The sequence below is a fragment of the Cytobacillus depressus genome (assembly GCF_008923245.1).
GTDB classification, from domain to species: domain Bacteria; phylum Bacillota; class Bacilli; order Bacillales; family Cytobacillaceae; genus Cytobacillus; species Cytobacillus depressus.
The window spans coordinates 1-57,671 of sequence record NZ_WBOS01000006.1 but is presented as its reverse complement, the minus strand read 5'-3'; the positions used below and the strand labels follow the sequence as shown (position 1 = coordinate 57,671).

At 37.3% G+C, this 57,671-nt stretch carries 58 protein-coding genes and 1 pseudogene; 15 read left to right on the top strand and 44 right to left on the bottom strand.

What is annotated here, in order from left to right:
- Positions 1–36: 36 nt before the first annotated feature.
- The 5 genes from F7731_RS26505 to F7731_RS14615 all read right to left on the bottom strand — a co-directional run bounded on the left by F7731_RS26505 (position 37) and on the right by F7731_RS14615 (position 8,192).
- Positions 37–192, bottom strand: a complete 156-nt coding sequence (locus F7731_RS26505) for a hypothetical protein (protein WP_170289712.1) — start codon at positions 190–192, stop codon at positions 37–39.
- 360 nt (positions 193–552) lie between these two features.
- Positions 553–1,116 carry a glycine/sarcosine/betaine reductase selenoprotein B family protein gene (locus F7731_RS14630; protein WP_151535523.1) on the bottom strand — a complete coding sequence of 188 codons (564 nt, stop codon included), beginning with the start codon at positions 1,114–1,116 and terminating at the stop codon, positions 553–555.
- 578 nt (positions 1,117–1,694) lie between these two features.
- Positions 1,695–2,111: an RDD family protein gene (locus F7731_RS14625; protein ID WP_246197226.1), complete on the bottom strand. Its 417-nt coding sequence runs from the start codon at positions 2,109–2,111 to the stop codon at positions 1,695–1,697.
- Between the two features lie 525 nt (positions 2,112–2,636).
- Positions 2,637–6,116, bottom strand: a complete 3,480-nt coding sequence (locus tag F7731_RS14620; protein WP_246197225.1) for a bifunctional 2',3'-cyclic-nucleotide 2'-phosphodiesterase/3'-nucleotidase — start codon at positions 6,114–6,116, stop codon at positions 2,637–2,639.
- Between the two features lie 672 nt (positions 6,117–6,788).
- The gene (locus F7731_RS14615; RefSeq protein WP_151535520.1) at positions 6,789–8,192 is read right to left on the bottom strand and encodes an aminotransferase-like domain-containing protein; all 1,404 of its coding nucleotides are present in this window, start codon (positions 8,190–8,192) and stop codon (positions 6,789–6,791) included.
- A gap of 158 nt (positions 8,193–8,350) precedes the next feature.
- Between F7731_RS14615 and F7731_RS14610 the strand changes: the two genes are divergently transcribed.
- Entirely contained in the window at positions 8,351–8,980 is a 630-nt protein-coding gene (locus F7731_RS14610; protein WP_151535519.1) for a homoserine/threonine efflux transporter, read from the top strand.
- Positions 8,981–9,264: 284 nt separating this feature from the next.
- Here F7731_RS14610 and F7731_RS27090 read toward each other — a convergent pair whose 3' ends face one another.
- From F7731_RS27090 to F7731_RS14585, 4 genes are all read right to left on the bottom strand, one after another.
- Positions 9,265–9,396 carry a hypothetical protein gene (locus tag F7731_RS27090; protein WP_281352374.1) on the bottom strand — a complete coding sequence of 44 codons (132 nt, stop codon included), beginning with the start codon at positions 9,394–9,396 and terminating at the stop codon, positions 9,265–9,267.
- A 191-nt stretch (positions 9,397–9,587) separates the two neighbouring features.
- Positions 9,588–9,842: a hypothetical protein gene (locus F7731_RS14605; RefSeq protein ID WP_151535518.1), complete on the bottom strand. Its 255-nt coding sequence runs from the start codon at positions 9,840–9,842 to the stop codon at positions 9,588–9,590.
- Between the two features lie 209 nt (positions 9,843–10,051).
- The gene (locus tag F7731_RS14600) at positions 10,052–10,231 is read right to left on the bottom strand and encodes a hypothetical protein (protein ID WP_151535517.1); all 180 of its coding nucleotides are present in this window, start codon (positions 10,229–10,231) and stop codon (positions 10,052–10,054) included.
- A 1,352-nt stretch (positions 10,232–11,583) separates the two neighbouring features.
- Positions 11,584–11,967, bottom strand: a complete 384-nt coding sequence (locus F7731_RS14585; protein WP_151535515.1) for a YolC/YozM family protein — start codon at positions 11,965–11,967, stop codon at positions 11,584–11,586.
- A gap of 386 nt (positions 11,968–12,353) precedes the next feature.
- Here F7731_RS14585 and F7731_RS14580 point away from each other — a divergent pair, with 386 nt between their 5' ends.
- Positions 12,354–13,820, top strand: coding sequence for a S8 family serine peptidase (locus tag F7731_RS14580; protein WP_151535514.1), 1,467 nt, complete (start codon positions 12,354–12,356; stop codon positions 13,818–13,820).
- Positions 13,821–14,043: 223 nt separating this feature from the next.
- Here F7731_RS14580 and F7731_RS14575 read toward each other — a convergent pair whose 3' ends face one another.
- Entirely contained in the window at positions 14,044–14,367 is a 324-nt protein-coding gene (locus F7731_RS14575) for a hypothetical protein (RefSeq protein ID WP_151535513.1), read from the bottom strand.
- 88 nt (positions 14,368–14,455) lie between these two features.
- The gene (locus F7731_RS14570; RefSeq protein WP_151535512.1) at positions 14,456–14,890 is read right to left on the bottom strand and encodes a hypothetical protein; all 435 of its coding nucleotides are present in this window, start codon (positions 14,888–14,890) and stop codon (positions 14,456–14,458) included.
- Between the two features lie 225 nt (positions 14,891–15,115).
- Here F7731_RS14570 and F7731_RS14565 point away from each other — a divergent pair, with 225 nt between their 5' ends.
- Complete coding sequence (locus F7731_RS14565; RefSeq protein ID WP_151535511.1) at positions 15,116–16,030, top strand: tyrosine-type recombinase/integrase; 915 nt, start codon at positions 15,116–15,118, stop codon at positions 16,028–16,030.
- 93 nt (positions 16,031–16,123) lie between these two features.
- On the opposite strand, the gene menC (F7731_RS14560) is transcribed toward F7731_RS14565, so the two are convergent.
- The 5 genes from menC (F7731_RS14560) to F7731_RS14540 all read right to left on the bottom strand — a co-directional run bounded on the left by menC (F7731_RS14560) (position 16,124) and on the right by F7731_RS14540 (position 21,917).
- Positions 16,124–17,269, bottom strand: a complete 1,146-nt coding sequence (gene menC, locus F7731_RS14560) for an o-succinylbenzoate synthase (protein ID WP_151535654.1) — start codon at positions 17,267–17,269, stop codon at positions 16,124–16,126.
- Between the two features lie 109 nt (positions 17,270–17,378).
- Entirely contained in the window at positions 17,379–18,488 is a 1,110-nt protein-coding gene (gene menC / locus F7731_RS14555; protein WP_151535510.1) for an o-succinylbenzoate synthase, read from the bottom strand.
- Complete coding sequence (locus tag F7731_RS14550; protein ID WP_151535509.1) at positions 18,485–19,354, bottom strand: GNAT family N-acetyltransferase; 870 nt, start codon at positions 19,352–19,354, stop codon at positions 18,485–18,487. The genes menC (F7731_RS14555) and F7731_RS14550 overlap by 4 nt, the downstream gene beginning before the upstream one ends.
- Positions 19,355–19,376: 22 nt before the next feature.
- Positions 19,377–20,858, bottom strand: a complete 1,482-nt coding sequence (locus F7731_RS14545; RefSeq protein ID WP_151535508.1) for an amino acid permease — start codon at positions 20,856–20,858, stop codon at positions 19,377–19,379.
- 204 nt (positions 20,859–21,062) lie between these two features.
- Complete coding sequence (locus F7731_RS14540; protein ID WP_151535507.1) at positions 21,063–21,917, bottom strand: MurR/RpiR family transcriptional regulator; 855 nt, start codon at positions 21,915–21,917, stop codon at positions 21,063–21,065.
- 721 nt (positions 21,918–22,638) lie between these two features.
- Between F7731_RS14540 and F7731_RS14535 the strand changes: the two genes are divergently transcribed.
- Both F7731_RS14535 and F7731_RS14530 read left to right on the top strand, forming a co-directional pair.
- Positions 22,639–23,220, top strand: a complete 582-nt coding sequence (locus F7731_RS14535) for a TetR/AcrR family transcriptional regulator (protein ID WP_151535506.1) — start codon at positions 22,639–22,641, stop codon at positions 23,218–23,220.
- Between the two features lie 25 nt (positions 23,221–23,245).
- Positions 23,246–24,448 carry an MFS transporter gene (locus tag F7731_RS14530; RefSeq protein ID WP_151535505.1) on the top strand — a complete coding sequence of 401 codons (1,203 nt, stop codon included), beginning with the start codon at positions 23,246–23,248 and terminating at the stop codon, positions 24,446–24,448.
- A 343-nt stretch (positions 24,449–24,791) separates the two neighbouring features.
- Here the strand turns inward: F7731_RS14530 and F7731_RS14525 are convergent, their stop codons facing one another.
- The 6 genes from F7731_RS14525 to F7731_RS14500 form a co-directional block, all read right to left on the bottom strand.
- Entirely contained in the window at positions 24,792–25,325 is a 534-nt protein-coding gene (locus F7731_RS14525; RefSeq protein ID WP_151535504.1) for a DUF1572 family protein, read from the bottom strand.
- A 196-nt stretch (positions 25,326–25,521) separates the two neighbouring features.
- Positions 25,522–26,028, bottom strand: a complete 507-nt coding sequence (locus F7731_RS14520; RefSeq protein ID WP_151535503.1) for a DNA topology modulation protein — start codon at positions 26,026–26,028, stop codon at positions 25,522–25,524.
- Positions 26,029–26,185: 157 nt separating this feature from the next.
- The gene (locus F7731_RS14515; RefSeq protein WP_151535502.1) at positions 26,186–26,596 is read right to left on the bottom strand and encodes a hypothetical protein; all 411 of its coding nucleotides are present in this window, start codon (positions 26,594–26,596) and stop codon (positions 26,186–26,188) included.
- A gap of 81 nt (positions 26,597–26,677) precedes the next feature.
- Complete coding sequence (locus tag F7731_RS14510) at positions 26,678–27,073, bottom strand: VOC family protein (protein ID WP_151535501.1); 396 nt, start codon at positions 27,071–27,073, stop codon at positions 26,678–26,680.
- Positions 27,074–27,235: 162 nt separating this feature from the next.
- Complete coding sequence (locus tag F7731_RS14505) at positions 27,236–27,898, bottom strand: MBL fold metallo-hydrolase (protein ID WP_151535500.1); 663 nt, start codon at positions 27,896–27,898, stop codon at positions 27,236–27,238.
- A gap of 137 nt (positions 27,899–28,035) precedes the next feature.
- Positions 28,036–28,257, bottom strand: a complete 222-nt coding sequence (locus tag F7731_RS14500) for a hypothetical protein (RefSeq protein WP_151535499.1) — start codon at positions 28,255–28,257, stop codon at positions 28,036–28,038.
- A gap of 212 nt (positions 28,258–28,469) precedes the next feature.
- Here F7731_RS14500 and F7731_RS14495 point away from each other — a divergent pair, with 212 nt between their 5' ends.
- Together F7731_RS14495 and F7731_RS14490 are read left to right on the top strand one after the other, a co-directional pair.
- Positions 28,470–29,249, top strand: a complete 780-nt coding sequence (locus tag F7731_RS14495) for an ABC transporter ATP-binding protein (protein ID WP_151535653.1) — start codon at positions 28,470–28,472, stop codon at positions 29,247–29,249.
- Positions 29,250–29,251: 2 nt separating this feature from the next.
- Complete coding sequence (locus F7731_RS14490) at positions 29,252–30,895, top strand: hypothetical protein (protein WP_151535498.1); 1,644 nt, start codon at positions 29,252–29,254, stop codon at positions 30,893–30,895.
- A gap of 107 nt (positions 30,896–31,002) precedes the next feature.
- Here the strand turns inward: F7731_RS14490 and F7731_RS14485 are convergent, their stop codons facing one another.
- From F7731_RS14485 to F7731_RS26880, 3 genes and pseudogenes are all read right to left on the bottom strand, one after another.
- On the bottom strand, positions 31,003–31,995 hold the full coding sequence (locus F7731_RS14485; RefSeq protein WP_151535497.1) for a zinc-dependent alcohol dehydrogenase family protein: 993 nt from the start codon (positions 31,993–31,995) through the stop codon (positions 31,003–31,005).
- A 356-nt stretch (positions 31,996–32,351) separates the two neighbouring features.
- The gene (locus F7731_RS14480) at positions 32,352–32,699 is read right to left on the bottom strand and encodes a VOC family protein (RefSeq protein ID WP_151535652.1); all 348 of its coding nucleotides are present in this window, start codon (positions 32,697–32,699) and stop codon (positions 32,352–32,354) included.
- A 339-nt stretch (positions 32,700–33,038) separates the two neighbouring features.
- A pseudogene (locus F7731_RS26880) lies at positions 33,039–33,191 on the bottom strand (alpha/beta fold hydrolase); the annotation flags it as partial.
- Positions 33,192–33,262: 71 nt separating this feature from the next.
- On the opposite strand from F7731_RS26880, the gene F7731_RS14470 reads away from it, so the two are divergent.
- Positions 33,263–33,817: a hypothetical protein gene (locus tag F7731_RS14470; protein ID WP_151535496.1), complete on the top strand. Its 555-nt coding sequence runs from the start codon at positions 33,263–33,265 to the stop codon at positions 33,815–33,817.
- Positions 33,818–34,167: 350 nt separating this feature from the next.
- On the opposite strand, the gene F7731_RS14465 is transcribed toward F7731_RS14470, so the two are convergent.
- The 4 genes from F7731_RS14465 to F7731_RS14450 all read right to left on the bottom strand — a co-directional run bounded on the left by F7731_RS14465 (position 34,168) and on the right by F7731_RS14450 (position 39,129).
- Positions 34,168–34,548 carry a VOC family protein gene (locus tag F7731_RS14465; RefSeq protein WP_151535495.1) on the bottom strand — a complete coding sequence of 127 codons (381 nt, stop codon included), beginning with the start codon at positions 34,546–34,548 and terminating at the stop codon, positions 34,168–34,170.
- A gap of 85 nt (positions 34,549–34,633) precedes the next feature.
- Positions 34,634–35,149 (bottom strand): SRPBCC domain-containing protein, encoded by a 516-nt coding sequence (locus F7731_RS14460; RefSeq protein ID WP_151535494.1) that lies wholly within the window; start codon positions 35,147–35,149, stop codon positions 34,634–34,636.
- 29 nt (positions 35,150–35,178) lie between these two features.
- Positions 35,179–35,523: an ArsR/SmtB family transcription factor gene (locus F7731_RS14455; RefSeq protein WP_151535651.1), complete on the bottom strand. Its 345-nt coding sequence runs from the start codon at positions 35,521–35,523 to the stop codon at positions 35,179–35,181.
- A gap of 522 nt (positions 35,524–36,045) precedes the next feature.
- Positions 36,046–39,129: an efflux RND transporter permease subunit gene (locus F7731_RS14450; protein ID WP_151535650.1), complete on the bottom strand. Its 3,084-nt coding sequence runs from the start codon at positions 39,127–39,129 to the stop codon at positions 36,046–36,048.
- 99 nt (positions 39,130–39,228) lie between these two features.
- Between F7731_RS14450 and F7731_RS14445 the strand changes: the two genes are divergently transcribed.
- Positions 39,229–40,056, top strand: a complete 828-nt coding sequence (locus F7731_RS14445; protein ID WP_151535493.1) for a TetR/AcrR family transcriptional regulator — start codon at positions 39,229–39,231, stop codon at positions 40,054–40,056.
- A 37-nt stretch (positions 40,057–40,093) separates the two neighbouring features.
- Here the strand turns inward: F7731_RS14445 and F7731_RS27315 are convergent, their stop codons facing one another.
- Positions 40,094–40,234 (bottom strand): DUF3953 domain-containing protein, encoded by a 141-nt coding sequence (locus F7731_RS27315; RefSeq protein ID WP_425482012.1) that lies wholly within the window; start codon positions 40,232–40,234, stop codon positions 40,094–40,096.
- A gap of 548 nt (positions 40,235–40,782) precedes the next feature.
- On the bottom strand, positions 40,783–41,937 hold the full coding sequence (locus F7731_RS14435) for a DUF2515 family protein (protein ID WP_151535491.1): 1,155 nt from the start codon (positions 41,935–41,937) through the stop codon (positions 40,783–40,785).
- Between the two features lie 99 nt (positions 41,938–42,036).
- On the opposite strand from F7731_RS14435, the gene shc reads away from it, so the two are divergent.
- The 3 genes from shc to F7731_RS14420 all read left to right on the top strand — a co-directional run bounded on the left by shc (position 42,037) and on the right by F7731_RS14420 (position 45,507).
- Positions 42,037–43,905: a squalene--hopene cyclase gene (gene shc, locus F7731_RS14430; RefSeq protein WP_151535490.1), complete on the top strand. Its 1,869-nt coding sequence runs from the start codon at positions 42,037–42,039 to the stop codon at positions 43,903–43,905.
- Between the two features lie 137 nt (positions 43,906–44,042).
- On the top strand, positions 44,043–44,582 hold the full coding sequence (locus tag F7731_RS14425) for an HXXEE domain-containing protein (RefSeq protein WP_151535489.1): 540 nt from the start codon (positions 44,043–44,045) through the stop codon (positions 44,580–44,582).
- A gap of 22 nt (positions 44,583–44,604) precedes the next feature.
- Entirely contained in the window at positions 44,605–45,507 is a 903-nt protein-coding gene (locus F7731_RS14420) for a TIGR01777 family oxidoreductase (RefSeq protein WP_151535488.1), read from the top strand.
- Positions 45,508–45,870: 363 nt separating this feature from the next.
- Here F7731_RS14420 and F7731_RS14415 read toward each other — a convergent pair whose 3' ends face one another.
- The 5 genes from F7731_RS14415 to F7731_RS14400 all read right to left on the bottom strand — a co-directional run bounded on the left by F7731_RS14415 (position 45,871) and on the right by F7731_RS14400 (position 49,400).
- Positions 45,871–46,452, bottom strand: a complete 582-nt coding sequence (locus F7731_RS14415; protein ID WP_151535487.1) for a nucleotidyltransferase family protein — start codon at positions 46,450–46,452, stop codon at positions 45,871–45,873.
- Position 46,453: 1 nt separating this feature from the next.
- Entirely contained in the window at positions 46,454–47,101 is a 648-nt protein-coding gene (locus tag F7731_RS14410; RefSeq protein WP_151535486.1) for a Type 1 glutamine amidotransferase-like domain-containing protein, read from the bottom strand.
- A gap of 39 nt (positions 47,102–47,140) precedes the next feature.
- Positions 47,141–47,281: a hypothetical protein gene (locus F7731_RS26500; protein ID WP_170289711.1), complete on the bottom strand. Its 141-nt coding sequence runs from the start codon at positions 47,279–47,281 to the stop codon at positions 47,141–47,143.
- Between the two features lie 170 nt (positions 47,282–47,451).
- A complete protein-coding gene (locus tag F7731_RS14405) occupies positions 47,452–47,901 on the bottom strand; it encodes a universal stress protein (protein WP_151535485.1) in 450 nt (149 codons plus the stop codon).
- A 140-nt stretch (positions 47,902–48,041) separates the two neighbouring features.
- Positions 48,042–49,400 carry a DHA2 family efflux MFS transporter permease subunit gene (locus tag F7731_RS14400; RefSeq protein ID WP_151535649.1) on the bottom strand — a complete coding sequence of 453 codons (1,359 nt, stop codon included), beginning with the start codon at positions 49,398–49,400 and terminating at the stop codon, positions 48,042–48,044.
- A 339-nt stretch (positions 49,401–49,739) separates the two neighbouring features.
- On the opposite strand from F7731_RS14400, the gene F7731_RS14395 reads away from it, so the two are divergent.
- Positions 49,740–50,264, top strand: coding sequence for a CarD family transcriptional regulator (locus F7731_RS14395; RefSeq protein ID WP_151535484.1), 525 nt, complete (start codon positions 49,740–49,742; stop codon positions 50,262–50,264).
- 115 nt (positions 50,265–50,379) lie between these two features.
- On the opposite strand, the gene F7731_RS14390 is transcribed toward F7731_RS14395, so the two are convergent.
- From F7731_RS14390 to F7731_RS14355, 8 genes are all read right to left on the bottom strand, one after another.
- The gene (locus F7731_RS14390) at positions 50,380–50,832 is read right to left on the bottom strand and encodes a MarR family winged helix-turn-helix transcriptional regulator (RefSeq protein WP_151535648.1); all 453 of its coding nucleotides are present in this window, start codon (positions 50,830–50,832) and stop codon (positions 50,380–50,382) included.
- A gap of 103 nt (positions 50,833–50,935) precedes the next feature.
- The gene (locus F7731_RS14385; protein ID WP_151535483.1) at positions 50,936–51,211 is read right to left on the bottom strand and encodes a S41 family peptidase; all 276 of its coding nucleotides are present in this window, start codon (positions 51,209–51,211) and stop codon (positions 50,936–50,938) included.
- Positions 51,212–51,353: 142 nt separating this feature from the next.
- Complete coding sequence (locus F7731_RS14380; RefSeq protein ID WP_151535482.1) at positions 51,354–51,539, bottom strand: DUF4177 domain-containing protein; 186 nt, start codon at positions 51,537–51,539, stop codon at positions 51,354–51,356.
- 64 nt (positions 51,540–51,603) lie between these two features.
- Positions 51,604–52,143 carry a GNAT family N-acetyltransferase gene (locus F7731_RS14375; RefSeq protein ID WP_246197224.1) on the bottom strand — a complete coding sequence of 180 codons (540 nt, stop codon included), beginning with the start codon at positions 52,141–52,143 and terminating at the stop codon, positions 51,604–51,606.
- Positions 52,144–52,176: 33 nt separating this feature from the next.
- Complete coding sequence (locus tag F7731_RS14370; RefSeq protein WP_151535480.1) at positions 52,177–52,554, bottom strand: VOC family protein; 378 nt, start codon at positions 52,552–52,554, stop codon at positions 52,177–52,179.
- Between the two features lie 301 nt (positions 52,555–52,855).
- Entirely contained in the window at positions 52,856–53,500 is a 645-nt protein-coding gene (locus F7731_RS14365) for a hypothetical protein (RefSeq protein ID WP_151535479.1), read from the bottom strand.
- Positions 53,501–53,853: 353 nt separating this feature from the next.
- Positions 53,854–54,051 carry a hypothetical protein gene (locus tag F7731_RS14360; protein WP_151535478.1) on the bottom strand — a complete coding sequence of 66 codons (198 nt, stop codon included), beginning with the start codon at positions 54,049–54,051 and terminating at the stop codon, positions 53,854–53,856.
- Positions 54,052–54,106: 55 nt separating this feature from the next.
- Positions 54,107–55,387, bottom strand: a complete 1,281-nt coding sequence (locus F7731_RS14355) for a histidine--tRNA ligase (RefSeq protein ID WP_151535477.1) — start codon at positions 55,385–55,387, stop codon at positions 54,107–54,109.
- A 506-nt stretch (positions 55,388–55,893) separates the two neighbouring features.
- Between F7731_RS14355 and F7731_RS14350 the strand changes: the two genes are divergently transcribed.
- Positions 55,894–56,583, top strand: a complete 690-nt coding sequence (locus F7731_RS14350; protein ID WP_212031192.1) for an alpha/beta fold hydrolase — start codon at positions 55,894–55,896, stop codon at positions 56,581–56,583.
- Positions 56,584–56,661: 78 nt separating this feature from the next.
- The gene (locus F7731_RS14345) at positions 56,662–57,438 is read left to right on the top strand and encodes an alpha/beta hydrolase (protein WP_151535475.1); all 777 of its coding nucleotides are present in this window, start codon (positions 56,662–56,664) and stop codon (positions 57,436–57,438) included.
- The last annotated feature ends 233 nt before the right edge of the window (positions 57,439–57,671 follow it).

Here is a 57,671-nt window from a genome sequence, read left to right as displayed (position 1 = left end):
AATGCAAAGAAACTTGATTCAAATTCAAAAAGCTTCTTACACGATGTCTTCTACATCGGTCACACTTCCCAACATACGAAAAGCAAGCGAAAAAAGAGCCGATTTATAAGAAGAGTAAACTTCGGTCATATCAGCCAAATTGGTCATATCATCATCAGGTGGAAGATGTTCAGGTTCAGAGCCGTCCGGCATTCAAAGCACACCCATTTGTTTGTGAGCATCCTGCATTACACTCTTTTCCATATTTTAATTCAAATTTTGGTCCAATAGAGCTATTCTATCCGTTGAGACGAGGTCGATTCATCTCGTCCCGGTGATCATCTCCCCTTTTTTTGCTTTGCCCAATGCATCCAAACATTGTAACAAAGCTGAGTACTGTTCCTCCTTTCTGTTGGCACGACCGATCGGACTCCCCAGTTTGTTGGGGAAATAAATCGATCGGGGTACTCCCAAAGCATTTGTCGTTTCGGGTAACAGGGTTACTGTGATTGTCGCTATTCCCTGCTTTTCCAATTCTCGTGCGATCAGTCCCACGGACCGATGACAGTGGCTTCAGGCAGGAGTCAGAATGGCCAAATCCACCTTGTCATTCACAAGACTGCGCGCAACTTCCGGTCCTGTTTTTTCAACCAACGGAGAGGGATCATGAATTCCTCCCTGAAAACTGAAGTGACGCGGAGCGATACTTCCTACTTTACCTTCCCGTTGCAAGCGGTGAAGAGTGGCTAAAGGGAACATGATTTCCAAATCAACCTTTACATCGCTATGATCATAAAATAAATGACTGATCACCGTTTCACTTGAGGGTGTATCTGAGGGAATCACACGATAGGAGCAATCCCCCTTGGAATCGTTCAAGTCAAATGGGGGTTGACTTTTCAGGATGATGCCTCCCGTGGTAATGAGAGCCACCCGACTTTCCTCAATCGGCCTTTTTAATGGAGTCCAGGGAACATCTCCACTCCTTTCTCTGCCCAATTTCATACTTTTCATACTGATTCGATCCATTAATTTGGGGTATTTCTCCACCAATTTACCCATCAATTTCGATTGAGCAAGCGTGAATGCTACCCTTCTACCAAAGCCAACCTTGGAAGATGAATGAATATTTGCCATAAAATATGCCTCCTTTTCATTTTCAAGCTGTTTTATCTTTCACACATAGGTACGAAATAGGAGGGGGATTTGTGACATGGCTTTGAGGATTTAATAAAAAAACCTATCATCAGATAGGTTCTATAAATTACAGGTAATACTTTAAATTCAGCTTTTATTTGTTATTCGACGAAACCGGGTGCCAAGTCCCCGATGCAGGAGAATATGTTTCTCTTTCCGATTGCACCATCGTCAGAATCATGTAACATTTGATACCAAAGAATAATGAAATTAGCATCATATGGAGCAGCATGGCGAACATATTCAATTGGGTCAAAACGACCATCTCTCCACTGAGAACGAGTAAAGTAATCAAAATCAAACCATATAAACAATTATATAGTATAAAATTTGTTGCACTTAATGGCTCTTCTACGCAAAAAGCTTTTTCAACAATCTGGCCCTTTTCATGAAGAAAGACGCTTTCCTTATTTCAGAAAAGCGCCCGATTGTTGAAGATTACTATAAAGTCTTATTGAGCAAAAGCCCCTGTTAGTTCGAGAACCGACTGCTAATTTAGCACTCGTCTGGTCCGAATGTTATCTTTCATAACTAACATAGGTTCCAGCGATTAAATCGTGTACTGCCCTTTTATCTTCCCTAAATATCACCATAATAATGCTGGCAATACTGGATAAACCAATTGTTACATACACTAAAATAATCTTCCCTACAACTTCTCTTAAAAACATATTTTTAAATGTTAATTTATCATCATCCGTTCGTTTTACCTTTATTTTAAAAATACGTTTCCCTATTACATAACCACTCCATACCAAGGGTACTGAGGTTAAATATAGAGTGTAAATAACTTGCCAAGTCCAACCCGATGTCCAATTATATGAATATTGTCCTTTTACCCAAAAGAACAACAAAGAAATTGGAATAGTAAGAATGAAAAAGTCAAATAAATCCGCTAATATTCTTACACCAAAGCCTGCTGGTTTTTTATCCATCAAAAGCTCTCCTCTCTCTTCTACATTTTAACATTTCCCCTATTTTTTGTTGGTTTTTTACTCAATACTTGTTCAACAATCTTGCCTATTTAGTTTAAGTATACTTTTTCACGATCTCACAAAAAATTTGGCAGGAATATTCAGTGTTATTCGGAGGTATTATTCAATTATATGGCCCTTTAGTGGAGTAACACGAATGGAGTTTTACAACATCAACAAAAGCAAAAAAGAAAAATCCTGTTTAATTTAATACAGAATTTTGATCAAACTTTATTACAAATTATCAATCTTTTTTATAAACGATCAGACTTTTTTATTAATTATCAAACTTTGTTTTAAATCCACAACAGGCAGCTGGTCTAAAAAAAACAGGCTGTTTTAAAAGCCAGCAAAACCAACTTTTAAAACAGCCCCAGGTCTATTTTACATTAGAAAGAGTAGTGTCCGTTTGAGACGAGCATTTGTCCAGGAGTGGTGCCTGACACCAATAGCATGACACCAATAGACTATTCATGTGTTGCTTTCTCAAGGTGTTACTTTCTCAATCCGGCCTTCTGCGCGGTATTGGAATGGTCGTGGTAGTGATTTTACGAATTCAACTGTGGCATCGAGGTCTACTGGGCCGATTTCCAAGCCGTCTGCAAGAGAGCCGATGCCGTATTTGGTATTGCCGTACATATAGTTGTTGACGACGACGGAATACTCTTTTGCCGGATCAATTTTGCTGCCATCCGGTAAGAAAAGATCTACCACTTTTCCGGTTTTCACAACAGGGTCAAACGTGTAGGTGTATTTGAAACCGGCGATATGGAAGTCGAGACCGCGGTCGGTAATTTGGTTGTTTAAAACCTCTCTTAAATCAGCACCGCTTAGGTTCACTTTATTTAATATGTTCCCGAAAGGCTGGATGGCAAACAAATCGCCGAAAGTGACGTCGCCTGCATTCAGATTTGCACGGACGCCGCCGCCATTCATTAAGGCGAAGTCTGCATTCATCGCAGCTTTCATTCCGTCTGCAATTAAATTACCAAGCCCATTATCGCCATATACTTCAGTTGCGGAAGGATAGTCTTTTTCTAGGGCGATCAAATTGTTGCCCATTACCTTCGCCTTCAATGGGGCTGCTAAATCCTCATACTTTTTTATAATCGCGGAAACGGTCGGGTCCGGCCTGTAGTCGGACTGAAAAACGGTTACGATTTCCGCTTGCTTTTTAACAATATCGCCTGTTACAGGGTTCACTTCAAGGTCGACATCGGAAAAAGCAGAGCCGTAGGAATAGGCTTGGACAATTAGCTTGTTATTAACAATCTTATTATTATAAACATGGTTGTGTCCCGCGAAGATGACATCTACTTCATCATCAATATTTTCAGCAATTCTGGAGGCATCAAACCTATCAGTGTATCCATTTTGAATGGCAGGGTTATGCGCCAGCACTACAATCGCTTTGATGCCTTGAGCTTTTAACTCGTCCGTGTACTTATTTATCGCCGCTACTTCATCGGTAATTAACAGGTTTTCATTCCCTTTTGTGATAATCATTTCAGGAGTTTCCTGTGTAATCACACCGATAAAACCAATTTTAACGCCGCCGACTTCTTTCACCACATAAGGTTGGGTAATTAATTCACCTGTTGATTTGTCAAAAGCATTTGCCGCTACAATCGGAAAGTTCATTCCATCATAGCCCTTTGTTCCTTTTCCTTCTGGATGTTCACCGCCGTTAATCATCCGGCGTAGTTCGTCAATGCCCTTGTCGAATTCATGGTTTCCAAGTGTTCCGACATCAAAGCCCATGGCCTCCATCACTTCCACCGTTGGCTCATCTTGAAAAAGGGCGGAGACGAGCGGGCTTCCGCCGATCATATCCCCGGCGTGAACAAGTAGCGTATTTTCATTGGTCGCTTTCCGCTCTTTAATGGCTGCAGCCGTATATTCCATGCTTCCGGCAGGCCGCCCGTCCACGATTGTAACTGTATCCAGCTGGCCGTGTAAGTCATTTAGGCCAAGAAGCTGAACCTTCACAGGGGCAACACCGAGGTCCAGTTTGAAAATACCAAAACCGTCCTTATCCGTTTTACCGGTGTAGGAAATATTGCTTCCTTCTTTAATATATTTTTCTGCCGCTGGTGAAGAGGTGAATGTGACATTCACATCCCCGACGATAGGGGCAATGGACCAGTTTTGATCAGCTGTAGGCGTGATTTCCTTCATTTCGCTAATATAATCCATTAATATTTGCCGGTTTTCATCGGCAGAATCTACTACCAGCTCGCTGCCTTTCACGCCTGGGAAGTTACCGCCGCCGCCAGCGCGATAGTTATTTGTCACAATGATAAAGTCTTGATCGGGATCAACAGTCTTACCTTGATATGTTAAGTTCACAACTCTGCTGGAATCAGGGTTCACGAGTTTCCCGTCTTTATCATATTTCGCCGGGGCAGTAACATCAATTTGATATTGAACCCCATCAATGACATCAAAGTTATAAACAGGGAATCCTGGATTTAATAATGGTTGTTCTTCCGTCTTCTTAGGGTCGATGGTATTGAACTTGCCAGCGGACATCTCTATCCACTCTTTTACGACCGAGCCTTTCACCTTGATGGCCTTCAATGTATTGTCATATAAATAGAGGTCGCCGGCACTGCGGATTGTGAGTTTGCCAGCCTGGATTTCCGTATATTCAGCCGCACCATTGCGTCCAGCCTTGAACGGAGCACCAACAGAAAGGATCGGCAGGTCCTTGTATTCCGGCTTGCTTTGGGCAATGTATTTTTCAACATACCACTTTTGTGCATTTGTGACGACTTGTATCGAAGGATCATCCTGCACAAGTGCGAAATAACTGTGAATATCATCAGTGGTTGTGCCAATTGGCGTATTCACATATTTTACTGTTGCGGCATGATCCGCTTTCACAGCATCCACGATGGACTGAACCGGTTTTACTTGGATTGGGTCATAAATTTCGCGTGTAGAAGATTGTGAATCCGCTACTGACCATTTGCCCTTTATTTTTACAAGTTCAAGGTCGATGATGCCCAAGGAGCCGCCGCCGTAGCCGGCTTGAACGGCCGGAACACCGTTGATGGTGCCTTTGGCATTATTTATACCTGGAAGCAGCTTGCCGTCTGCCCCTTTAAAAAGATTATCTAGATCCTTCTCAGTTTTTGCCGGGAATAATTTATGAGTATGCGAAAAGGTAATCGCATCAATTCCTGGTACTTCACTTAAGCTGTAAATCACATCTTCCGTGTTGTCTTTATTGCCGCTGAAGCCGGAGTGGGTCAGCGCAATGATGATATCCGCTCCATTTTTACGCATTTCCGGAACGAATTTTTTCGCGGTTTCGACAATATTCTTTGTGATTACTTTCCCTTCTAGATGAGCCTTGTCCCACTCGTTAATTTGCGGTGGTACGAAGCCGATATAGCCAATCTTGATTACATGGTTTTTCCCTTGTTCATCGACAACCTTTTTGTCAAGGATTCGATAAGGGGTAAATTTGTTTTGATCATTATCAGGATTATCGTCGTGGTCATCGATGTAAACGTTCGCATTTACGAACGGGAAGTTAGCATCGTTGTAGGCTTCTTCAAGAAACTCGAGCCCATAGTTAAATTCATGGTTGCCCAGTGTCGCCATATCATAGCCCATTTGGTTCATGGCTTTGAATACAGGGTGGACCTCGCTCTTTTTAAGCGGTTCGATTACTGCTTTGTAAGTCCCAAGCGGCGTACCTTGAATCAGGTCGCCATTATCCACTAATAAGCTGTTCTCTACCTCTGCTCGTGCTGTGTTTACAAGCGCAGCAGTGCTGGCAAGGCCAACTTTTGAATATTCTGCATCCTTGTAATAGTCATAGTTTAATAGATTCGTATGTATATCCGTTGTTTCCATTAAACGGAGCTCCACTAGAGGGGTCGGCGCTCCTTTTGGCTGTGGGCCTTGTGTAGCAGCATTGGCTGATTGTGGTAAAAATCCGGAAGAAACCAACAAAATAGCCGCTAAAGCTGCTGACAATAGTTTCTTTGCACTACGTTTGAATCTATTTTCCAAATCTAATTCACCGTCCTGGTAAAAGTTTTTGAGACTTGCTTTCTCATCATAAAAAAAATCCCACTATTCTGTAAGTGTAGAAAGTTTTAGGTGAAAAGTACCTGTCATCGCTCGAATTTTGTCATATTGTGTAAAAATAGCGTGTTAAAAATAGTAGTAATAGACTGAAAAGGGAGTGGAAATTATGGAAACAAATACAAAGTCTGTTTTCTATAGTTTTTGGTTAAAAAATATTCGATTACAAGTTGGCCATCTACTTGGCCAGTATCAAAACTAATGTTGATTTGGAATAAAGTTTGATTCACTTTCTAATAATTCCTTCTCTTATTCAAGAATATGGCACTTTTCATGAAGAAAGACGCTTTCCTTATTTCAGAAAAGCGCCCTATTCTTGAAGATCGATCTTAGTAAGTGATCCTCGAAATTTAGGAAGAGATCTTCGGTTAAAGCCCCTGTTGAGGAAATTATATAGAGTTTATTGTATTACTCCTGAAAAATTCCCTATCAAGACTGCAACTTTCTACTCTTTATCATTGTACAGTGATGAATTAACTTGCAATTGAATGAAATGTGCCGTACATCTGGATTTTATGTTCTTGTGTACGGCGCATTTCATATGTTACTTTCTTCATTTTTGTTAAGTAAGAAACTCTTAAGTATGGAAAGACCTCTATTCAACTCCTCAGAATTTAGGGCAGACGTTAAGGAAATTCGAATAAATTGGGTGGGTTCCTCTTGCCTAACAAAGAACCTATAAGAATGATAAACACGAATACCCTGAGCAAAAACCTCCTGCTCAAACTGCTGCGGATGATACTTATGCGCAAGTGGAAGCCAACGAAAAAAACTGAGCGGATTTTCATTAGGATTATCAACTTTAAAAAATTTCTGGTATATGAGATTACGTTCTTTCGCAACCTCTTTTTTTTGTGAAATGATTTTATCAGCAACACCCGTATTAATCAACTCAGTTATAACTTCCGCATTTAACGCAGAGGTTTTAACATTAATATTAAAAATTCCACGAGTGATTTTATCGGTAAATTCATTTGCAAAAGCTATAAACCCTACTCTCATACCTGAACTTATGGATTTAGAGATGCCGTGCATGTAAACAAACTGTTCTGGAACATAATGAGATACCGGTAAATAGTCTTGCGGAACTAGGAACGAATAAGTATCATCTTCCATTAGTATAAGTCTGTGCCTCTTAATTACTTCTGCTATATCCTTCCTTCGATTGATATCCATTGTAACTGCGGTAGGATTATTGCAGGAAGGATTCAAATAAATACCTTGTAAATTAGTTTTTCTACATACAAAATCCAACTGATCCGGCAGCATTCCTAATACATCTCCCCCAATAGGGACTAGTTGTATATTCAGCATATTTGCTAGTTCTATAAAATTTGGATAAGTATAGCTATCCACGGCAATTTTATCGCCAGGTTGAAAAAGAGAAATTAAAATCAGCGTAAAAGAATTTTGCACTCCTGAAGTTATAGATATATTTTCCACGTTGACATCCATATTGAAGCGCTGTAACCATTGTTTGGCTGCCATTCTATGATACGGAATTCCCAATGGTTGTCCATAATCCAATAACTTTTCCAGATAATTTTTCTCGGCGATACTCTTAATTGCTTCAGCAACAAATACGTTGAAAAAATCCAGTGGCTTTACAACACTCATTTCGATGAAATTTTTATTTGTCTCGCTGTCTACGATAAAAATAGCCTTTCCTGCATTAGGTGCAACAAAGGTTCCACTACCGGTAACAGCATAAATTAAGTTTTTCATCTCACAAATTTTAAAGGCCCTTGTTATGGTGCTAAGGTTAATATCAAGATAATCTGCAAGTTCTCTTTGTGGAGGAAGTTTTGTATTTGGCTTAAGGTAACCATTAAGAATATCGTATTCTAACAAGCTCGCAATGGAGAGATATAATGGGGAATTGAGACTTTTTTTATCTGGTTTCCATGACATAGGATAGTTGTCAAATGAATTTACAGGCATATTGCTTGAACCTCCTTAAAATTGTCTTGCATACAATTATAGCATTTGAACCATACGATTTCGATGTTACAATCAGTACATATCAAAAACAGGGGTCAGTTATACTTACATGAATGGTTACTGAGATAGCCACTACTAAGAGAGAAAGGAGAAATATTATGGATAACTTACTAACATACATCTCAATCGTTGCAATGATGATTATCATACCTGGAGCAGATACTATGCTACTTGTAAAGAATACGCTTAGCTATGGTCCAAAAGCCGGCCGTTATACGGTTCTAGGAATGGCAATGGGACTTTCGTTTTGGACACTGATTGCGATCCTGGGCTTATCTGTTGTCATTGCAAAGTCCGTCATTCTTTTCAGCACCATCAAATATTTGGGAGCCGCCTACTTGATTTATTTAGGAATCAAAAGTTTTTTTGCGAAAAGCGTGTTTTCTTTAAAAGAAATTCAAGCTCAAGCAAATACACCTACGAATTATTCAAATCGACATAATAAAGATTCCTTTATACAAGCGTTACTCAATAATATTCTTAATCCAAAAACTGTTTTAGTTTATATAACAATCATGCCACAATTTATCAATTTGAACGAAAATGTAAACCAGCAATTGATTGTATTAGCCTTCATCCTCACCTTACTCGCTGTATTGTGGTGTCTATTTCTCGTTTTTACAGTTGATTACGCAAAAAAGTGGTTGAACAACTCAAAATTCCAGAAGGTATTCCAAAAATCAACTGGCTTAATTCTAATAGGTTTTGGCATAAAAACAGGAATTTAAATTCGTTTACTGACACCCCTCATTTGATTTTCTCCGTTCAGAAAATTGAACGGTTTTTTCTGCTTATCATCGTTGTTTTTAACGTTTAACTAACCATCTTTGTTTAATTAACCTGCTTCGTTAATTAGTAACTTAGAGCTTCGTTTCACTTTCTAATAATCCACAATCTGGCACTTTTCATGAAGAAAGACGCTTTCCTTATTTAAGAATAGCGCCCGATTGTTGAAGATCATAAATACAAGTCTTGTTAAACTAACGCACCCTTTAGTTAAAGTGGAAATCTATTATTTTTCTTTTAACTGTTTTAGTAATTCAATTATTTCTTTATTTTGCTCACTTGTTTTTCTTAGCTTCACTTCAATCGAAAAGCATGTAATAACTATCGCAATAACACCAATTGTTATAATAAATTCCATTCAAATACTCCTCTCACTCAAGCTACTAATTCATCATAAAATTTCCAATTCCCTTCTTGAATTAACCTGCCATATAGTACAATAAGAACGAGGAGCAGCCTGTCGCAGCTCCATCTTCAACTAAAGCCCCCGTTAGCACTATAATGAAGATTGAGTTCCCTTATTTAATCAATATATCTGTCTATAAAATATTAACTTCTTTCACTTTGCCTTGTTTGCCATAAATCATAAATAAGAATTAAAGCACCAATTGAAAATAGTATTATACTTAATGTATAAGGAACCCATCCAATTATTTCATTTAGAACTGTTGTAAGTTTACCAGGTGGGTCACTCCAACCTGTTAAATTAGGAATGAATAAAGCAATCGCCAGATGCATTAAACCGAATAGAAAAATACCTGAAATAAATAAAACATAACCAAATTTCTGTAAACTCTTTTTCATCTAATCCCCCCTTGAAAATTACTTATCTCAAAAGGTATTCAAGTTAAAGAAAAAAAATCCTACTTGTATTAGCCTTCTCCTTTAGTTTAAGTAAAAACATTCACAATCTTTAAGATGTTATTCAACAATTTGGCCCTTTTCATGAAGAAAGACGCTTTTCTTGTTTCAGAAAAGCGCCCTTTTGTTGAATAGCTTTTTACATATTATCATTATTTTTTTCTTGGTAGGAAAAGTACAATTCCATATACAGCTATTGGTACAATAAGCAAAAATGGAAGAAAGCCTGCAAATCCTTTTCCCCAATTAGTTATAGCTTCCCAAATAGAGTATATAATACCCAAGAACATGATAATTAAAATTGTGTTTCTAAGGATTACTTCTTTTTTCATATCCCACCTACTATATTTAAATCAAATAATTTTATTTACTTTTACCATTTGTAATACGAACCAGCAAAATCTAATCTCTGTAAATATGCACTTTCCTGGCGATACCTCAACTAGTACAAAACCTAGTAATAGCAAGGGTTCGAAAGTTCCTAAATATCATCTAGATCAACGTACTGTTGAATTAAAGCACCTGTTAGTGAAAAAAGAAAATTATAAATTCCTTTTTATTAAATCTATTAAATAGTACATTAGTGAAATCAAAAATGAGAGCAGTATGACAATTATTGTTCCAAATACATAAATTGCTGCTTCGGCATAATCACCACCATCAAACACACTAGCAAATAAAAAAAAAGAAAATTACACTTACCATTAAACTTAAGAAAAATACACTAATATACTTTGCCATAATTCATTTCCTCCTATTTCAATATTTTACCACAATAATCCAAATTTCTTATTGCACTAAAAAAACCTTTATTTGAACAAGGGGTTTTTTCTGAATGTATGATTTTGAATAAACAGGTACATTCGTTTTATTAAGAATCATAGACTTGTTCTCTTCCTCCGTGTTACGCTATTTTTTATCATTTTATGTTACATTCAAAAACGCTATTTTAATTGACTTTATGGGGTACCAACATCAAAAACGCATATCTACAACGTAAAAGAAATACAAAAAGTAAAAAGCCAAATTTCTCAATTTTAATATTGAGAAATTTAGCTTTTTCATTACTCCAGAAAAGCGCCCTTTAATGGAATAACATGACTGACGTTTTTAAATAACTTTATTGTTCCTTAAAACCTACTCCTTATTGAAGTAAAGCCCCGTTAGTTGATATACTTTATTTTCATAAAACCTACTGGTTTAAAAAAGAATGCCTGTTAAGCAAATAATCTTATAAAGTATTAGCATCTTCTCATTTTGACTTTATTTGATATTTAATTTAGTTTCTAAGTAAAATAGCCAATAAAGGTGAAAAAATTAAGGTAACTACTACACTTTGGATAAATGTTAAGATGATGTCCCTTTTCCAAGTGTTTCCTTTTGGGTAGCGATTATTTATTCTTTGAAATAAGAGAAACGCTCCCCACCAAAATAATAAAGCATAAATAACTGAACCAAAACTATCATAAAACAAGTTTCCTCACATCCCCAATCAGCTATATTAATTACTTCGATGTCCTTCCAGAAATACCTGCCTGTTCAACTATCTTGCTTCGTTAGCTTAAGTGCATTTCTTACAAAAGGAATAGCATTATTATTTCTATAAGGGGTCCCACCAGCAAAACGCGGAAAACATACGCTAAGGAAACATCGGCCAAAATTGGATGGTGTAAAAAGTAGTTTTTTAATTTTCTTCTTTATCCTTACGAATTAAAGCTTTTTCTATTACTTCTCTATGTTCTTTTTCTAACTCTTTTATATCTTTTTTAAATATTTTAATGTTGTATTTGCTTTTTGCCTCTTCTGGCAAGTTTTTATCTAAGTAATCCTGAAGTTTAAATTCACTTTTTGCCTTATCCATGCCGATTGAAATAATGGAATCTGTTTCTACTATCTCAAAACTGAACATACCATATTCATCCCATGCACTACGTAATACTTCAACAGTTGTTTCCTTAACACTTGCTTCATTGGGTTGTGACTTAACTTTAAATGCATCGACATTAATAACGAAAATAGTTAAAGCTATGAAAGCAAGCAACAAAATCCCGAATAACTTCTTTTTCATTTTTACCCTCCTTCAAATTTCAATTTTTTGCTATTTAAAGTGTATCATTTTTAAATAAAAGAAATTTATTTTTGGATTTTTTTCCAAATAAACTAGCCATTGTTTAAAGTCTTATTCCATTAAATTGCCCTTTTCATGAAGAAAGACGCCTTCCTTATTTCAGAAAAGCGCCCGATTGCTGAATAAGAAAAGCACATTTCTTCGTCTGCCTACTTTACATAAAGTTCCTTTAGGATAGTAATAATTTCTTTAACAATGAAGTAAAAAGCTTATTAAAACTTGCAATCAATTATTAGTTTGCAAGATTATAGTCAAGAAAGTGGAATTTTTACAATTTTTATACTAATATTTAAGTGGCAGGATATTCCAATTTAGAGGAGGAGAAAATGAAAAGAATTTTATTAAGCACATTGCTTTCTGTTGCATTAGTCATCGGGGGGTTATCATTTGTACCTACGCCAATCCATGCAGAAGAGAATAATACCATCCCAAAGGTGAATAGTCTATATCTGATTGCCTTTAAAAATGACTTGCCAAAGAACTATGAAGAAATTATCAGAAATGCCGGCGGTGAGGTTATTAAAGCTCTTCCAGAAGTCGGGGGAGTAGAAGTTAAGTCGAACGAGCCTACTTTTCTTCAAAATCTCAAACAAGTTCCAACCATTGAAGCTGCTAATAGGGAAGTTCCACTCGTATTAAACGAACCTGTAGCTGGTCTTAATAAAACACTCGCTTCCATTGCTGTTCAGCAACAGGAGGAAAGTTACTGGGCTTCTCAATGGGACATTCAAAGAGTGACGAATGCTGGAAAATCATATGAAATTGAAACAGGCGGATATAAGGATAACGATGGAAATACGATACATAAAGCGGTTGTAGGGATAATTGATACCGGAATCGACTTATCACATCCAGATTTAAAGAATAATATCATTGGTGGACGAAATTTGGTTCCAGCAGGAATGGATCATTCGGAAACAGGAGATCCAAATGATCTATTGGATCGTAATGGACACGGTACACATGTTGCTGGTATCGTTGCGGCGAACGGTAAAGTAAAAGGAATAGGACCAGACTTAGGAATTCGTGCATATCGTGTCCTATATTCGGAACAAGCTCTTGGGATGCCTGCTTGGATTATCGACGGGATTATTGCCGCAACGAATGATAACGTTGATGTAATCAATATGTCACTTCGTTTCTATAATAATACGAAAATGATACTTGAAGGGGAAAGTTATAAGTCAGTGGCTGAAACTTTACTTTGGAAGAGAGCCATCCGATATGCTGTGAAAAATGATGTAACTGTCGTAGCGGGTAGCGGGAATGAAAGTTTAAACTTGGCTAATAAGAATGAAGTAAACGATTTTTTAAATACGCTTTATGAACCATTTGGAATCAGTGTAAAGGGACCAGCTACTGTTGTACCAACTCAAATGCCAGGAGTAATTAACGTGTCTGCTTCGGTAAAATGGACGGATATGGAGCTCGCTTTCTACTCCAACTATGGAAACGGTGCGGTTGATGTGGCAGCTCCTGGAGGAGATTATGGAGCTAAATTTGCGGAAACCTATGATCCAACTACTATCGACCCTAGTAATTTGATTCTTAGTACTTGGCCAACTTATTTAGGTTCTCCTTATAATTATAATGCAGGTACTTCGATGGCTGCTCCTCAAGTAGCAGGTATTGCTGGTGTTTTAAAAGCAGCAAACCCTGACTTGAAGCCTTCACAAATCACTGCACGTATTTTCCAAACTTCTTTGGACTATGGAAAAAAAGGACACGATGCATTATTTGGTGCAGGGGAAGCAAATGCTTATCGGGCATTAAAGAGTATGAAAAGTAATTAATCGAATGATCGTCATTGTCACTATAGAAGGTGCTTTGCACAGCCAACTTGAGGTAGTGTCAGGAATAATATTAAGGAAATTCTGATATTAAAAGCCCTAATTTCTCAGTATTAAAATTGAGAAATTAGGCTATTTTCTTTGCTTTATTAAATGGCTCAATTCATTAAGAAACGCATTTTTTGCTCAAGAATTGCGCCCTTTTCTTGAACAAAAATACCAAGAATTATTTCAAACCTTTTTTATAAATCACAAACCCCGTAACCGAGGCTACCAATATCAATAAAATGGCAAACATATTTATAAGGGTAAAATCCATTATATATTCATCTGGACCAAAGCTTCCCGCCATTCTAGCTTGAAAAGCAGTCTTCCCCAACATTGGAAATACCTTATTGAGTATACTTGTTATAAATAATATACAAATTCCAATAATGGCTATTACATTGCAAAAGAAAAAAAGAATCTTATTTATTTTAATTTCCCCCCATCCCTCTATTTGTCGCCCCTTGTATTGCATCTTGTTATTCTGTTCCGCAATCTGGCTCAATTTCAGAAAACTATTAAACAATCGCGCCCGATTGTTGAAGATTATAATAAAGCCTTATTGAACAAAAGCACCCGTTAGTTCAAAAAAGTTACTTACTTTTATTATGCAGTTCAAATGATTCATTAAAGTCATCCCATTTTACATTTACTTTAATAATTTCATCTTCACTTACTTTTGCTCCGCTTTTTGAAGCACCTGAAGATGAAAATATTACTGTTGATGGGGGTTCTGTGAAATTCTTAGTTTCCCCCCCGCCACTACTATTTGTATTATAAGAGTATTCAAGATTTTGTAATGAAGACAACTCTTCTAAAGAACCTTTGTATTTTAATACTAACTCATAGTTATCCTCGTTCGAATAAGTGTTTATTCCGTCCTTTTTTATCCATTTTTCTGTCCCTTTATAGGAAAATTCAGCTTCCCAATGTTCACTTTCTCCACTAAATTTGTAATCATATTTAGTAGTTTCTGAACAAGCTGTTAAAAGGATTATTGTTAATAATAAAGTGATTATTTTCTTCAACTTAACTCCCTCTCCCCCCAAAAATGCTGAATTGAATTATCTCCATATATTAACTATTTCAACACACTTTTTAAAATACGTCTTCTTCTACTAATCCTGCCTCTTTACCTTAATACGTTTCAAACTAATAAATGTTACATAAATTTTCCATCTGAAATAAATAAAAATTTCTAGTACCCTATTGAGTACCTTAAACTCGTCATATAAGTGAAGGGCGTGAATGAATTGTTTTCAGCATATATTTCCTATCTTCAAGAAAAAGGAAAATCACATAATACCATTATTTCCTATACGAATGATCTAAATTCTTTTTTTGACGATTTACATATTCGGCCAGATGATTTTGTCACAGCAGCTGATGTTCGAAAGTGGATCCATGAAATGTTAAATCCTACAGACATTAAACCACTTGCGATTTCAACCATCAACCGGAGACTAAATTCGCTGCGGAGTTTTTATTCCTGGGCCATCAAAAATAAAAAGCTGCAGCAGAATCCGATGAGCGATATTCAAGATTTAAAGACAGCTGATGAGGACAATGAAACCATTATGTGGCTGACAGAAGAAGAGTTCGAAAATCTCCTCTATATAATAAGGAAGAAACCCGTCAAAAGCAGAGGCGTAAATCCGGAGGAAAAGTACCGTAGAGACCGGGCAATTATTTATTTGCTTACTTATGCTGGCCTTCGCGTTGATGAGCTATCCAATTTAAAAGTGACGGATCTTGATTTAGATTTGAAGCGTATTCGAATTGTAGGAAAAGGGATGAAGGTCCGGACGGTTCCTATTTCCAATACACTGCTTGCGGAAATCCAGGACTGGCTAAGTTACCGCGCAAAGATGGCGAGGCAAAAGCTGCATGTCGCAGATTCTTCATATGTTTTTTACAGCCAGCGATCATCGAAGTTTACAGTTCGGGGGATCCAGACAATGGTTGAGGGTTATAGTCTACCGAAGAAGAAATTAACGCCGCATATGTTTAGGCATACGTTTTGTAAGTGGATGTTAAAGGCGACGAATAATGATATTGAGAAGGTAAGAAGATTGGCAGGGCATAGCAATATAGCAACAACAAGTAGATATTTAAAGGATTCATATAGTGATCTAGCGGATGCGGTGGATGCTTTGCCTAAGTTTTAGATGAATTAAGAAAAAGGACTGGAAGTATTCCCGTCCTTTTCACAAAATATTGTTATTTCTCTAAAAGAGATTTTTAGGATTCAATAAGGGAGATCATCTGTAGAGATTTCCCATTAAAACCGATTGAACAAGACAGCTAATTCTTTTTTCCTCTAGTGTGTATTTCGCTACCTTCTCCCGATTTACTTCATAGCCAATACCTGGGCGATCAGGGATATGAATGCATCCATCATTCACTGTGACTTCTGGATCAATAATGTCCTCTTCCCAATACCTTGAAGATGCAGCCGTATCACCTGGAAGGGTAAATCCAGCTAGGCTTGTAATTGCAATATTATGAGCACGACCTACTCCAGCCTCCAGCATTCCGCCACACCAAAGTGGTACATTGTTTTTTAAGCAGAAATCATGAATTTTCTTTGATTCCGTTAATCCACCCACACGGCCGATCTTTAGATTAATAATTTTACAGCTATTAAGCCGGACCGCCTTTTTTACATCTTCTAGAGAATGAATACTCTCATCTAGGCAAATCGGTGTTTTTATTTGCGCTTGTAATTCAGCATGATCGATAATATCATCATGTGCTAAAGGCTGTTCGATCATCATTAAGTTCAGATGATCTAATTTCGCTAATATTTCTACGTCATTTAATGTATAAGCAGAGTTAGCATCCGCCATTAATTGGATAGTAGGAAATTGGTCCCTGACCTTTTGCATAACCTCAACATCCTGGCCCGGTTTAATTTTGATTTTTATCCGTTTATAGCCTTCGGTTACATAATCATTAACTTGTGTCAATAAATCATCCATATTATCTTGGATCCCTAAACTAATCCCAACCTCTATCTGCTTCCGTTCTCCACCTAGGGCTTCTGCTAAAGTGACATTTTGCTGTTTCGCATATAAGTCCCATATGGCCGTTTCAATGGTCGACTTCGCACTATTATTTCCGCGTATATGTTTAAATCTTCCATTCACTTCATCCGGATGATAGATGGGTGCTTCATTTAGAATGGGAATGAGCACATCCTCGAGCATATGCCTAGTAGTTTCAACCGTTTCCGGACTGTACAAAGGATAATTACCAGCGACCGATTCCCCCCAGCCACTCAAATTATTTTCATCGACTACTTCAATTAAATAAATATATCGATCTTGCAAAGTACCAAAGCTTGTCGTAAATGGATGCTTCAATCTCATTTTTAGTTTTCTTAAGATTATTTCTTTTATATTCATTGGGTTATTGCTCATCGCTTTTCCCCACCCCCACACGTTTTTCGAACACTTAGATAAGCTCCCCCTGCACTTTATGCGCCGAAGGAAAAATCAACTAGATATGAAAATATTAACGATAGGTTTCACTATATACTGTATACTTATCTATGTTTGTCAAGTTCGGCTTATAGCCAATTCCCGGTGAGCTTGGAACTGTGATCATTCCATTTTCGACCGTAACTTCTGGGTCAATGATATCTTCTGCCCAGTAAAGCGATGAGGCAGCGGTATCGCCAGGCAGAACAAAGTTTGGCAGTGAAGTGATCGCAATATTATGCGCTCTTCCAATGCCAGATTCTAGCATGCCCCCACACCAAAGTGGAATTCCATGTTCTTGGCATAAATCATGGATTTTCCTAGATTCCGTTAAGCCTCCTACACGACCAACCTTAATATTGATAATTTTACAGCTCCCTAATTTAATCGCTTTCCATGCATCCTCTAATGAATGAATGCTTTCATCCAGGCAAATGGGTGTTTTCAACTTCGCCTGCAGGTCCGCATGGTCAATGATGTCGTTATAGGCAAGCGGCTGTTCAATCATCATTAAATCGTAATCATCCAAGGCAACTAGTTGATCTATGTCCTTTAAGGTATAAGCCGAATTCGCATCTGCCATGAGAGGAATATCAGGATATACTTTGCGTACCTTATCGATTAATTCGACATCCCAGCCCGGTTTGATTTTTAATTTGAACCGTTTATATCCTTCTTTAAGTCGGGATTCAATCATTTCCAGGGTCACATCAACCGAATCCTGGATACCAATACTTACGCCCACTTCTATTTTCTTTTTATTTCCCCCTAAAGCCTTTGAGAGAGAAAGATTTTGCTTTCTCGCGTACAGATCCCAAACTGCGCCTTCTAAAGCTGCTTTTGCCATATAATTGCCACGAATATAACTGAAATACTTTTCGGAGAGTTCATCAGGATGTTGAATTTTATTTTTCAATAGAATAGGAATTAAGTAATCTTCAAGAATATGCCAGTTTGATTTCAGAGTTTCTTCATTATACAGAGGATCGAGCATCGCGACCGATTCTGCCCATCCGGAAATACCGTTATCACTTATAACCTCGACAAGAATAAATTCTCTATCGTATTCTGTCCCAAAGCTGGTTGTAAAAGGGTGTAGCAAGTCCAACTTCAAATGCCGCAAAATCACTTCTTTTATTTTCATTTAGCCAATTCTCCTTTTTCTCGTGTAACGGTCTGTTGTTTCTTGGAAAATACATAAAACTGAACAAGCATGTCTTTCTCTGAATTCTTGATAAAATCCGTTGCCTGCCATCCTTTCTGCATCAGCTTGCTAAAAATATTCCTTGTTATCATTCGCCATTCCCTTGCCAACTCCATGTTGTTCTCTCTTATGGTACGGAAATCCTTTGGAATAGCTATTAAGGCTGTGTCATATTCCTGTTCAGGCAGAGGAAGAGTAAAAGAGGGGACAGGCAACCCTTCCTTATTCGTCTCCCACTGGATCAGTGATTTATTGAGTACAAATTTCATGTCCGTTTCTTTCCATCGATCACTTTTTGCTTCCTTTTGATGAGCTGGCCATTCAACAAGAAAACGGTCAGAAGGAATCCCACTATTTAGAAAATCCTCCATCTCTCCATAACAGTTTTCAATATAAGTAGTGCAGACGCCACCAAGCTTGGCGATATTTAAATACGCATTGATGCTTTCTAATGGATCATATGTCCATGTAATCAGGGAATAGCCAAGCTTGATTGCTTCCTTACGCTGTGCTTGCTTTAGCTTTTCTCCAATTCCTTTATTGCGAAACATTTTATCGATTCCTAGCGTATGGGAACAAAGATAAACGGATTGCCCATTGAATCCTGGAAAACTATATTGAAACCCAACCAATTGTCTATCGCAGTAAGCTCCTAGTATTAAACCTCCATTTTTTACAACCGTTGCTGTTTGGTGCGTAGGAGTGGAGTCATATTCCCCCCAAATATTTGCTTCCAGCTTTCTTACATCCTCAAGCTCTTGGATTGTATGAAGAGGGCGAACTTCAATCTCTTCTGTTTTCAACATGGTCAACCTCCCTGAAAAAAGTTTATTCTCGACTAAAATCAGCTTCCTTTAATGGGACCATTTTTGTTTTCTTTATGACTTTATAGCCAAGATATATGAGTAAAAACAGCGGTAGCCCGATATAGGAAACGAATAATCCGTACCAGTCAATCACCTGTCCAGTAAAGGCAGTGAAATTTTGACCGAGTATCGCAATAAGGCATAAAACGGTAGATAAAATGGGACCGAATGGGTACCACTTTGATACATAAGGTAACTTACCCAAATCCCTTCCTTGTGCTAGATATGCCTTTCGGAAGCGATAATGTGTAATCGAGATTCCTAACCATGTTAAAAATCCGGATAAACCTGCTGCATTTAATAACCAAGTATAAACCGTTCCTTCTCCGAAAAAAGAAGTTAGAAAAGCCGCCATCCCAATAATAGTAGAGACGTAAATCGCATTCATTGGAATCCCGCCTGCATTCACTTTTTTTAGAAAAGCAGGAGCTTTCCCTTCCTCCGCTAATACCCAAAGAACACGTGAAGCGCCGTACATAGCAGAATTCCCTGCAGATAAAACAGATGTAAGGATTACCGCATTCATAACAGAGGCAGCAACGGCAATTCCTGCATTTTGAAACACAAGTGTGAATGGACTCATTGCCACATCTTCAATATCTGAACTTAATAAGCGCGGGTCATTATAGTTGATTAAGAATCCAATGACAATAATCGCCAATACGTAGAACAATAGCAGTCTCCAGAAAATTTGCTTAACCGCTTTGGGAATACTTTTTTCGGGGTTCTCACTCTCACCCGCTGTAATCCCTACTAACTCGGTGCCTGTAAACGCAAATCCGACAACCATAAAAACACTTAATATGGATAAGAAGCCTCCTTTAAATGGAGCCTCTCCTTTTGTGAAGTTTTCAAAACCTGCCGGATTTCCGCCCATAATACCAAATATCATTAGAATCCCTACTACAATGAAAATAATAATCGTCGCAACCTTAATGATCGCAAACCAATATTCAGATTCTCCAAATCCTTTTACAGATAATATATTTAACCCCAATATAAGTGCGAGAAACAAAATGCTCCATATAATACCCGGAACATCTGGCAGCCAATACTTCATAATAAGAGAGGAGGCAGCTAATTCAAGTGCCACAACAATGGCGTTGTTATACCAATAGTTCCAGCCAATAGCGAATCCTAAAGCTGGATCGACAAATCTTGATGTATAGGTGCTAAAGGAACCAGTAATTGGAATAAAGGCGGCCATTTCACCTAAACTTGTCATCAGAAAATACACCATAATTCCAGCAATAAGATAGGCAACTACAGCGCCTCCGGGACCAGCCGTATGAATAATGGTGCCGCTGGCTAAAAATAAACCCGTTCCAATCGTTCCACCGATTGCAATCATAGATAGGTGTCTTGTTTTCAGCTTTCTCTCCAGGTGCATTTCACTTGAACTGGTTTGTATGGTTGTTTGGTTTTTGGTTAGATGGTTTTGCATATTACACCCCTTTGTTCACTTTTTATAAGTTTTATTTTTCCGAGGCTAGTAGTATCGTTTTAGTTATTTCCACACCATAATGAAGCGCTTTCATTGATAACCGCAGCGGGCACGAATTCTTCTATAGACCAGGAAATGGCTGTCCCATTTCAAACAACCTTTAAGGGTGTTAAGCGGTGAGTAGCTCAACATGAGCGTCCCTTCCTATTCGACAAATACTTCATAGTTCGAATACAGTTTTTCTAATCTTTGCTGGTGTATCTGGATCCGTTTTTGGTCTTTCTCATAAATGCCGGCGATCACTAAATCTAGTAAACTAATGACGGATGCGATGGAGTTCGTTCCGATTTCAACGTTTTCTTCTGTTGTTAAGGTAATATCAGAAATACGCCCAACAGGAGAAAGAAGACGATCTGTAACGGAAATGAGGCTAATCCCCTGTTCTTTCGTGCATTCCGCAATTTTTAACATGTCCTTTGCATATCGCGGGAACGAAAAAACAACGACGGCAGACTTATCTGTAAGATTACAGAACTTCTCGAAAAAGTCTCCCGCTGGCGAGCATAAACTCACATTTCCCCTTATAGATCCCAGCATATGGGAGAACCAATTCGCAGCGACATAAGAAATCCCATGTCCGGCAATTAAAATTTGATCAGCCTCTATCAAGGCATCAACTGCTTTCCAAATATCTTGAACATTTATTGGATTTAATAGATGCCTTAAAATTAGAACTTCATTTTCGATTACTTTTGTAAAGGTATCCTTCTCATCGTTAGATTCATGGGAAATGGCTTCATCAGATAGATCCGTTTTATTTTGTTGAAGATGTTGTTTTTGAATGATCGCCTGCATCTCACTAAAGCCTTCAAACCCTAATACAAAAGAAAAGCGAATGACCGTTGTCTCACTGACCTCTGCCTTTCTTCCAATTTGATAAGCTGTTTGGAAAGTGGCTTTGTCCAAGTTTTCAATTAGATAATTGGCCACTTTTTTTTGACCCGCTGACAACTGTGGGAATTTTTCTTTTAATAACACTTTAAAGGGGATACCTTCCATTTTTTATCGATCCTTTCAATCGCGAAGTTTTTGCTTCATTTTTTTACTACGTTGCATCAAATGCGTCAATTGTATATAACGTATCATAATTAAATTAGATTGTGAAGGAAAATTTCAACTATTGAGATTATTTTGCGAAAAATATTAGTGATGACTTTTAAATGGGCTCTTCACTAATAAACTGCATTTTGTTGGTGGGGCCCCTTAATTAACTAAATCAAAAAGAGCTCTTTCGATAAGACGATACCCTAAGTTGGGTGTTTTGCCCCCGTAGGGGGGCATGTACGGTCCGGTGGATCCAAACAATGATTAAAGGTTACTGCCTGCCAAATAAGAAGTTAACTCCACATATGTTTCAGGAAATGTTGAATAACAATCGTAGAAGAGTAAGATCACTTTGGATCAACAATTGCTTGAAAAAGCTATCCGTTTGCTCAAAGAAAGCTGTGTAAACAGCCCTCGATCCTCAACGAACGTCACCTTTTTGAAGAAAAAATGGATTACTCTTCTCTAGATTGTTCTGCATTACCGTGCTGTACAATATTACAGATAAGACCCCAAGTCGATAACTGAAATAATAATCTGTATTACAATATTTCTTAATAAAGTATTTAACATTGAAATTATTTGTTTAGATTTCTAAATATATTTTCTGCTTGCTTATGGTTATTTAATTTGCTAATGTAGCTTACGAACGTTCGTTATATTAGAGGTGATTTTATTGAAAAGCAATGCAATTAAGGAAGCAGCTCTAAAATATTTCACAATTCATGGTTATGAAGGAGCATCCCTTTCTCTAATAGCTGAAGAAGTCGGCATGAAAAAGCAATCCATTTACGCCCATTTTAATGGAAAGGATGATCTTTTTCTGCAAGTTTTACGTGATGCGAAAGAGACTGAGCTATCTTCAAAACTGCAATATTTCAGTAAAATTGATTCACAAAAACCTGAAAAGGATCTATATGGATTTCTAAAATTGGTAATCGACCTTTTTCAAAAAAATGAGTATTTAAAGTTTTGGCTGCGTATGTCATTTTTTCCGCCTGCACATCTTGCACAAGTAATCGAAAAGGAAGTAATCGATATCGAGGATAAGGTTCAGTCGATACTGGAAGGTAAATTTCAGGATTGGATCGATGCTAAAGTAATTATCGGAGATGCAGCAAAAACGCCGACCTTCGCCTTCTTAGGAGTAGCCGACTCCATCATGTTGGAACTAGTATACGGTAATGATGAGAAACGGCTGAAGGATAAATTAGAAGCATCGTGGACAGTATTTTGGAGGGGTATTTCACATCAATGATTCGTACAGAAAAAGGTGATGATACATGAAGAAAACAATTAAAGAACAAAAGTCGGTATTAATTATTCTTTTAAGCAATATATTCATTGCATTTTTAGGAATTGGTCTCATAATCCCCGTTATGCCGTCTTTTATGAATATCATGCATTTATCAGGAAAGACGATGGGTTATCTTGTTGCCATATTTGCAGTGGCACAACTGCTTATGTCGCCACTCGCAGGACGATGGGTTGACCGTTATGGAAGAAAGAAAATCATTATAATCGGCTTATTCCTTTTTGGTGTTTCGGAACTTATCTTTGGTTTAGGAACGAATGTATCGGTGCTTTATTTGTCAAGGATTCTAGGGGGATTTAGTGCGGCCTTTATTATGCCAGGTGTTACTGCATATGTAGCAGATATTACATCCGTTAGGGAACGGCCGAAAGCGATGGGGTATATTTCTGCCGCCATTAGCACTGGCTTTATTATAGGACCTGGCATCGGTGGCTTTATTGCAGAATATGGTATACGCATGCCCTTCTACTTTGCGGCAGCCATTGCCTTTTTAGCATGCATTTTATCCATATTTATTTTAAAGGAACCGCTAACAAAGGAACAACTTGCAGAAATTTCTGCTAATACAAAGCAAACAAACTTTATAAGCGATTTAAAAAGATCACTTAGTCCGCTATACTTTATTGCCTTTATGATTGTATTTGTACTCGCTTTCGGTTTGTCAGCATATGAAACTGTTTTCAGCCTATTTTCTGATCATAAATTCGGCTTCGCGCCGAAGGACATTGCAGTCATAATTACAATAAGCTCCATCTTCGGCGTTATTGTGCAAGTATTTCTGTTTGGCAAAATGGTAGATAAACTCGGTGAAAAGAAAATAATCCAATTATGTTTAGTGATAGGTTCAATATTGGCGGCGGCGTCCACGTTGATCTCTAGCTTTTTGGCAGTGCTGGTGGTAACTAGCTTCATCTTTCTGGCATTTGACCTGCTTCGCCCGGCATTGACGACATTTTTATCAAAAGCTGCCGGGAAAGAGCAAGGGTTTGTTGCTGGAATGAACTCAACCTATACGAGCTTAGGAAATATCGTTGGGCCAACGATAGGTGGAATACTATTTGACGTAAACATCCATTATCCTTATCTGTTTGCTGCTGTCATTATGGTCATTGGCTTCGGTATTACAGTCATGTGGAAAGAAAAACAATTGGTAGAAAGCTTAGCGAAATAATTAGAAAAGCATAGGGCACCTTCGTAACAATCAAAGACTCAGATTGTTCCTGGTTGCTTTCCTAGTGGACCTAGACAATTCTCTAACTTGAAAAGAATATACTTTCTCATCTTTGAACAAAAAGGGTCTGTCCCATAAGTCAGGATAACTGAATTATGGGACAGACCCTTTCATGTTTTTGATTACAAACATTAGTTTCAAAGCCAAAAAAACTTTTATAAATTATTAATCTTTATTTAAAATCCACAATAGAGGTGTTGTTCAAAAATCTGGCCCTTTTCATGAAGAAAGACACTTTCCTTATTTCAGAAAAGCGCCGGCGTTAATTGAATAAGAAAAGTTATCATCTTTTTACTGAAACCATCTCATTAAATTCCTTCGATCTGTTCTTAGGAATACTTAAAATTGTCCATTCTTTGTCCTTTATTTGTTTTCCAATATATAGGATTTGGCCTAAGTGATAACTAATATGGGCTACTTCATTTTGAATTGCTTGTAAAACACTTAAAGGCTGTTGTCTCAAAGTAACGGTTTTATATAAATCTTCAGCTTTAAGATTTTCAATTGTATTAAAAAGTAATTTCCATCCTTCTTCCCAAATTTGCATTAGATGTTCCTTGGATTCATTATCATCAACAAATTCCAAGTCCCTATCTCTATAAGATTTTTCTCCATCAGTAGTCAAAAAATCCACCCAGCGAGAATGCATATTCCCACTTAAATGCTTGATAATTATTGCAATGTTATTTGACTCTTCACTTGGCTTCCAGTGAAATTCTTTTTCTGACAATTGCTGTATTCCCTTTTCTGCACGTTCTTTAAAGTGTTTAAACTGCCCAATTGCAATTATGAGGAATTCCTTTTCAAAATTACTCAAAATATACGCCCCCGTCTGAATTATAACATCGATTCTTGACCTAACCTGTTACGATATGAAGAAGCAAAAACGACCCTTCATTCTCGAAGAATCGCGCCCTTTTATAGAATAAACGGAAATTTAAAAAATGCATATGAATCAGCTTATTTTTTCTGATGCTATCACACCATTTATTTAAAAAATAAGGAAGTAAAAGTCATTGTACTTTTTCTAAAAACTGTTGAACTTCTGTTGGTGATTTTAAAATAATGACTTGTTTATCTTCAGATAATTGTTGTAACCTTTTTAAAATTTCGGGTCTTTTTGTTTTTGGATAATCCCATATCCATTTTAAAAAAGCCAAGTCTAATCTTTCTGAGCAACCTTCTCCCATATCTGGTCTTGTTTTATTCCGGTACTGTAACATCCTTTTAAAAGCACGGTAGACACAGATAGTTCTATGAATATCAAGGAAAATTATTGTATCTGCTGCATTTAGCCTTATTTCCATTGTCCCACCATAGTTACCATCAATAATCCATTCTTCTTTTTTCACTAGATCATTTTGAACTTTTCTTTGTTTATCCTTTGGAACACCTACCCAATTGGGTTTCCAAAATAAAGCATCAAGATGATAAACATTTAATTTTAACTTTTCACCTAATTGCCTTGCCAGTTTGGATTTTCCTGATCCACCCGAACCAATAAGTACAACCTTTTTCATAGGAACCCCCTTATTCAACAATCTGGCGGCTTTAATAAAAAAAGACGCGTTCCTAAATAAACGCGCCCTATTATGAATATCAATATTAGAAATAGTTATCAAAACTTTATTGAGGAACCGTCACATAAGGCTCCATTATCAGTATTAAAATTGACAGCTAGACTTGCAGCTTAATAACATCAGTTTTGTATCCAAATTTGATTGTTATTTTATATTCATCCTCTTTATACGTCACGTTATTTACAGTACCGACTAAAAATAATATTGAGTTGCCATTAATTTTTGTCACCATATCTCCTACGTTCCCTGTAATCAAGCCATCTCTAGTTTCTAACTCAATATCAATATTTTTTAAATCATCTTCAGATAATTTGGACCCTTTCAAGTGAATTTCAATCCAATTTACCTTTTTTTCCTCATATCGTTCTGGATTATAAATGTATTTTACAGTCCAATATTTTCCCTCACCCTGAAAAATTGTTTCATTCGTAACTACAGTCTGTGAGCTTGATGAGCAAGCAGATAGTATGATTATCAGAAAAACTCCAAGTATCGCATTAGCTTTCATAATACCCCCCACACAATTTGTCCTGATTCAATAGTAAGGAACGCATTTCTCGCCCCAGAAATGCGCCCGATAGCTTAATAATTAAGGTGCTACAAGTTCAACTTTTATTCTGTCTGGATCCTCAAAATAAACAGCATAATGATCATCTCCACCTGCAAAAGGATGTTGGTCTTTATAAAGAATAGCAATTCCTTTCTCTTCTAATTTTTTAGTAATATTATCTACATGTTCTCGTGAAGCTGCGTAAAATGCTAAATGATTAAGACCTACTCGACATCTATGATATAGAATATCCAAGAACCGTTCTTCCGTTTGCACAAAAACTATGTATGTATCTCCCATTTTCCAGCTTTGTCCACCTTCCCATTCCTGAAAAGAACTGTATCCTAGTTCTTCGAGAAACCAGCCCCAAAAATCAGTTGACTTACTTAAGTTCGATACATATATTTCAATATGATGAAGTAGCCCCTTTTTCAAAAATATCCCTCCATTACATAAATCACTGTTACTTTTTATCAAGTTCTTTACTAAGTAATATAAATACACCTTCTCTTATTCTCCAAAATGGCTCAATTTATTAAGAAGGGCGCATTTCTTACTCTATAAACGCGCCCGATAGCTGAAGAAATTTCTAGAATTTTAATATGAAATTACTTTTTGAATCTGATCATTAATATTTACCTTACTTAATCCCCCGTGGTAACAAACCACAGATTCAATGTCGATGTCTAGGTATTTCTTCAAAGAGAGTCGAGCCTCTTTTAAATCTAGTACGGTTGGGGCATGAATTCCCTCAATTATTCCGTTTACACTGTACATCGAATCCCCGGCAATCAGTGTTTTACTTTGTTTCAAATAAAGGCTGACATGTCCAGGAGTATGCCCTGGAGTATATATGACACGAATCCCGCCACAATACGACAGTTCTTGGCCGTCAATCAAGGTATCATTCACTTTTCCCTTCGGTGGATTCTCTATGTGCCCGTCTTTCAAAAGAGGTAAATCCCCCTGTATATAAGGCTTATCTAGTTCGTGAGCATAAACTTTAATATTACTTCCAAACTCCTGTAATATCTCAGGAAGACTACCTATATGATCTATATCCTGATGTGTCAAAATGATAACTTTTAGTTTGTCGAACGACACTCCTACCTTTTCCATTGCCACACTTAAATCTTCAATTTGACCAGGGAATCCAGTGTCTATTAAAACAGCCATTTCTTGATCCCATAAAAGAGTTGGATGAATAATATTCCCATGAAATTCAAGGTGGAGCATTTCTACTCCCTTAGAAATTTCCAAAATTTAAGTCTCCTTCATAATTAGATTTTATTGATGTCAGAAAATGAATGGGATTGGTTACACAAGAAGTTTAAAAGAATAAAACTAATTTTGTACGTAAAATACTATTATTCCGTAGTATCAAAAATTATTCATTATCACACTAACTGACCCTTAATTGAATAACACAAGCATAATATTAGCTTCAGCTTCCTTCTCAAAAGTTCCTGCTGATCTTCAACAATATGGCCCGTTTGTTGAACAAAAACGTATAGCCAAACAAATTCATATCTGCAGCCAAAAATATATTCTCTTGTTTTTACCTTAAAGCCAGCTGCTTTCATTTTTTCTGGTCCAGTATCCAGTCTATTGTTTTCCAATCCAAAATTCCTTCTTTCGTTTTTAAAGGTGTCTATATACGGCTTTTTAATCGAATTCTTCATTTAAATGACTTCATTTTATCAATTGTTTATTCCTCCTATCGTGCTGTGGATTTTTCTGTTCTTTCTTATGTAAGCAAAGAGGTTTGTGTTACACTAGAACCAGATTAAATGGATATATAATCCAGAAATGGGGATTAGAAATTAAGATGATGAAAGAAGTTTTATTAGATATTACTAATTTGAAAAAGAGTTATGGCTCAAAGTCAGTCCTAAATGGTGTTTCTCTTCAAGTGAAAAAAGGAGAAATCATTGGATATATTGGACCGAATGGTGCCGGGAAAAGTACCACTGTTAAAATCATACTTGGCATTGAAGACGATTATTTCGGTGAGATCAAAATCTTTGGTCATGATATTTCTGATGGGAATATCGAGTATAAAAGAAAAATTGGTTATGTACCGGAAATCGCCGAAGTGTATGACAATTTAACCGGCCAAGAATATTTAACCTTTATTGGAGAATTGTATGGTCTCGAACTTGACCTCGCTGATTATAAAGCAAAAAGCCTAATGGAACTATTCGGGGTAGGCGAAGTCTATTATTCTCGAATTGCCTCTTACTCAAAAGGAATGCGTCAAAAACTTTTAATTATCTCTAGTCTTTTGCATAATCCGGAGCTTTTATTTTTTGATGAACCGATCAATGGTTTGGATGCAAACAGCGTGATGATTTTTAAAGAAATCATGACACAACTTGCCGAACAAGGAAAAACGATTTTCTACTCTTCTCATATTATGGATGTAGTCGAAAAAATAAGCAGCCGCATCATTCTCCTGCATGACGGTAAAATTGCTGCAGATGGTACATTTGAAGAATTAAAACAGCAAAATACTAAGGGTTCACTTGAACAAATTTTCAACCAACTTACCGGATTTAATGAACATAAAGAACTTAGTGGAAGATTTGTATCGGTCGTAAAGGAGATGTAAGAATGCAGGACTATCGCACGCTGAAACTATTAGATCGTTTTGAGAAAGTTTTTATCAGCTTTGGCGTAGATTACAAGATTATGAGGAGAATCTTACAAGTTAAGCTAACGATGGATGGCCGGCGTGTGCCCACCATTTTCTCACAAAACGCGAAAAAAAAAGACAAGGAAAATAACAATCAGTATATTAAATCATTATGGATTTACGTGTTATTTAGTCTGTTTATGATTCCCTTTGTACTTATGGGTAAAAATTATCTTTTTCAAATGAGTCTCTTCTATGGGGTTTTCACGTTTTTTGTCATGACCTCAATGATTTCCGATTTTTCGTCTGTTTTACTAGACATCCGTGATCGAAACATCCTGTTTCCAAAGCCAGTTGATCGAAAAACAATTAGCACCGCGAAAATGGTGCATGTTGTCATTTATCTCTCTTTCCTTACCATAGCGCTTGTCAGTATCCCTTTGATTGTTGGGCTTGTCAAAAATGGTTTCTTATTTTCCCTAGTTTCAATTGTAAATATCATCTTGATTGACCTGATGATTGTTGGGTTAACCGCCCTTATCTATTTCTTTTTTTTACGATTCTTTGATGGAGAAAAATTAAAAGATGTCATTAATTATGTCCAAATTGGGCTATCACTTATGATTATGGTTGGGTACCAATTGCTTGTTCGCTCGTTTCAGTTTATTGACTTAGCCGTTTCGCTTGAACCGCAATGGTGGCAAGTATTTATCTTTCCGATGTGGTATGGGGCAATTACGGAAATGATGATGAATGGTGCCTTTCATCCGTTCTACCTTTTCTTTTCAGTTTTAGGAATCCTCATTCCTCTCCTATCCATTTGGATTTATATGAAATTTAATCATGCTTTTGAACAAAACCTTCAAAAGCTTACTTATCATGGGAAAGCAAAGGTAAATAAACATAGTAAGATTGGGCATTTATTCCTTAGAGTCATTTGTCACTCAAATGAAGAAAGAGCCTTTTTCCGCTTTGCCAGCTCCAAGATGAAAAATGAACGAGATTTTAAATTGAAGGTGTATCCATCTTTAGGTTTTTCCGTCGTGATTCCTTTTTTTTTAATGATGAATGGATTTGATACCAACCTAAGTAATCTATCCACTAGCAAATCATATTTAACCATTTATTTTAGCTTAATTATCATCCCTACCATCATGATCCTCCTGAAGTTTTCTGGAAAATATAAGGGTGCGTGGATTTACAGGGTTGCTCCTATACAACAACTAAAGCCGATATTCAGCGGTACAATAAAGGCGTTTATCTTTAAGTTATATTTACCAGTTTACTTGCTTTTAAGTGCAGTATTTATTGCCATATTTGGAGTGAGAGTTTTGCCAGATCTTATAGTTGTATTTTTAAACGCCTGCACTTATGCTGTCATTTGTTTTATGATTCTTAAAAAGTCCATTCCCTTCTCGGAGTCTTTTGATCAGTACAATCAAAACAGCAACGGTGCCCTTGTATTCGGTTTAATGCTGTTTGTTGCATTGTTTGCAGGTTTACATTTTGTCGGCACTTTGTTCTCTTACGGAGTCTATTTATATATGGTGATTGCCATCATTTGTTTAGCTACTCTTTGGAAACTAGCTTTCAATATTACTTGGGAAAAGATTATTGGATAATTTATTGGGAACTGAAGCGATATACGCCACACAAGTTAGTATTAAAACCGAAAAAGTGGCTGTTTAAAAGTGAACAGCCACGCTTTTTTATAGTTGATATTATTAACTCAATAGCTAGTTAAAAACACTTTCCCTTTGGTCAACTTAGAAGATTCAACAACTTCAATAGCTCTTTTTACATTCAATAAATCATACTGAGAATCTACCGTCATCAAACGTAATTTTTTATCACTTATTAGATTTATTAAATGATTAAAGGTTTCTTGCCATTTATCTGCTGAGACATTTTTATTCCAATTCCGTAAATGAAACATATTAGCATTCACTTTTGCTTTTTTAATAATTTCTGCCCAGTTCACTTGTAACCCTGATAAAAGACCAATCGTTAAAAAATTTCCGTTAGGGTGTACACAAAAAGCCAGATCGTCTCCAGATGGACCTCCAACAGAATCAATAGCAGCATCAGCACCCATTCCATTAGTCAATTCCATAACCACTTTATTTAAGGAACTTTTTGATGTATCAACCACATAAAAAGCACCAAGATGAAGTAATTCCTCTGTATACTTATTATTTCTAGTAACTGCAATCAATCGAAAGCCTAATACTTTCGATAATTGAGCGAAAATATGCCCAATAGAAGAACCGCATGCATTAACCAATAAAACATCATTTGGTTTTAATTTTAAAACTTCTGTACAAACTACCCATGCTGTAATTGGATTAATATACATCTGTGCTGCCGTAAAATCATCAATCGAATTAGGTATAGGAACTGCAAATTCTGATGATGTTTTAACAAACTCTTGCCATGTACCTTCCCCACGCAAAGGTAAAACACGTTTACCAATAAAATGATGAGAAACTAAAGGGCCGACATCTTCTACTATACCAACTCCTTCATATCCCGGAATATTTGGTAAAGAAATCCGATGAGAATAAGAACCTCTAATCGGTATTAAGTCAGAAGGATTGATAGGGCGAGCTAACATTCGAACAAGGACTTCATTATCCTTTGGTGGTTCAATATTTTTAGACTCAACTCTTAACACATCTTTAGGGCTACCGAATTCATAGAATTTAATACATTTTGCATCCAAAATTATTAGTCTCCTTATTACAAATCCGTTTTATTTAATAATATCATTTTCACCGCAACTGCCTTGTTAGTTTAGTTTTCACTAATTGGCCCTTAAATGGCCAAAAGCACTTTACTTATTACAGGAAAGCGCCCTATTACAGAACAATTAATAAAGATTTAATAATAGAGTCCTACTTCATTGAAATCTAATTCTCTCAAAGGTGTTGTTCCACAAAATTGTCCTTATATTTAAAAGAGCACTACCTTTTTCAGGGATAGTGCTCATTAATGGAGTAACTAAAAATAAATTCAATCACTTAATTCTTATTAAACTAACGCACCGTTCGTTCAAAAAATATGAATAATTACAACCCGTTATTTCTCCCATAGCTCAACCAGTCTACCTTCAGGATCTTTAATCCAAATAAACTTACCAAATTCACTAACCTCTTTTTCCTTTACAAGAGGTACACCAATTTGTTCAAGATGCTTAATAGTCTCGTTTAGATTATAAACTTGGAAATTTAACATCACTTGCTGTTCTCTTGGGAAGTAAAGGTCATCTTCAGTAAAAAAAGAAAAGATAGTTTCATTTTCTGAATGGGGTTTAATAATACTCCCATTCCAATTTTCTATTTCAATCTTCAGCACTTCACTGTACCATTTTTTTATAGCATCTAGATTTTTAGTCCTCCAAAATATTCCCCCGAAACCTTTTATCATCATAATAAACTCGCTCCCTTCTCTAATTTCTTTAATTTTTCGATTAATTTAGAAATTCTAGAAATAAAAACAAATTCCTTCTTCAACCAACCTCTTCCATTAGTTTGAGTACAATCTTTCACAAACACCATATATTATCATTACCATAAGTATTCAATTTTTCTTGATATTCTTCCTCCATTAAATGGCCCTAAAATGAAAAATGAGTGCAAACCTTGTTCCAGGATGGCACCCTCTTGTGGAAGATCAAGATAATGATGATAATTGTAGCCCTTTAGCTTGTTGAATTAACGATACTTAGTTGAACAATGTATCGAGCCTAATAATTACAGCAAATATATTACTGTCCGTAGCTTGTGCAAATGGAATAACTTTGTCATGAATGCTGTGGATGATTAAAGTAGAGACATTAATTTTTGGAAGATCCGCATGCAGCTTCTCATCTCTTAATGTAATTATAATAGCAGCTGTCGACCAACTTGCTGCTTGTTTGTGCTTTTCAATCTGCCAAGTGTAACTATGGACAAATGACTAGTATAAAATATGTTAGGAGGGATTTTATAATGAATAATGGCTTTAGCGGTTATTACCGTCAACATCCAAGTCTTCATCCATTTTTAGATCAAATTTTGGAAGGGTGGACTGGGGAACCAAAAAAAACTGTTTATTTGTTAGTCAATAAGTATGGTTTACCTAATGAAGCAAGTTCAAGAAGAATTATCTGGTATAACAATGGTCCTTGGAAGCGTACGATTGTTCATCTTGATACAGTACTTCATAACAGTCCGACTCCCCATCTTGATTATTTAGCACAAACCATTGATTATAAAGTTCCTGTTCAATTCTTTGATGAATTAGCACAGTTTGATGGTAGTTTATATCCAGACCGAACGGCTGGTGAAGCTACGGCTAAATGCGATCATGAATCGACGAATATTATGGCTTTAAACTTGATGCACGACATTGTGACTGGCAAGCGAACCGTAGAAAATGCAATGCATGCTGCGGTTGAAATTGAAAAAGCCTTGCGATTAAAAGGTCAATCGTCACCCTACACCACAGGATTCCTATTCCCAAAACAATCTCATACTGCTGATCCCGGTATCGCCGCATTTTAAGGCAAACTAAATCGGCGGGTTGGTTCCATTATTGGAAATGTGCTGTCTTCCTATAATTATTTTACTTTATCTAACCTGCCCTTTTACTTAGTAACAATTATTTCAAATTCCCATAATTATCACAATAAGTTACTCCATATTATGGCTCAACTCATTAAAAAGAGCACGTTTCTTGCTCTAGAAATGTGCCCTTTAATGGAATAACAAAGATATCTCTGAATCCTAAAATCACTTAATTGTTCTTCTATTAATGCTCCACGTTACTTTAAGTGCAAATCCTTCCAATCTGTTTCATAAATTAAACAAAAAAAGGCGATGCCTTTATTCAAGCATCGCACTCATAAAGAAATTCACTTTTTTTCCATTACTGCAAAGTAATTATTTTCACTATCTGCAAAATTAAATACTCTACCTGAAGGCATATTTACAATTTCTCCGACTGTCACGTTTTTGTTTGATAAGTCACTATATAAATTATCAAAATTTTTCGAGAAGAACATTAAAGAAGGTGTTCCAAGATTTAATTCAGGCGACATTTTCGCAATTAATTCCTTATTATGGAGAATAATGCTTGTTTCGGCTTCTTTAGTTGGAGCAATTTCAATCCATCTCATACCTTGACCATTGTCTTCCTCTGAAATTACACTAAACCCTACTTTTTCTGTCCAAAATTCCTTTGCATCATCTTGGTTATTAACATACAACATGATTTGACCTACATTACTAATCAATGATATTTACACTCCTTTATATAATTAATTACAAAACTCAATGATTCTAAACTTTTTTAATACTAAAATCAGATTTACGGTAACTCTACTGCAGCGACTCCACAAGCTCGTTCAAGCGGTCCCAAGTTTCGGTGATGCCCTGCAGCATGCCCATGTCCATGACGGTCTTAAGGGCCTCTTCGGAAACATATTCAGCACGGTTTATTAGCTTTGTCTTTCCCCCCAAATCGATGAATTCCAATGTCATCTCGGTCGACGGCATGGAGTCATTCACATTGCCTTCGGAATCCGAAAAGTAATCAGTATAGACGATCTTCTCCGGCTCGATAATCTCCTTATAGACCCCTTTACCCCAGGCTTCCATACCAAAAAATTGACCCAGATTCTGATCGACACACTTCATACAGTAGTGCCACACGCCTCCCGGACGGAAATCGACGGTGCAGACTGGAATCTCCCAACCCCTTGGCCCCCACCAACGTTTCAGATGCTCCGCCTCTTTAAACATCTTGAATACGAGATCGCGTGGCGCATCGAAAACGCGCTCCAGTACCAGTACCCGATTGTTCTCTACTCTCGATATCATTGCATTGTTTGACATTGTAATTCCTCCTTGATCATGAATTGATTTTATGATTCTTCCTTGTTCTGTAATTCCTTCAAATAATCATCTAGGGTGTCGAATCTTTCTTGCATCACGCGCCGGAAGGACTGTACCCAAGAATCCAGCGCTTGGAATGGTTCGGGCCGAAGCTTGTAGATGCGGCGGTTAGCTTCGGCTTGCACTTCCACAATCCCGTTGTCGCTAAGCACTTTTAGATGCTTCGAAGTTTGGGGCTGCTTCAGTCCTAGCTGGTCGGCGATTTCCCCCACTGTCAAGGGACCGTTACGCAAGAGTTCGACGATATTCATACGATTTGGTTCAGACAAAGCGCTAAGCGTCGTCATGTTCACGCCCGGAATCTTCCCTGATATGTCGCTCACCTCGTCAAGTGATGGTCTCCGGTAAAATTACAACTGCATCATCACTAGTATTATCGTCCTGTTGATTCCATTATACCCAACTGGGAATATTCCCGTCAAGGAATATTCAGAAACTAAAGTAATATCGGGTCAGTGCCGAATTCACATAATCCAATCCTTCATAGGTTGAGTATGTCGAAGGTTCCATTCATATCATCATCGATTGGCACCTTTACTCTTCTCGATGTATCCATTCGTGACCATCTTATGCAAGAAAGAACTTTAATTAAAGTTCCCTTAAACTCTGTGTTTATACGACACGAGATACAATTTTACCCACAAACTCCTTCTTCCACTAACTGCGAGTTTAAGTGATATTCTTCGAGCATGGTATCGAGACGCAAATTTAACAATAAACATTTAAGATTCATAGTGGACATTTTACTCGGATATCGAATAAAACAAGCTATTTGCTATTTACTCCAATCCAAAAAAGCCCCGCAAGATGACTCATTCATCTCGCGGGGCTCCCCATTAATTCTCTTCTATTTCCATACGGTTTTTCTTAAACATCTTAGATAATACTTCATAAGCGATCGGAACAATGATTAATGTTAATAATGTGGAGCTGATTAATCCGCCAATAACTGTAACGGCGAGTCCTTTAGAAATCAGTCCCCCACCACCAGCACCGAAGGCTAATGGTACTAATGCTCCAATTGTTGCGATCGCTGTCATGAGGATCGGACGCAGACGTGTTGCTCCCCCTTCAAGGATCGCTTCACGCATTGGCATGCCACCACGTTCCATCCGAACGATTCGGTCTACAAGGACGATCGCGTTCGTGACGACGATACCGATTAGCATTAATAGACCCATCATGACAGACACAGAAATCGTTTCACCCGCTATCAATAGTCCAACAAATGATCCTATTACTGTGAATGGAAGCGAGAATAAAATCGCAAATGGTGCAAGACCTTCGCCAAATGTAACAACTAGAACGAAATACACAATAGCAACCGCCGCGAGCATCGCCACTCCGAGTTGTGTAAAGGTTTCATTCATATCAGCAGCAACACCACCAACGTCGACTGTTACTCCTTTAGGCAGATCTAATTTATCAATCGCTTTACCTGCTTCAGATGTCGCTTTTGAAATATCATCACCAATGATTGTGCCTGACACACTTGCGTAATACTCGCCTTTACTGCGCGCAAGCGTATTTAATGTCGTTCCTTTTTCAACTGTGACAAGCTCAGAAAGCGGCATAGTCGTACCAAGAGCTATCGGTACTTGTTTTGCTAAAAGATCATCGATTGATTTAGGCTGTACAGCTTGTTCCTGCTGTACGATTACATTTAATGAATTTCCGTCTTTTTCAATCGTTGTTAAAACATTTTCTGTTCTTGTCGGATTTAACATCATGACAATTTGCCCTGCTGTTAAACCATATTTCAATAATTCGTCTTGAGCTACTTTGAATGTATACTCAACATAAGCTTCCTCTGCACTGGAGGAAACATCTTTTAAGCCTTTGTTTTTCTTTAAAGCTTCTTCTACTTTTTCTACAGATTTATTTAGTTTATTTAAATCTTCACTGTATAATGTATAGCTTAATTTATCTGAAGCCATGGACATGGAAGAGAAGTTTTGGCTTTTCCATTTGCCAGATTGACCAATGTTCTTCACATACTCTTCAATTTCTTCACGCACTTTTGGGAAGTCTTTCATATCCGGATCAAAGATTAAGTACATTAATCCGCCTTTTCCTCCGCCGCCCATCATGGCAGCCATCTGGTCGCCACTATCGGTTACAGATATTTGAACGATATCAATATCGTCACGTTTTAGCATCTTTTCTTCGACAACTTTAATATTTTCTAACGTCTCATCTCGCAGCTCTCCTGCTTTCGGTGTGTATGTTAAATACATCACCTTATCTTCTTCGCTGCCCATGAAACTAAAACCAATTAATGGCGTTAAAGCCAAGCTTCCGGCTAATAAAACAATAGCTAGGATGGACGTAATCACTTTATGATTCAACGTCTTTTCAAGAACTCCTCTATACCACTTCGATAATTTGCCAGCCTCTTTATGACTGCTTTCCGTCTTCTCACTATATAGCTTCTTCTTAAATAAGAAGTGAGATAATGCCGGAACGATTGTAATCGCCACAATTAATGAAGCTCCAAGCGCAAACGTCATCGTTAATGCAAACGGTGCGAACAGCTCGCCAACCATGCCGCCAACGAAGATCAATGGGGCAAATACCGCAACCGTTACGATGGTCGATGATAAAATTGGTCTAAACATCTCAATCGTTGCTTCACGAATAAGCGCACGGCCCGTTAATTTCTCTCCTTTTAAATGGAGACGACGGTAAATATTTTCTACTACAACGATAGAGTCATCAATTACACGGCCGATCGCAACTGTAATCGCACCAAGTGTCATAATATTAAGCGTAATGTCCATCCAGTTTAAAATGAGTAACGCCATTAGGATCGAAACTGGAATAGAAACGATCGAGATAATGGTAGATTTAAAATCCCTCAAGAATAGCAGAATGATTAATACGGCAATCAAACCGCCAAATACTGCTTTTTCCATCATCGTTGAAACAGATTGCTCAATCGGCTCTCCTTGGTCAAGTGTGACATCGATAACAAGACCATCAATTCTTGCCTTTTCTTCTTTAACTAGCTTTTTCACACTGTTTACAACATCAACCGTATTTGCCTGCTGGCTTTTAACGATTTGAATCGCAATGGCATCTTTCCCATTTGTGCGGGAAATCGATTGTACCTTCCCAACTACCTTAACTTCAGCAATGTCGCTAAGCTTCACAAATGGTGAAGGCTGTGTTGCTGATGGTGTGACAGGAATCAGCATATTATTCAGTTCTTCAATGGTCGTAAACTTACCATCGATCGCTACAGCTTGTTCGCCCTTTTCAAACTCATAAAGTCCTAGAGAAACTGATAGATTACTTGCTTGGATCATTCGTTTAACAGAATCTTCTGTTAAACCAAACTCTGCCATTTTGGCTTTATTATAAGTAAGATCCACTTCCTCAATATGCTGCCCTGTTATCGTCGCAGAGGCAACTCCATCAATTTTCTCGATTTTCGGAAGTAAAATATCCTCAACTGTTGACGTTAATTCAATAATATCTTCTTTCGTGCTGCTGACGCTTAATGCCACAACTGGCATCATGTTCATACTAATAGCTGTTATGGTTGGCTTTTGCGCGCCTTCAGGTAATTTCACAGCATCGATCGCAGAATCCAATGCGCGCTTTGCCTCATCCATATCAATGCCGTATTCATATTCCACCTGAATGCTTGACATGTTAGAATATGAATTGGAGTTGACGGATTTCACGTGTTCTAAGCCCTCAACCGCCTTCTCTATCGGCATGGATACATCATTCATGACTTGCTCAGGAGTCGCACCTGGATACACATCCATAACCATTAAGAATGGAATCGAAATATCCGGAATGGTCTCCATTTTCATTCGTGTACCTGAGTATATTCCCGAAAAAACAATAATAATCGTTAGCAGCCAAACTGCTAGTTTATTCTTTATTACAAAATTGACTAACCCTTTCACATCTACACCTACCCTTAATTGACTTATTAGTCTCATTTTCCTATAATAATGACCAATGAGTCATTTGTCAACGAAAGACCTAGGAGCGATGAAAAGAAAATGATGAAAAAACAATTAATAATGGAAAAAGCTTTAGAGCTTTTTGCGACTCAAGGATTTGATGCCACTACTGTTCAACAAATCACCGACTATTGCGGCATTTCTAAAGGTGCTTTCTACTTGTCTTTCAAATCAAAGGATGAATTAATTTTAGCTATCATCGATCAATTTATGATGGAATACACTTCTGATATTGACCATATAGTCAGAAGCCCAGAAAATAATCTTTTATATGATTTTTACTACACAACATTTCATTCTTTTCATAAGCATTCTAATTTCGCGAAAATCCTTATGAAAGAACAATCCCATTCGTTTAATAAAGACTTCTTTTTAAAAATGCGTCACTATGATACGCTAATTGATAAATCTCTTTTATTGTTGATTGAACGTTTATATGGAAAAGGGATCGATCCGATAAAATATGATTTAATTTTTTGTATAAAAGGCTTTATGCACACATATTCACAGCTATTTTTATTCTATAATTCGCCACTCGATTTGAAACATCTCTCTCAATCGCTTGTGGAGAAAACAAATCTGCTCGCAAAACAAATGACTGTCCCATTCATTTCTCATGAACTCTTTCAAATTCTTAAGCAGCCGCTGAATGAAGAAATAACAAAGGATCAGTTGATTGAAATAATAGAAGAAAAGATAGCAGACATTGAAGAACCGATTGAAAAGGAATCATTAATTCTTTTAAAGCAGCAGCTGTTAAATCCGACTTTAAGTCCTGCGATCGTCAAAGGACTTCTCGAAAATATACGAAATCATTCGGAGTGTAAGTGGGTTTCTTATTTGCTGAGGAATTATTTTGAGGTTTAAAATGATGGAGCAGAACGGTTTAATCGGTCTGCTCTTTTCAACGATTTATGAACCTCTCGATTGTGGAAAAGACGACAAATACTGAGACAGCTATACTGAAATACCCCCAAATCGCCTTTTTGTTTTTACTAAGTTCGTGTAGACCGGATACAAATAGCATTGCACCTAGGGATAACATCATTAGCGGCATATATTCAAATCTTTCGGTTACAAAACAATATACTGACAACGATAGTGTGATGGCGGATAAAATGATTCTTAAAATGAATAACATTTTTATTCTCCCTTACAAGTAGTTTTATCAACACTAACTATTGGAGATGTGGCTAGAACTTTTTAATCGGGGCACAAAAAAGCTGCCAACGCAGCTTCATTTTTGTTCATTTATTTGACTAAAGCATTCTTTGTTTTAAGGGTATTCCCCCAAAAGGTCCACTAACTTAATGGTCCCCATTCTTCTAACTTAGCTTGTCTACTATTTTAGTAAACGGCACACTCTGTTAATTTTCCGGTTAGTCTATTGGAAAACACATTCCAAATATCTGCAAGAATCCTACCCTTATGTTCATTCTATTATTAGAGGGGTACCGTCAGGAAGCGCATTTTCCTGACACTCCCCCCTTTCTGTTATGACACAATCAACAATTCGAGGTATAAAAGTCAAAATGAAAGGTGCGACCATTGCAAATATGTAGAACAGCTGTCAAAATCACCGCACGTTGATGGTTATTCCTCTTCCCGTAACAGAAGAGCTTCCTTTCCCATGACCGCAAGCTCAATGGTTTCAAGTGTTTTGCAATAATTTCCGAATATATCTCCATTCACATCGACTTCCTTATGAATATAGTCCAGAACATGCCAATCCTCAAACCAGTCGCCGCTTTCTGCATCTTCATGAGAAGTATCCGGCCAGGCGTATTTTAACGGTGGGCTGTACAACCGGTCGGCGGCGCCTTTTCTCAACTTACAATTCTTGACCCGAGGTTTATAAAGGGAACGGGGAAAAAATTCGTTTACATCGTTAAACAAATCGGGCCAATAATCTTTTCGTGAACCCGTATGGGGATGGTCATGCGCCCATTTCAAAACGCCCGCTGAAATATTTGTACGCTGAAAAAGAAGGGCATACAATCTTTTACCGAATAAAATTCGTTCGTGAAGCGAAGTGAAATGCCTTGATGTAGCGCCGGCAAGTAAGACTTGTTGCCCATTTTCCTCTGCACAGTATGGAAAAAGAATGTGATTGAAACGCAAAAAATCATACAACTTGAAACTGACCGTACGGGTTACGTTTTTTTTAAAATGATCATTTTGGATCACTCTTTTTTCCAAATAACTTTGTTCATTTATCACAGTCGCAATCGTAAGAGTATAGGAATCCCGACTGTTCCAAAAATAACGCCACATCGTTTCCATAAAGGTAGAAATGTGAAAAAAGGGCAAAAGATGAAACATTTCCTGATTGGCTTTTACACTTAGGTCATAAATCAAACACTGGGGATACACATCTTGAAAAATCAACCAGCTGCCGCGTTCCAAAAAAGAATAAATCGCCTTCTGATCTCTTTCCGGCAGAAGTTTTGTCAGCAAATCCCCTTTTAAATCGGTCATGTTCCAGCCAACGTTCCGCGATACCATATGTCCAAGGAGGGCCCAATGGATTTCTGGGTGCTCAAGGTAGAAATTATAATAAGCATGAGTCCGTGTAACATTATTTTGATTATGTTGTTTTGTCTGTTCTCTTATATAGTGAATGCGTTGTTTATCGTTTTCGGATAAAGAGGGCAGGATGCCGGAAGATTTACTTTTTAATTTTTTTTTCAAATCCTTTTTTACATCCGAATAGGAATCAAGCAAAAATACATCATCCCTTATCAACATTTCATTTTAACTACGTTCGATCCTCCCATTAAAGAAATGCATATTCATATTGCTAAAGGAATATGAATACAACGTGAGTATTCGAAAGAGGGGGGTAACATGAGGCATCGGGTACATGCGGAAATGAACCGAATCATCGATCAGTTCATTAGGGACCAATCAGATGACGGATCCTGGCAATATCCTTTCGAGACCGGCATCGGTACAGACTGTCACATGATTATCTTATTACGGACATTGGAGATAAATGACGAGGCCTTCATAAAAGAACTGGCGGAACGTATTGCAGGGAAACAGAAGAAAGATGGTTCATGGGGTTTGTTTTATGATGAAGGAAAAGGGAATCTTACGTCCACTGTGGAAGCTTATTATGCCCTTCTTTACTCCGGTTACCGGGATCGAGATGACCCGGATATCCAGGCAGCAAGAAGGTTTATCCTTGCCAACGGAGGGGCTACGGAAGTCCATATGTTTTTTAAAATCCTGCTGGCTCTAACCGGACAGTGCGAGTGGCCGCCTTTCCCCATTAAGATTGAAGTGCTGCTTATACCGGACTCCTTTCCAATCAATCTTTTTGACTTCTCCGTGTATGGCAGAACGAACATCATCCCGTTTCTGATTCTGGCCAATTTGGGTTTCAGCAGGAGAACTGGGCGGTCTCCTGATCTCTCTGATTTGTATCTGAAAAAAGAAAATCGTTTTTTTACAGAAGATCCGGAAGCCCGCTCGGTTATCCATTTGGTTAAAAAAGGGATAAATGGCCTGAAAGACTACCCTGGAAACCTTCGCGAGTTAGCTTTATATCGCGCCGAACAATATATGCTGGATAGAATAGAACCGGATGGCACCTTATGTAATTATTTCGGTTCAACTTCTATGATGATTTTTGCTTTATTGGCAAGGGGATATTCGAATACACATCCGGTGATCACCCGTGCCTTGCAAGGCTTAAAAGCGATGACCTGCCGGATTGATGGAGAACTCCACTGCCAATATGCGACGGCTACGGTCTGGAACACAACGTTAATCAGTTATGCTCTGCAAGAATCCGGAGTCCCCTATTCATCGAATACCGTCGAGAAGGCAAACCGATATATCCTCTCCCGGCAACATGTCAAATACGGGGATTGGATCATTCATGAACCGAACCTGTTGCCGGGAGGCTGGGGCTTTGAGGACATGAATACAATCCATCCGGATATTGACGACACAACGGTAGCACTAAGAGCGATTCGAACGTTGGCCATCGAAAGGGTGGATTGTCGGCAGGCATGGGATCGGGGAATCAACTGGCTCATTTCCATGCAAAACAATGACGGTGGATGGGCGGCCTTCGAAAAGAATGTGAACAAGAAACTATTGAACCTATTACCGATCGAGGGCGGAAAAGATTTGTTGATTGATCCGTCGACGGTTGATTTAACGGGAAGGACATTAGAGTTTTTCGGGAACTATACCCATTTGGATTTTCATCATCCCATGGTGAAACGCGGGATTCGTTGGCTGTTAAAAAATCAAGAGTCGGATGGTTCTTGGATAGGACGCTGGGGCGTCTATATTTATGGCACATGGGCAGCTGTAACGGGAATGGTTGCGGTTGGGGTTTCCCCGAATCATCCTGCCATTCAGAAGGCTGTAAACTGGTTAAAATCCATTCAAAGTCAAGACGGTGGTTGGGGAGAATCCTGTAAAAGTGATATCGAAAATTGTTATGTGCCTTTGGGCGAAAGTACCCGCACTCATACAGCATGGGCCCTTGACACACTTATCTCGGCCACGACTGAAGTCACACCTGACATTAAACGCGGCGCAGCTTTTTTAGTAGATGGTAAAGAAAAAGATTGGGCAAAGACCTACCCGAAAGGAAGGGGAATGGCTGGAACCTTTTATATCAATTATCATTGTTACGAATACGTTTTTCCGTTACTGGCCCTGGCCCATTATCAAAAATTAGCTGAAGGGAGCTAAACAGGAATCTGTGGATTCAAAAAGCTTTCAAGTGACTTTTGCATATTTTTAAAGTCTTTCCCATACAATGAACAAAACCACAACAGGACAAGGTCTTAGAGAAAAACAAATTCTTTCCAACAAGCAGGAGGCAAAAGATGCTTGAAACTTTCCGCGAATTTTTAAATCTTCATACAGTCATCTGGTTGTTCCCAATCATTTTTATGTTCCATGACTTAGAAGAGATCATAACCATTGAATCCTCTATGAATGCACACAAAAACAGAAAAGCTCCATTCGTCAAACTAACATTAAAAATGAGGGAAAAGCTAGGTTCGACCGCTGCCCAACTTTCTATTTCGGCTACATGGATTTTGCTCATTATCTCATTCACTACATTAATGACTGCCCATTTCTCATTAAACGGAGGGGGCTTTCTTTTATATACAGCCATACTCAATTTGTATATTCTGCAGGCGATCATGCATATCGTTCAGTCCATCTTTTTCAAAGGCTACACACCTGGCATCATAACGGCGCTATTCCTTCTCATCCCTTACTGTCTTCTTGCATATAACAGTTTGTTCCAGTACGGCCTGATAGACTGGCATTTAATTTTCGCAAGTCTCCCCGTTAGCCTGGTTATGCTTCCTGTTTTTCTTGTTGGCAATCTTTTAGGCCGTTACTTTATCAAATAAGTCATTGTAGGAGGTGAGTAAATTGCATGTTGTTATAATGGGAGGAAGCGGGTTTGTAGGTCAAGCCTTGACTCACCTGTTGACTCAAAAAGGCCATCGAGTAACCATATTAACGCGTCTTCCTGATCATAAAAGAACAAGTGAATTCGTTCATTATGTTGATTGGCTTTCTGCAGATCATCAACCTGAAAACGAACTTAAGGATGTCGATGCGATTGTCAATTTAGCCGGGGAATCAATCAATAGCGGACGGTGGACCCAAAGTAAAAAGGAGGCTATTTTGAATAGCCGTCTTACAGCAACAAAAGAGGTCATTCGAATTTTGAGACATCTTCATCCAAAGCCAAAAGTTCTTGTTAACGCTTCAGGTATAAGTTACTACGGGATGTCAGACTTCAAAACGTTTAATGAGTCCTCTAAAAGTGATGCAAACGATTTTTTGGCCAGTGTTGTAAAGCGTTGGGAGAAAGAAGGAGCAATGGCGAAAGAATTGGGCGTTCGAACGGTCTTCGCGCGTTTCGGCATGATTCTGGGTCAAGAGGGTGCCTTTCCGCGAATGGTGCTACATTATAAATTAGGTATTGGGGGGACAATCGGCAGTGGATTGCAATGGATTTCCTGGGTGCACATTCAAGATGCAGTTGAGATGGTTTACTTCGCCATCATTAACCCTGAAGTAGATGGACCGTTGAATGTGACCTCTCCTCATCCAATACGCATGTCATCATTCGGACAGTCCATTGCAGACGTCCTTCACCGCCCATATTGGCTTCATGTTCCTGGGGTTGTAGTAAAAGTAGTACTTGGTGAAATGAGCCAGTTGGTATTAAAAGGGCAGCGGGTACTCCCTCAAAAAGCACTTTACCACAATTACTCCTTTCAATTTCCAGACGTACAGAGTGCACTTTCTGATATTCTAGGTTAAAGATACATTGCGCCGGTATGAAGAAGGAAACTTATTATTAAGCTTTAGTCATGACAGTACGGCAGGCCCTCCCTGCGTTGAATAGCACGCTGTGTCCTTAATCAGCTGTTCGTAGAAAACACTGACTGGCATTTGGAGGGAGCCTTTTTGCATATGAGGTACCGTCAGATAAACGCGGAATGTTGGCACTTAGCGTCAGCTGGTAAGTTGAACTCTTATAGAGCATCCTCCCAAGACACAAATTCGGTGTTATTCCTCAGTTGACGTTTTTCTTCTTCACTTAATGGAGTTTCATCTGGTTTTTATCTCCCTAATTTCGTCCCAGTTCGGGCGATTATAACTTTCAGTTAGATAATTTTCATCTCATAAGGAACTATTTGTACGATAAACCTTTACCTTATACCATACTAATTCCCAAGCCTTTTTTGCCACTCGATTTTCATAGATTTGCAATCGTTCCATTGACTCGGCAAAAAACGGTGTAGGTTTTACCTCTAAATTAACGACATCATTGATTCCCCAAGGGGCTGTCAAAATAACATTATTCTCATTATCTAATTTAACTCCCAATGCTGTAACCGTCTCTGGAAATTTTGAAATACCGTCAACAGATGAAGTATAAGGAGGCAAATGATTGATCACATGCATTCTCGCCTGATTCTTTACAGACCAAGGAATTCCGGGCATAAGATGATTTAATTTTTCTTCTAAAATCTTTTCCTCTGATTCTTCGATATTTAAGGGATTGAAATAAATGACATCAATATCGGGAATGGGCGTTCTTTCAGAAAAATTATGTAACACGTCCCATATTTTCGAACGCACAAAGCCAGCACATATCCACCAATCGGGTAGGTTCAATGTTTTTACGGTTTTTAACAAATCCATTATCCATGTGTCGCCGTTAATGATTCGTACAATATCCTCTTCATTTTTAATCGTCATTTTATTCACCAATATTTTGATAGATATAATAATCTCCCTCAGATTCCGAGGGGTTCTCATTAAAAAAATATATTCCCGCTCCATCATCCATCCCATAACCGATTGAAGCATTGACTTTTTCCATAGCTATTTTTAAATTTTCTTCTTCGTTCCATTTTGAGAAATGAACGCTTATCACACAATCAGGAATAAGCCCCAAACCTTTTAGAAAAAGCTGCTTGTTTTTTGCATTATCAATTGGTGGGATCACACAGTTTTTGGGACTAATTAATGCTCCTGCTGAAAATCCTGCGACTGGAACACCGTGGTTGTACAATTCCTTTAAACGTTCACCAATTGGAGTATCCACGATATATTTTTGATAAAGCTCTGTTTCTCCCCCGCCAATAATAATTCCCGAGCAAGATTTAAATTCTATTAGATTCTTATTTTCATATTCGGGTCCAACCGGAAGATAAACAAAATCCCCCAACCCATTTCCCTTTAACATAGAAGTATATTTATCCATATACTTTTCCCAGCCATCCCGCTCTAAAAAAAGAATCGCAACCTTTCCCTTTTCATTTAATGCTAGATTAGTAAATCTCTTACCAAGTTTATTACTAAATGGAGGGCCTCCGCCGAACATAAATAGATGTCTACTTTTCATGAATTCACCTCTAATACTAAACCTATTTAAAATAAGTGCTTATACTTTTATATCCTCTATACGGTTTTCATCAAGGTTGGTATAGTCCTGGATTGCCTGCTTTACTCTAAGAAACTCTTTATGCCATTCATCTGAATGGGGAACTACCTTCACCTCATTGCGTTTAAGTCCTAACTTCACTATAACCACTCCCCCATATGTATTGATATATAAAAGCCAATAAGATGTCCGGAATACTTATAATTTCTTCTTTAATGATGAATTACCTTCTTGCTCGTAAACACTTTACATTAATTATCGAAAAATAAAAAAGAGCTGCTGATAACATTTTCAGCAACTCTTCACCCATCTTATTTAACAGCATGCAAAACAGGTTTACGGATAACTAAAACGTCACATTTAGCTGAACGGACGATTGCTTCAGATACGGAACCAGTCAAGAAACGTTCAACAGCATTTAGCCCCGTAGCCCCACAAATAATTAAATCAGCCTTAGCTAAGTCAGCAAGCTCTTTCGTGATGATTGTTTTGGGAGAACTATATTCGATTACTACGTTTACGTTTTTAACACACTCAGCCTCAGCTTGTGACTTGTAGCCATTTAACAGTTTCTGTGATGACTGCTCGGCATGCTCAATAACTGAACGGTCATATGCTTCAAATGAACGAGTATTGATTACGTTTACTATGGTTAATGTTGAATTTTTGTTACGTTTCGCAACATCGATTGATTTGCGGAATGCGTACTCAGCTTCTTTTGAACCGTCTACGGCTACTACAATACTTTTATAATGACTCATATGCCAAAATCCCCCTCTGACATGATTTGAAAGCTGTTCTATCTTTAAAAGCTGCCTAAGTGTAGATTCAGTGCACTGAAATGGAAATTCTATACCTTGTGTAAAAGAAAAGATGTAGAATTTAAGATTTTGTCTTTAGATTAATTAGCAGGCTTTTTCATGAATAAAGACAATACTAAATTAATTACCGCCAATACTAAACCGATTGTAAACACAAATGATGATCCCGCTACTGCTGATTGTGGCAATTCATTCGCAGCTATTGCTAAGTAACTAGTTTGTTTTGCTGATAAAAGCGATACCATTACCGCAATACCAACAGCGCCAGCTACTTGTTGAATCGTTTGCGTTATCGCGATTCCATCTGGATAATACTGTTTTGGAAGAGAATTTAGGGTGTTTGTTTGTGTTGAAGCAAGCACCGCTCCGATCCCTAACATCATGACAATAAAAGTTAGCACAATCATCCATAAAGAAGTTTCTGTGCCAAATTGCGTAAAGATTGCATAAGAAACGGCTACGAGAATGGTTCCAGGCGTGATCACCGCTTTTGGTCCATATTTGTCAAATAAACGACCAATGGTTGGAGCTAATATACAGTTCAGTAAGCTACCCGGCAAAAGGATAAGGCCAGTTGTGAAAGCAGCTATTAATAATGCCATTTGCATATACATTGGCAAAATAACAAGCATGGATAACATATTGAAGAATGTGATAAAGCTCATAAAAACGCCAAGAACGAACATTGGATATTTAAATGCTCTTAAATTCATCATAGGAGTCTCCATTTTCATTTGTCGAGCCGCAAAAAGAATGACTGCGACAAGTCCAATGATGATGGAACCAAGAACCGTTGAACTCGTCCAACCGTTAACACCAGATACACTAAATCCGTAAACAATACCACCGAATCCAATCGTCGAAAGAATAACGGAAAATACATCAATCGAAACTTTACGTATCTCGTTCACATTCGGTAAATACTTTAACCCGAAAATAAGAGAAAACAGTAAGAAAGGTACTTGAACCCAGAAAATCCAATTCCAAGATAATGTATCTAAAATAAGTCCTGCTATTGTTGGACCAAGTGCTGGACCAGCTAACATAACTAAGCCCATGACTCCCATAGCGCCGCCGCGTTTATGCGGTGGATAGATCGCAAAAATAACGTTTTGTGTTAAAGGTAAATTAATTGCTAAACCTGCCGCTTGAATAATACGTCCCGTGAGCAGCATGCCAAATGTGGATGCAGTTGCCGCCAGAGCTGTGCCGATAATGGTTAATAATACAGAAGTCATAAACATTTGCCTTGTTGTGAATTTCTGCATCAAAATACCTGTTACCGGTATTAAAATTCCTAATGTTAAAAAGTAACCTGTTGCTAACCATTGGATGGTTGTGGGATCCACTTGGAATATTTGGCTTAATTGGCCTAAGGCAATATTTAATGCTGTTTCACTAAAAAGTCCGACAAAGCCTGCCACTAAAAGAGCAGCCATGATCGGACCTGTTTTGAACTGTTGGTTCGCTATTGAGTCTGTTTTAATTTGTTGTTTTGCCACTGAGGCTTTTATGGTTTGTGTATTCACTTACTTAACTCCTTCAAAAAATATGTCATACTTACGAAATAATTTACACCCTTATCTTTTCTGCTGAAAAAGATTTATCGCGATTTCGATTATCAGCGATTTTGTATCCATTTCCGTGGTAACCTCCTGAATACCAACTCGAATGTTCATAAATATATCAAAAATTTTTCCCTATAGTCAACCAAGTTGACAATGTTTTTTTGATAAGTTATTATTAACTTAGTTGACAATAATCTAGGGGTGGAGCAAATGTTTAATATTGGAGATTTAATCATCTATTCCGCACATGGCATTTGTAAAATTGACGATATTTGCGAAAAAACAGTTGCTGGTATTACAAGACCGTATTATGTATTACATCCAATGGAAAATGATCATCAATTAACGATAAGTACTCCAGTTAATAATGATAAAGTTGTCATGCTTGGACTTATGAATAAAGAGGAAGCCAATGAAATACTTGAATCTTTTAAATATCCAGGGGTGGAATGGATTGACCATGCGAACATGCGTCATACTATTTATTCCGAAATTGTAAATACAGGTAATCGAAAAGAAATTGCGAAAGTTGTTAATACGTTGTTGAGGAAAAAAGTGGAGTATGAGCTGAATGAAAGAAAGCTTTATGAACAAGATCGTAAACTTTTGAACACTGTACAACATACTTTATTTAAAGAGTTGGCGATTTCATTGAATCTTACTTTTGAAGAAATACATGAAATGGTCATAAGATTGTTAAAAGGAATTGAAGTAGATAAATTCCCCGTTCACTAAAATATGACCAGACTAAATTAATCAATTCTAAACACTAATGACTAATCTAATCAAAAAACCCCTGCTTCGTTAACTAAATGAACAAAGCGGGAGTTTCCCTTTTCACAGCTTTATATTATATTTCCCAATCTAACTTTAAAATATCTTTTAGAATATTTACTTGCTCCACCCCTATTTTCTCAGCAATTTTCTTCTCAAGCTGGGCTTTAAGGACTTCATTTTTTTCATAGCATTCTTCACCTAAAGCGGTTAACTGAATGCACTTCTCTTTCTTATTGTTTTCTACATTATAGATTTCTACCAATCCTTTGGCAGCAAGATTTTTTATAAACTTATGGATCGCTTGGCGAGAAATTTCTACATTTTTTGTCACATAGGAAATGGGAGGTCGCTTTTTATAAATCCTCGCCATGATATACCATTCAGAGTTTGAAATATAAATCTCACTTCGATCATTCCATGCTTTCTCTGAGATTTTCCGGACCAAACTATGGCGCTCACTTAACAGGTCTATTAGATCTAAATTTTGTAATTCAGAGTTTGAAATCAAATGATTCACTCCAATCATAATCTTCGCCACTACTATATAAAATCCATTATTGGAAGTCAATCAGATTGACAGCCAATTTACCGTATGAGAATGAATAGCTAAAAAGATAATATCTCTATTTCTATTTCAACTTGGACATAAGTGCTAGGATTCTATCAAGTTGTCCGTCTGTGTCAGACAAGAAATCGGCTTGTGTCTTTTCAACTAAAATATCTGGATATAATGCCAATTCTGGATCAAGTGAAAGATTTGGTCTAAAAAACTCATTATGAGTAATAAATAAAGGAGATTTTGTATACGGCAATTCAATATGTATAATATCACCGAACGCGGAGCGGGGTTGCCCCCTAGGTTCTCCGATAATGGTTACTCTATTTGCATCAGGAAAATAAACCATCTTAAACGACTTTCAGCTTTGAAGGATGACAATTAGTAAAAATGAAAGGAGAACATCCGTGGTTCCATTGGGAAATAAAGTAGAATAACTAACCTCATTTTTTTTATTTGACAATTGAGCCTCCAAACAATTTCAAAATAAACTAATCTCGATTAAGCCTTTCAAATATTATTTTATATTCCATAGGCTTCCCGTGTCCATTGTATTTCAGTGGTAGGACCTGCACTAATCTCCAACCCTCTGATGCATGAGTTACAATGGTTTCTCTATGAGTTGGAGAAGAAAAAAATCCTCCTAATTTAGTCTCTACAAACTTATATTCATACATACAATTGCACCTCCATATTTTAATAGAGTTTGTTAACATACTTATCTCACTATCTCATTGAAAATTAGTTTTTATTTACAAACTTATACATAAGAATATCATCAACATACTCATTTTCATTTATCTTAATTTCTTTTATTTTGCGCCCTTCTTCAACAAACCCCATACTTTTGTACAAGGAAATGGCTCTATGATTGGTTGAAAATACGCCTAAACATACTTTTTCAATTAATGGGTTCTTCTCTGCCCAATCTAATAATGCTCTTATAAGCATTTTTCCAATTCCCATACCTCTATAACGTTTGCTGATCATCATGCCAAAGGAGCCCGTGTGAGATAATCTTTTTCTATATTGGGAAAGAAACACGATCCAACCGACGACTTCCCCATTTATTTCAGCTACAATTAGAGTTTCTATTCGATTTTCTAATAATCCCTGAATCCATTCTCTTTGTTGTTCCAGAGTTTGAATAAACTCTTCGGAAACTGAAATTAAATAATCCCCTTCAGCAATAACTGATTTCTGTATTTCTAGAACTGCTTCTGCATCCTCTACTTTCCCTGTACGAATGGTGTATTTCTCATTATTTTTAAAAACAGACACACATTTTCCCCCCATTAATTTTTTTATAAACGATCATTGGCAAACCCCCAATGGATTGCCGTCAGGGTCATAGAAAGTAAAAAATCTAGTCGTACCTTCTCCACTCATTTGATTGACTTTTACATTCCGCTCGAGCAAAAATTTGTAGGTCTCTTCAATATCTTGAGGAATAAAATTATAGTATTTCCCTACCCCAAACTTATTTTCCGGAAATACCATTGGTTGGTGATTTAATGTTCTTACAAGACACACTACTGTTTGAGACTGTTCTGCGATTCTCATAACTGCTGCTTCTTCTTCAATATAGATAAGTGTAAAACCTAGTATTTCTTCATACCATTTTGCTGAATATTTAGGGTCTTTCACTGGGATAAATACCCCTTCCATCCCTCTAAAAAATGGTTTGACCATCCTATTTATCTCCTTTTTATTTAACTAGCCTTTCTACACTTCGCCAAAATTTTATTAAATCCTTTGTATAGTTCAAACTTCCCCAGAACCTAGCTCGATTCAAAAAGAGCGCCCCTTTTTTAAAATAATGGGTTTGGTTTTGAAGTACAAAATGACAAAATTACAGTTATTTTGCAACAGAATTAAAACCTGAATTTACTAGATAATTAACGCCATTACTAGTACAACAAACGCTCATAACATTAAAAGCTATGAGCGTTTGTTATTTCACAATATTCACCGTAAGTTTAACAAATGGTTTCTATGCTTTCTTTTCGTGATTTGGAATGTCTCTCCTCCATAAGGCAACTGCAATCGACACACATCCAAGGAAAACAAGAACTCCATGTGCTATTCGTAGCGGCTGCCCAGCGAAGAATTGTGGGATATATAATGAAATTCCTAAAGCGAAAGGAATACCGCTCCATTTCTGGTATTTTCCCGACCTCCAAAATGTAATTGCAACTATAATCGAAGCAGTAGCAAGAAACAGAAGACCTATAATAAACATAATAAGCCCTGGTCCAGAACGTACCACATTTGCAAGACTAACTAGTGCATCAGTCTGCCGTGTTATTGCTTCTAGTCCAATAGCATGCAGTCCGTAGGTTTCCCCTCCGTAAAACGGCAGTGTTAAACCAATGCCTAATGAACATAATACTACTGCAGAATATGTCAGTGATTTTAATGCAGTATCTTTTAATGAGGTATGAAGACCGAGTAAACCTAATGGTAGTAATGTGAAACCAATTATTGCAAAAATATGAGCTACAAGCCATTCTGTTGATGCAAATGCTGTAGCGCCTTCCAAGGACGATTCATCAGAAAATGGACGAATCGCTGGATAAAGGACAAACAATGTTCCTGATATTAAAAGAGTAATGGCACTAAAACGATTATGAAACATAACTTGGCTTTCCTCCTTGTCAAAGTTTGCGTGAATATGGAGATAGTGTAAGGCTATAACTTATTTGAGTATGATTATTCCATAAATATATTCAGGAACTGTAATAATATTGTTAACTTTTAAGAGATATAACGTTCCACGAAGAAAGGTCATGATAATTCCACCTTAAATATACATTTCACAATTTTTTCTAGACGGAGAAATCAAGGATATTTTATATGACTAGTATGTAGTGTCCTTACTTATTCCACGTTTCGGCTATTGCCGAAGATGAGTGCTAACGCTCAATTTAACAAGGATCTAAACCCATACCAAAAAGGCGCAGTTTCCTACTCTTGAATTGCGCCATCCCTTTAGTTATTACCTTCTATTTGTTCATCTTTTGTTAACTCTTCTTCTTCAATCCAATCTACACCGGTTTTATAAACTTTACTGTCAAATTCAAAGATGTCTGCATCTGGGCCTAGTTTTATTACTTGTTTTTTGCTTAAATATCCCTCTTCATTTTGTCCAGGAATTCCTGAGCATCCTATTAAAAGGGAAAGGACCAAGATTAGTGTATCCTATCAAAAGAAAAGTTTACTGAAAGAAAGAACATTCATTACTCTAATACTTAAAGCTTTCCATTCTTTCCTCACCGGAAACCATATCTTTAATTTTGAATCGATTATTTTTTACCTCATCCTCCCCAATTATAATCACGTTCCGGATTTTTTCCTTATTTGCCTTATCTAAGGCTTTGCCAAGTTTTTTGTTCACCATTTCATATTCAACCTTGTATCCTTGATTTCTCAAATATCTTGCAACTAATAATGCTTCTTTTTGGGTATTGATTGGTATTACATAAAAATCCACATCTGAACTTTCTATGCTATTCTCCTTCGATGTATTTAAAGCCGTATAAATTACATCTAAACCAAATGAAATACCAACGGTTGAAAAGTTTTCATCTGTTCCAAGAAGTCCCCCGATTGCATTATCATATCTTCCTCCACTGCCAATGCTGGACTTAATTGAGTTATTTGATAGAAAAATTTCATATATGGTACCCGTATATATTTCCAACCCCCTAGCTAAAAAAGGATTAAATACACATTGTTTATTGATACCAAGGGTTTCCAAATAATCTTCTAGCTCTTTTAATTCTTTCAGTCCTTGCTTCACTTGTTCATTTTGTTCAGAGAATGGCTCAAAATAGCTATAACTTGTATTATTTTTATCAGTCAAAAACTGTTTAATTAATTTGACAGTTGAAGAAGACAGCCCCAGTTCCGAAAGCTCGGAAATAACAGCTTCTAAACCAACTTTTTCAAGCTTATCAAGGATTAGCACGACTTTACTGATTTTATCAGCTTCTGTTTCAAATACTTCAAGCATTCCTGTTAATAATTTTCGATTGTTATATTGAATCGTTACTTGTAAATCTAGTTTACGAAATGCATCTAATGCCATGATCATTAATTCTGCTTCAGCAATTTGAGATTGAACTCCCACAATATCAACGTCGCATTGTGTAAATTCACGAAACCTTCCCGTTTTTATCGGGCCGTCCCTAAAAACTTTACCGATCTCATATCTTTTAAATGGCATTCTTATCGTTGGATTCATGGTAACTACTTTTGCAAATGGGATCGTAAGGTCATATCGCAATGCTAAATCTCTATCCCCTCTGTCTGTTAATGTATACATTTCCTCCAAAATTTCAGCACCTCCACCATACTTAGAGGCTAGTAATTCTGAGTAATTTAAAATTGGGGTTTCCAACGGCTTGCATCCATATTGAATAAATACATCTTCTAATGTTCTTCTTATTTTTCTTCTAATCACTTCAGCATTTGGCAGGTAATCTTGAGTTCCCTTTACATTTTGATAATCCATTTTTTTCATCTTTCGTTCCCTCCTATAATTTTTAAAAATAAAAAACCGCATTAGATTAAAGTTCTAAAACTTAATCAATGCGGTTTCATGAGAAATAGCCTTCCTATTTGCGATTTTTAAAAATCGAATAGCAAGGCTACTTGATATGATGATGTAATTGTGACAAGGAAATGATTATTTTAACAGACAACATCCTGCTCACCTCTAATTTCCAATTACTGTATCACAATAAAAAAAATATTTCAAACCATTTTAAGAATTTCTTTAACATCTTCAAGACGCTAAACGCATTTCGTTAACCATATGCTCAAGCTAAATACTTCAAATATAATGAGGTTCAAATTTAATAAATAATTTTAGATGTAAATAAGAGTTTGGTAACATCCTGTTTTATTATTAACAGGGTTTTTCTTTTTGGCTTTAAAGGGAATATTCGTACCTTCACTGAATATATAGTTATGAATATTAAATAGGGCAGGATTCAAATGACGACACCATAGGAGATGATATTAGAGATGAAAACACGGGTGAATCAAATCGAATTGAATGGACTCACTTTTCAATATCGTGAGAGTGGGGAACCTTCAGCACCACCACTTGTTGCCTTGCACACGATGGGAAAAAGTGCAGAATCATGGGATCAAGTGGCTGCTGTATTAGGAGAAAAATACCGCGTTTTAGCTTTAGATCAAAGGGGGCACGGTGGAAGCGCGAGAACTGGTACATACTCTTTTGAACTGATGTGTGATGACTTGCTTCATTTTGCAAATGCTTTGAATTTGGGACGGTTTACACTAATTGGTCATTCCATGGGAGGAACAGTATCCTATCTTTTCGCAGAATCATTTCCTTCGAGGATAGAACGGCTGATTGTTGAGGACACTCCTCCTCCTTTTCCGAATAAGCCGATCGAAGTTCCTTCCAAACCATCTGATCCTCTACCGTTCGATTGGCAGGTTGTACCTTCGATTCTACATCAACTTAATGAACCTAATCCCAATTGGTGGGCACGTCTTCCTGATATTATCATACCGACTCTTATTATAGTTGGCGGATCCAGTCATATTCCTCAAAACAAATTACTAGAAGTCTCTAAGCTTATTCCGAATTGCGACTTGGTTACGATAGAGAGTGCTGGGCACCATGTGCACGAAGAGCAGTTACCTGCCTTTCTAGCTGCCGTAAAAAATTTTCTTGATTCTTGAAAACTATAAGAGTTCACTTGTACTCCATATTATAAAAATTATTATATAGCTGACTTCTATAACTAGGGGGATATATTAATGCTAGAAAGTTTTCAGGCTTTTATCACACCATTTAATCTTCATAGGACGGTCAGAGTTTATTTACCTCCTAGCTACTATCAGGAAGATAAGAGCTACCCCGTATTGTATTTTCACGATGGTCAAAACGTTTTTCAAGATAAAGATGCAGTTGGTGGAATATCTTTGAGATTAGAAGAATTTTTGAATGAGCATGGATTAGAAATTATTGTGGTGGGGATTGACTCAAACATAGGTGAAGAGCGAGTGAATGAATACTGCCCTTGGGAAAACGGAGAGTATAGCAGAAAAATTACAGGAAATAAGAGTGCCTTGGGTGGTAAAGGGGAAGCATATTTAGATTTTATCGTGAATGAGCTAAAACCTTTTATTGACAATAAGTACCGAACTCTCGATCAGAGTACATTTATGGCAGGAATATCATTAGGAGGATTAATATCCACCTATGCTATGTGCAGGTATCCAAATATCTTTACAAGAGTAGTTGCAATTTCATCTGCCTATTATCGTAATCAAGAAGAAATAGAGAGGTTAATAAAAAATACTAATTTATCTTCAGTAGAACGATTTTATTTAGACTGTGGAACTAAAGAAGCTGGTAAAGAAGAAGGAATTAGTAAAGAATTTCTCGCATCAAATAAAGCTATCTATGAACTTTTGAAAAATGAAATTGCCGAAACTAGGTTGGAAATAGTAAAGAATGCTGAACACAATTATGTGCATTTTAAAGAGAGGATTCCTGAAATATTTGCTTTTTTATTTTCAGATAGCAGATAGGTGCTCTACAATCAGCACTTCTAGAGTTAGATTTGCGTTCTAAAGTTCATTCCAAATAAAATTAGTGGATGGAAATTTACTGGTAACAACAAACAAAAGCCTTAACCCCTGCAAATGAACTGCACCCCAATTATTAGACACAAAATCTAATAATTGGGGTGTATTTTTATGTCTAAATTTACTTTAGAAGAAATAAATGAAGCTGTTGAACATTATTTTAATGGTAAAGAAAC

Coding starts and splice junctions, on each gene's coding strand:
- F7731_RS26505 (WP_170289712.1), bottom strand. CDS start 192: ATGCCGGACGGCTCTGAACCTGAACATCTTCCACCTGATGATGATATG.
- F7731_RS14630 (WP_151535523.1), bottom strand. CDS start 1,116: ATGGCAAATATTCATTCATCTTCCAAGGTTGGCTTTGGTAGAAGGGTA.
- F7731_RS14625 (WP_246197226.1), bottom strand. CDS start 2,111: ATGGATAAAAAACCAGCAGGCTTTGGTGTAAGAATATTAGCGGATTTA.
- F7731_RS14615 (WP_151535520.1), bottom strand. CDS start 8,192: ATGCCTGTAAATTCATTTGACAACTATCCTATGTCATGGAAACCAGAT.
- F7731_RS14610 (WP_151535519.1), top strand. CDS start 8,351: ATGGATAACTTACTAACATACATCTCAATCGTTGCAATGATGATTATC.
- F7731_RS27090 (WP_281352374.1), bottom strand. CDS start 9,396: ATGGAATTTATTATAACAATTGGTGTTATTGCGATAGTTATTACATGC.
- F7731_RS14605 (WP_151535518.1), bottom strand. CDS start 9,842: ATGAAAAAGAGTTTACAGAAATTTGGTTATGTTTTATTTATTTCAGGT.
- F7731_RS14600 (WP_151535517.1), bottom strand. CDS start 10,231: ATGAAAAAAGAAGTAATCCTTAGAAACACAATTTTAATTATCATGTTC.
- F7731_RS14585 (WP_151535515.1), bottom strand. CDS start 11,967: ATGAAAAAGAAGTTATTCGGGATTTTGTTGCTTGCTTTCATAGCTTTA.
- F7731_RS14580 (WP_151535514.1), top strand. CDS start 12,354: ATGAAAAGAATTTTATTAAGCACATTGCTTTCTGTTGCATTAGTCATC.
- menC (WP_151535654.1), bottom strand. CDS start 17,269: ATGAATATAAAAGAAATAATCTTAAGAAAACTAAAAATGAGATTGAAG.
- menC (WP_151535510.1), bottom strand. CDS start 18,488: ATGAAAATAAAAGAAGTGATTTTGCGGCATTTGAAGTTGGACTTGCTA.
- F7731_RS14550 (WP_151535509.1), bottom strand. CDS start 19,354: ATGTTGAAAACAGAAGAGATTGAAGTTCGCCCTCTTCATACAATCCAA.
- F7731_RS14545 (WP_151535508.1), bottom strand. CDS start 20,858: ATGCAAAACCATCTAACCAAAAACCAAACAACCATACAAACCAGTTCA.
- F7731_RS14540 (WP_151535507.1), bottom strand. CDS start 21,917: ATGGAAGGTATCCCCTTTAAAGTGTTATTAAAAGAAAAATTCCCACAG.
- F7731_RS14530 (WP_151535505.1), top strand. CDS start 23,246: ATGAAGAAAACAATTAAAGAACAAAAGTCGGTATTAATTATTCTTTTA.
- F7731_RS14520 (WP_151535503.1), bottom strand. CDS start 26,028: ATGAAAAAGGTTGTACTTATTGGTTCGGGTGGATCAGGAAAATCCAAA.
- F7731_RS14515 (WP_151535502.1), bottom strand. CDS start 26,596: ATGAAAGCTAATGCGATACTTGGAGTTTTTCTGATAATCATACTATCT.
- F7731_RS14495 (WP_151535653.1), top strand. CDS start 28,470: ATGAAAGAAGTTTTATTAGATATTACTAATTTGAAAAAGAGTTATGGC.
- F7731_RS14490 (WP_151535498.1), top strand. CDS start 29,252: ATGCAGGACTATCGCACGCTGAAACTATTAGATCGTTTTGAGAAAGTT.
- F7731_RS14480 (WP_151535652.1), bottom strand. CDS start 32,699: ATGATAAAAGGTTTCGGGGGAATATTTTGGAGGACTAAAAATCTAGAT.
- F7731_RS14470 (WP_151535496.1), top strand. CDS start 33,263: ATGAATAATGGCTTTAGCGGTTATTACCGTCAACATCCAAGTCTTCAT.
- F7731_RS14460 (WP_151535494.1), bottom strand. CDS start 35,149: ATGTCAAACAATGCAATGATATCGAGAGTAGAGAACAATCGGGTACTG.
- F7731_RS14445 (WP_151535493.1), top strand. CDS start 39,229: ATGATGAAAAAACAATTAATAATGGAAAAAGCTTTAGAGCTTTTTGCG.
- F7731_RS27315 (WP_425482012.1), bottom strand. CDS start 40,234: ATGTTATCCCTAGGTGCAATGCTATTTGTATCCGGTCTACACGAACTT.
- F7731_RS14435 (WP_151535491.1), bottom strand. CDS start 41,937: ATGTTGATAAGGGATGATGTATTTTTGCTTGATTCCTATTCGGATGTA.
- shc (WP_151535490.1), top strand. CDS start 42,037: ATGAGGCATCGGGTACATGCGGAAATGAACCGAATCATCGATCAGTTC.
- F7731_RS14425 (WP_151535489.1), top strand. CDS start 44,043: ATGCTTGAAACTTTCCGCGAATTTTTAAATCTTCATACAGTCATCTGG.
- F7731_RS14415 (WP_151535487.1), bottom strand. CDS start 46,452: ATGACGATTAAAAATGAAGAGGATATTGTACGAATCATTAACGGCGAC.
- F7731_RS14410 (WP_151535486.1), bottom strand. CDS start 47,101: ATGAAAAGTAGACATCTATTTATGTTCGGCGGAGGCCCTCCATTTAGT.
- F7731_RS14405 (WP_151535485.1), bottom strand. CDS start 47,901: ATGAGTCATTATAAAAGTATTGTAGTAGCCGTAGACGGTTCAAAAGAA.
- F7731_RS14400 (WP_151535649.1), bottom strand. CDS start 49,400: ATGGCTGCTCTTTTAGTGGCAGGCTTTGTCGGACTTTTTAGTGAAACA.
- F7731_RS14395 (WP_151535484.1), top strand. CDS start 49,740: ATGTTTAATATTGGAGATTTAATCATCTATTCCGCACATGGCATTTGT.
- F7731_RS14390 (WP_151535648.1), bottom strand. CDS start 50,832: ATGATTGGAGTGAATCATTTGATTTCAAACTCTGAATTACAAAATTTA.
- F7731_RS14385 (WP_151535483.1), bottom strand. CDS start 51,211: ATGGTTTATTTTCCTGATGCAAATAGAGTAACCATTATCGGAGAACCT.
- F7731_RS14380 (WP_151535482.1), bottom strand. CDS start 51,539: ATGTATGAATATAAGTTTGTAGAGACTAAATTAGGAGGATTTTTTTCT.
- F7731_RS14370 (WP_151535480.1), bottom strand. CDS start 52,554: ATGGTCAAACCATTTTTTAGAGGGATGGAAGGGGTATTTATCCCAGTG.
- F7731_RS14365 (WP_151535479.1), bottom strand. CDS start 53,500: ATGTTTCATAATCGTTTTAGTGCCATTACTCTTTTAATATCAGGAACA.
- F7731_RS14355 (WP_151535477.1), bottom strand. CDS start 55,387: ATGAAAAAAATGGATTATCAAAATGTAAAGGGAACTCAAGATTACCTG.
- F7731_RS14350 (WP_212031192.1), top strand. CDS start 55,894: ATGAAAACACGGGTGAATCAAATCGAATTGAATGGACTCACTTTTCAA.
- F7731_RS14345 (WP_151535475.1), top strand. CDS start 56,662: ATGCTAGAAAGTTTTCAGGCTTTTATCACACCATTTAATCTTCATAGG.